This window comes from Pseudomonas syringae pv. cilantro (genome assembly GCF_001293775.1).
Lineage (GTDB): Bacteria > Pseudomonadota > Gammaproteobacteria > Pseudomonadales > Pseudomonadaceae > Aquipseudomonas > Aquipseudomonas syringae_P.
In genome coordinates this window covers 160892-218393 of record NZ_LGLN01000086.1, presented here as the reverse complement: position 1 = coordinate 218393, position 57502 = coordinate 160892, and the positions used below count along the sequence as shown (strand labels likewise).

Sequence of the window (57502 nt, the reverse complement as noted above, 5' to 3'; positions counted from 1 at the left end):
TTGTAATCTGAAGATCAAGAGTCAGTGCAAGTCCGGTATTTGTGGCAGTTGCAGGGTGAGACTGAGAAGTGGCTCGGTACGAAGTGATGGCGATTTTGCGTTGACCCCTAGAGAGCGGGAAAAAGGATATATCCTCGCCTGTTGTTCTTACCCGACGAGCGAGAGCATCTGCATCGAACTCTAGTCACCACTGTTTGGCGGATTCAACATTTTGTCGAGATAAGCAGAAAGCGCCCCGCGGGGCGCTTTTTTGTTCTGGCGAGGACGTTACTTCTGCTTCTCTGGCTCTTCCTCCTCCCGCCGATGCGCCCACTGATACAACGCCGGCAACACCAGCAACGTCAGCGCCGTCGAGGATAGAATCCCGCCAATTACCACCGTCGCCAGTGGCCGCTGCACTTCGGCGCCGGTGCCGGTGGCGAGGGCCATCGGGATGAAGCCCAGCGAGGCGACCAGCGCGGTCATCAGCACCGGGCGCAGGCGGGTGAGGGCGCCTTCGGTGATGGCGTCATGCAATGAGCGACCCTCCTCGCGCAGGCTGCGGATGAAGGAAATCATCACCAGGCCGTTCAGCACCGCGACCCCCGACAGGGCGATGAAGCCCACGCCTGCGGAGATCGACAAGGGAATGTCGCGCAGCCACAGGGCCATGACGCCGCCGGTCAACGCGAACGGGATGCCGGTGAACACCAGCAGGCCGTCTTTCAGGTTGTTGAACATCAGGAACAGCAGCGCAAGGACCAGCAGCAAGGCCACCGGCACGACGATTTGCAGGCGTTTCGCTGCGGATTGCAGTTGCTCGAACTGACCGCCCCAATTGGTCCAGTAGCCCGCCGGGATCTGCACGCCGTTGTCGATGGTGGTGCCCGCTTCCTCGACAAACGAGCCAAGGTCACGACCGCGCACGTTGGCGCTGACGATCACCACGCGCTTGCCGTTCTCGCGACTGATCTGGTTCGGCCCGAGTACCAGATCGAGGCTGGCGACCTGGGACAGCGAGATGAAGCTGATCTGCTGGCTGCCCGCATTCGCAGGCACCGGGATGAGCAGGCTGGAAAGCCCGTCCACGTCAGTGCGCAGTTGCTCGGACAGGCGCACCACCATGTCGAAACGCCGATCACCTTCATACAAGGTGCCCGCCTGACGACCGCCCAGCGCAATGGCGATGGCGTCCTGCACGTCGGCCACATTGAGGCCGTAACGCGCGGCCTTGTCGCGATCGATGTTGATGGTCAGCACCGGCAGCCCGGTGGTCTGCTCGACTTTGACTTCCGAAGCGCCCGGCACTTTTTGCAGCGTGGCGGCGATTTTGGCGGCGGTCTGGTTCAGCACGTTCATGTCGTCGCCGAACACTTTTACCGCGACGTCACTGCGCACCCCCGAAACCAGCTCGTTGAAGCGCAACTGAATCGGCTGGGACAGTTCGTAATTGCTGCCCGGCACGCTGGCGGCGGCCTTTTGCAGCTCGGCGATCAGCGTTTCGCGGGGTTTGTCCGGGTCCGGCCATTCGCTTTGCGGCTTGAGCATCACGTAGCTGTCGGAGATGTTGGGCGGCATCGGGTCGGCGGCGATCTCGGCGGTGCCGGTGCGGGCGAAAACGCGCTGCACTTCCGGCACTTTCTCGATGATGGCTTTTTCCAGGCGCTGCTGCATGTCCACCGATTGAGTCAGGCTGGTGCCCGGCACCCGCAACGCCTGCAAGGCGAAGTCGCCTTCGCTCAGGCTTGGAATGAACTCGCTGCCCATGCGGCTGGCGGTGAAGCCGGACAGCACGATCACCACGAATGCCATGCTGAAAGCGATGGCGCGATGCCCCAGCACCCAGCTCAATATCGGCGCGTAGCGCTGGCGAGCGGTGCGCATCACCAGGCCTTCTTCCTCTTTGACCTTGCCGGTAACGAACATGGCGATGGCAGCAGGTACGAAGGTCACCGAAAGAATCATGGCACCGAGCAGGGCGATGACCACGGTGAAGGCCATCGGGTGGAACATTTTGCCTTCCACGCCGGTGAGGGCAAAGATCGGCAGGTACACGACCATGATGATCAACTGGCCGAAAATCAGCGGCCGACGGGCTTCTCGCGCAGCGGCGAACACCTCGTGGAAACGCTCTGAACGGGTCAGCATGCGGCCGTACTTCTGCTGGGCATGCGCCAGCCTGCGAATGGCGTTTTCGACGATCACAACCGCGCCATCGACGATGATGCCGAAGTCCAGCGCGCCCAGGCTCATCAGGTTGGCGCTGACCTTGTTGGTGAACATCCCGGTGAAGGTGAAGAGCATGGCCAGCGGAATCACCATCGCGGTAATCAATGCTGCGCGGATGTTGCCGAGGAACAGAAACAGAATCACGATGACCAGAATCGCGCCTTCGATCAGGTTCTTTTTCACCGTCGCGATGGCTTTCTCGACCAGATTGGTACGGTCATAAACCGTTACCGCTTCGACACCTTCGGGCAGCGTGCGGTTGATGTCGGCGAGTTTGGCAGCCACGGCTTGCGAAACGGTGCGGCTGTTCTCGCCGATCAGCATGAACACCGTGCCGAGCACCACTTCACGGCCATTTTCGGTGGCTGCGCCGGAGCGCATTTCCTTGCCGATGCCGACCTCGGCCACGCTGCTGATCCGGATCGGCGTGCCCTGCACGTTGGCGATGACGATGTTGGCGATGTCGTCCACCGTGCCGAGCTGGCCCGGTGCGCGGATCAACAGTTGCTCGCCGCCGCGTTCGATGTAACCTGCGCCGACGTTGGCGTTGTTGCGCTCCAGCGCCGCCACCAGATCGTTCAGCGTCAGCTTGTAGGCGGCCAGTTTTTTCGGATCAGGGGCGATCTGATATTGTTTGGCGAAACCGCCGATGGTGTTGATCTCGGCCACGCCTGGCACGTTGCGCAATTGCGGTTTGATGATCCAGTCCTGAATCACCCGCAGGTCCGTCGGCGTGTAAGGCGTGCCATCCTCTTTCAACGCGCCGTCGCGGGCTTCGACCGTCCACAGAAAGATCTCGCCGAGGCCAGTGGAAATCGGCCCCATCATGGCGTCGACGCCTTCGGGTAACTGATCCTTGGCGATCTGCAGGCGCTCGCCCACCAGTTGCCGGGCAAAGAACAGGTCAGTGCCGTCTTCGAAGATTACCGTGACCTGCGACAGACCCGAGCGCGACAGCGAGCGCGTCTGTTGCAGGCCGGGCAAGCCGGCCATGTTGGTTTCGATGGCGAAGGTGATGCGCTGCTCGGTCTCCAGTGGCGAGAAGCCGGGCGCGGAGGTGTTGATCTGCACCTGTACGTTGGTGATGTCGGGGACCGCATCGATGGGCAGTTTCTGGTAACTGGCGATGCCCAGCCCAGCCATGAGCAGCACAGCAAGCATCACGACGATGCGCTGTTCAATCGCGAATTGAATCAACCGTTCAAACATGTGGGTGTACTCGTGGGACGCAGATCAATGGGCGTGCTCGGCGGAGCCTTTGCCCAGCTCCGACTTGAGGATGAAACTGCCAGCGGCGGCCACTTGCGTGCCCGCGGCCAGGCCTTTGACGATTTCCACATGACCGCCATCGCGGCGGCCGAGCGTCACCGGCGTCAGTTGAAAACCCTCTTCGTTGCGCACGAAGACCGACGGTTTTTCTTCAATCGACTGGACCGCCGATTCAGGCAGGCTGACGGCGACGCTGGACTGTTCGGCAGCGACCTGCACCGACACGAACAGGCCGGGACGCCAGGCACCCTGTGGGTTGGCGAGCGTCACACGCACAGCGGCGGCGCGGGTCTGCTCGCCCAGCAGGCTGCCGACATAGCCGATCTTGCCTTCGACTTTTGCATTCAGATCAGGTGCGCTGACGATCACCGGGCGACCGACCACGACTTTGTCCAGATCCTTGGGTGCCACACCAAAAGTGGCCCAGACACGGGACAGGTCCGAGAGGGTGAACGCATTGCTCGCTTCGTTGACCATCTCGCCGATGCCGAGGTGTTTTTCCACAACCATCGAGTCAAACGGTGCGATCAGTTCGTAGCGATTGCCTGCCGAAGGGTTGAGGCTGGCACCGATGGCGCTGATTTTCTGCCGGGCGTTGGCGAGGTTGATGTCGGCTTCCTGAAAATCCTGGCGCGCCTGCAAGTAATCCTGCTCGGCCGAGATCTTGTCTTCCCACAGCTTCTTCTCGCGTTGCAGGGTCAGGCGCGCCAGTTCCTGACGTCGCTGCGCGGCGTTCAGTTCGCTGCGTTGATCCGAGATTTGCTGGCTGGCAATCACCGCCAGCACCTGGCCCTTTTTCACGGACTGGCCCAGGTCGACCTTCACCTCTTCGACCACGCCGCTGACCCGAGGCACGACGTGCGCGGTGCGGTCCTCGTCGAAGCGGATTTCACCGGGGAAGGTCACGGTGGTGCTCATCTGCCGAGGCTCGGCGGTGGCCAGTTCGATACCCGCCGTCTTGATCTGCTCGGCGGTCAGCTCGATATGGCCTTCCTCTTCTTCTTCGTGGGGCTGCTCTGCGGTTGCAGCGCTCGGTTTTTTCGGGTCGCTGGCGTGGTCTTCGTCGCCGTGAGCCTCCTCCGCTGCATGAGCGTGCTCCTGGTCGGAATGCGCTTTGTCAGAAGAGCCGGTTTCAGCGGCGTAGGGCAGCAGCTGCGGGTTCAGCGCCAGACTGCCCAGACCAATAATGGCCACCACCGCCAGTGTGATGGCAATGCTTCGTTTGTTATTCATGAAAGCTCCCGGCGATCAGGTACGTACAGCACCTCTGGATACGCTCGATGTGGACGGAAAAAGACAGTCAGGGGGTGAAGCTGAACCGGTTGAGATCACCGTGGATTCGTTCGATGGCGACTCTCGCCTCGGTCGCTGTCGCCAGTGATTCCAGGTACTGGCTGCGGGCCGATATCAGCGTCCGTTGCGCATCCAGCACTTCGAGGAAACCGAACTTGCCCATTTCGAAACCACGGGTTGCGGTGTCGACGGCGCGTTGCGCGGCGGGCAGGATGACGGCGTTGAAGGACTCGACTTCCTGCGCGGCGGTACTCCACTGATCGAGGGCGGATTGCGTCTGAGTGCGCAGTCGCAGTTCGACGGCATTGCGCAGGTCGCGGGACTGGTCTGCCCGGCGTGAGGCGGCGAGCACATTGCCTTGGTTTCGGTCAAATAGCGGGAGCGGCATCGACAGCCCTACAACGTTGACCCGCTCGCGCTCTTCGCGGCTGTACTGGCTGCCGACGCTGACGGTCAGGTCCGGGATGCGCTTGGCGCGTTCCGAGCCCAAAGCGGCTTCGCGCTGTTCGATCTGGGTCTGGGCGAGGCGCAATTCGGCGGACTGATTGAGGGCGGTGAGCAGCTTCGCTGTCGGTGGCGATTTGCCGGGAGAGAGGTCGGTGTAATCCAGACGCTCGAAAGAAGCGATAGGCGAGCCGGTGGCGCGCGCCAGTTCCCGGTTGCTGTTGATTTTCAGGGTTTCGGCGCGGCGTACCAGCAAGTCGGTCTCTGCCAGTTGCACCTGCGCGCGGGTGGCTTCGACCGGCGAGACCTTACCCGCCCGCACACGCCCTTCGGCGACTTGCAGGCCACGTTCGGCAAGCGCCCTGGATTGCCGCGCCAGCTCCAGACCGGCCTGCGCCCGTGCGGCGGCGTAAAACGCTTGAACCACTTCAGCGCGCAGTTCATTGCCGCGCCTTTCAAGCTCCAGCCGAGCGGCGTCCTGACCCTTGCTGGCCGCCTCGACACGCGCGCCGCGCTTGCCGCCCAGCTCCAGCGCCTGACTGAGCATCACGGTGGTGGTGCTGGTGTCGCGCCGCGTATCTTCGACTTCCCACGACACTACCGGGTTGGGAATCAGCCCGGCCTGCTGCCGATCCCCTTCGGCGACGCCGATTTCCCATTGCGCGGCGGCAAGTTCCGGGTTGTGGGCAAAAGCGGCTTCCAGTGCCTGCGGCAGGCTGATGCCCTGGGCCGTTGCAATGCCGGGAGCCACAAGAGGTAATAACAACAGACAAAGCGCGCCGACTCTCATACCGGCCACCCCGCCAATTTATCGGTACGCCGAGTGCGCAGGTTGTTCTCCGGTCCCATGAATCACCCCATCAAAGCAAAAAAATAACAAACAGGCACGTGGGCGCTGAAGTTGGCAGGGAGGACTTTATGCAATGGGAGCTATCACAGGGATTGCCGGAAAATTACGATTCTGTTATCCAGCAAGATAAGCGTTTCTTTTCATTACACTGCGCGGCATTGTCATCATCCGTTCATCAAACAGGAAGCCTGATTATGCGAATCCTTGTAGTAGAGGACGAGCCGAAAACTGCCGAGTACATGCATCAGGGGCTCACCGAAAGTGGCTATGTCGTAGACATCGCGGCCACCGGTCTTGATGGGCTCTATCTCGCGCAGCATCAGGCCTACGACGTGGTGATTCTGGATGTGAACCTGCCGGAAATGGACGGCTGGGAGGTCTTGAGCCGTCTCAGAAAAACCGTCAACACGCGCATCATGATGGTCACCGCGCGCGGGCGGCTCGAGGAGAAAGTCAAAGGCCTGGAAATGGGCGCCGATGACTATCTGGTCAAGCCATTCGAATTTCCAGAGCTGCTGGCTCGGGTTCGCACCCTGATGCGCCGCAGTGAGCAGACCACCACCGCCAAAGTGTTGCAGGTCGGCGATCTGGAACTCGATCAGGGCCGGCACCGGGCGTTTCGCGGCAAGCAGCGCATCGACCTGACCACCAAGGAGTTCGCGCTGCTGCACTTGCTGATGCGCCACAGTGGCGAGGTCATGTCGCGTACCCAGATCATTTCGCTGGTCTGGGACATGAACTTCGATTGCGACACCAACGTGGTGGAAGTTTCGATCCGCCGTTTGCGGGCCAAGATCGACGACCCGTTCGAGACCAAACTGATCCATACCCTGCGTGGTGTGGGTTACGTCCTGGAAGTGCGTGAATGAAACCGACACGTCTCTCGACGCGCCTGGGGCTTACGGTTGTCGCACTGATCGCGTGCCTGGTGCTGGTCATGGAAATGCTCGCCTATGCGGCCATTTCCCGGCAGCTCGATCTGCGTGCAGAAGACGGTCTGAACGAGAAGTTCAGGCAGATCGAACACAGCATGAGCGAGGGTTTTCTCGCTATCGAGGACATCGTTCAATACCCGCACACGCTGCGTGACCAGATCGTCGGGCATGACAGCTTCTCGCTCACGGTTTTCGACACTGCCACGCCTCGGCAACAGTTGATGAGCGTGGGCAATGAAGAGGGGCGAAATCTGCCGGTTCCCGAGAGCGAGCCGCTATCGCAACGTTTTCAGGAGGTGAAATCGGCGCAGGGCCACAAAATCCTGCTGGGCTACAAGACGATACGCCTCAAGACGGGTCAGGACATTCTGGTCAGGCTGTCGATGGACAGGGAAAGCGACGCCGAGCTGCTGCACGCTTACGTCAAGTCGACGTACATGGCCTTGCCGGTGATTCTGCTGTTGGTCGGCTTTGGCGTCTGGTGGGTGGTGCGTCGTGGCCTGCGGCCGCTGAGGGCGTTCCGCAAAGTGACTGCGTTGATCTCGGCCCGCGATCTGTCGCATCGCATGAAAGTGCATGGCCTGCCTGACGAATTGCGCGATCTCGCGCACGCGGTCAACTTCATGCTGCACCGGCTGGATGGCGATGTGCAGCAACTGGCGCAGTTCTCCGACGACCTGGCGCATGAATTGCGTTCGCCGATGAACAATCTCATGGGCAAGGCGCAGGTCACGCTGTCCAGACCGCGTCCACCGGAAGAATACAAGCAGGCACTGGAATCCTGCACCGAAGAGCTGGAGCGTATGTCGCGCATGATCAGCCAGATGCTGTTTCTGGCCAGCGTCAGCCAGCCCGCCGCACCGTTGCCGCTCGAAGTCGTGGATTTGCGCGAGGAGTCGGAAAAAGTCGCCGAGCTGTTTTCATCGTCGGCCGAGGATCGCGACATTACCCTACAGGTTCACGGTGCTGCGAAAGTATCGGGCGACAAGCTGATGATCCAGCGGGCGATTTCGAACCTGCTGTCCAACGCGATTCGTCACGGTCTGACCGGCAGTGTCATCACGATTACCCTCGCGACGCACGGGGATGACGTGTCGCTGGCCGTGCGCAATGCCGGCGACGGGATTGACGTAGAACATCTGCCGCGATTGTTTGACCGCTTTTACCGGGTTCACGTCAGCCGTGCCCGGCAGCAGGGCGGCACCGGGCTGGGGCTGGCCATCGTGCGCTCGATCATGAGCCTGCATGAAGGGCAGGTGACGGTTCAGAGTGAGCCAGGACAGTTCACCACCTTCAATCTGATTTTCCCCAGACTGGTGTGATACGGCCGGTTACAGGTCGCGCGTCTAGAACCTTTCGCTAAGCTATTGTTCATAACGTTGTAACCGGGGTTGTCCGGCATGCGTCAATCGACGCTGAACCTATAAGGATGGACGTATGACAGTTGCTTTCTGGTGCGTGCTGGTCGCGATATTGCTGCCGATTATCTGTGCCGGTATCGCCAAGTTCGGCAGCGGCAAATTTGGCAGCGGGCATAATCATGACCCGCGGGCCTTTCTCGACAAGCTGGAGGGGTTCCCGCGCCGCGCGCACGCTGCCCAGATGAACAGCTTTGAAGTGACCCCGGCGTTTGCCGCAGCGGTGATCATTGCGCACATTGCCGGTAACGCGCAGTTGGTGACCATTGATGTGCTGGCGGTGCTGTTTATCACCAGTCGCCTGCTGTACATCATTTTCTATCTGGCAGACCTCGCTGCCTTGCGTTCCGCTGTATGGCTGGTCGGCATGGGGTTGATCATTGCGCTGTTCGGCGTGTCGGCCTTCCCGGCTGCTGCCTGACGCCGCATTCGCGACGCTGTATGTAAAGGGCAGCGTCGCAACCTTCGACGGCGATCAATCGTCCGGCTGGACTCTTTCCAGCTCAGTCTGCGCGTCCTGCAATTCCTTGCGAGATTCAGCGAGCTTGTCCTTACGCTTGTTGATCTTCTCCGGATCGCCCTTTTCCATGGCCTTGTTCAGGTCGGTCTGACGGCGGCTGACTTCCTGCTTGGCGTCGAGCACCTTTTGCTTGCGCTGTTTGATCAATGACGTTTCGGTGCAGTTGGCGTTGACCTCGGCCAGCGCCTTTTCAAGGTCGGCCTGTTCTGTCTTGTTACCCTCGGTCTTGGCATCCTGAATCTTGCTGCTGATTTCCTGACTTTTGATCTGGCATTCGGACTGCACGGGGGCCTGGGCGTCTGCGAATACGGTTGTGGCGAGCAGCGTGCAGCTGGTGAAAAGAATCAGTGGCGATAAAAACTGCATATGAACTCCGTTTGAATACGGACAGAAAAATGAACGTCCGCTACTTAAAACCTGAAATGCTCTGTGCCTGCAATTGCTGGCTCAGTGCCTGTACCTGTGGGTCCTGAAAAAAAGCCCTGAGCCTGGCTGCACGACCAGGACCGATGCCTGGCTCTGCTTGCCATTGCTCAACGCTGCGATCAGCCAGTTCGTGCCAGTTGTCGGGCAGTCTGGCGCCGCCCGTGGGCGGCAGTCCGATGGCCTTGAGCCATGTCTGAAACGGCCGTTCGCGTGCGGTTTGCAGGCTGTCGAGCAGTTTAGCGCTACTGCGTTCAGCGAAGCCGGGAATGTTAACAAGCTCAGCATGATTCAGGGTCATCCAATCGAGTAAGCCCATGATTTGGCCGTTCTCGATAAGCGTGTTCCAGGTCCCCGGACCAACACCGGGCAATGCCAGGCCTTTCTTGCCACTGAGCCACGCCAGTCTGGCGCGGAACTGGCTTTCACAGCCCGGTGTGGCTTGCCAGCAGCTTAGCTCGTGAAAGTCGTCGGCTCGCGGAATGATCATGTCGGCTCGTTCAGCAGTACGGGACACCACGCCGTCGAGTCGTGGAATCGTCAGCCCGGCCAGGCTCACGGCGATCTGATCGCCAGGCCTGATATCCAGTGTCTGCCAGCGCTGCAGCGAGCCTGTGCTGATGCGGCTGACGGTACGATCATCGAGGCGAACCGGGGTCAGCTCCAGCACCGGCGTAATCCTGCCACTGCGGCCGATCTTGAAGTTGACCTTGCGCACCTCGGCCAGCGCCTGGGCGTAGGGATGTTTCCAGGCGGCGATCCAGTAAGGCGCACTGGCTTGCCAGCGCTGCGCGGGTGGACGTTTACCCTGGCGCATGATCACGCCGTCCGTGGCGAACGGCAGGGGATTGCGATACCAATGCTCGCGCCATCGTGCGGCCTGGGCGTAGTTTTCCAGTGGATGCGTATAGGCCGCGCTGTCCTCGAAACCCATGGCTTGCAGGCCTGCGAGTCGTTGCGCCATATCGGCAGGCCCGTTCGGCCAGTCCCAGACGAACAGCCCGATGGCGTCGGCCTGCTGCGGGCTGATCGTCTGTCGCGCCAGCAATCCCGCGACCTTGCTGCGCGCGTTGACACTGCCGGATGCTGACTGCACGTGATCGGACAGTCGCCAATAGAGTTCGCCCTGCAGTGTCAGCGAGTCGGGCTGGGGTAACTGCTGAGGGATCGCTTTGATCAGTTGTGCCTGTGGGGTCCAGTCCTGGCCTTTTGTCCCGTCACCGCGACTGATCGCCTGCACGAGCCTGCCCTTGTCGTAGACCAGCGTGACCGCCACGCCATCGACCTTGGGCTGAATCCACAGATCGGTTCTGCCCTTGAGCCAGGCTTTGACGTCTTTCTCGTCCGCGAGCTTGTTCACGCCTGTGTGCGGGACGGGGTGTGCCAGCGGGCCGGTGGCGGTTTTCAGCGGATTGGCCTGAGGTGTAGACACTGCAAAGCACGAACGCCAGTCGTTCAGCTTTTGCCTGGACTGGTCATAAAGCTCGTCGGGGATTTGCGAGAGGCCTTGCCGGTGGTAGCTGTCGTCCCATTTGGCTATTTGCTTTTGCAGGGCTGTGATTTCGCTGCTCGCCTTGGCGGGAGACCAGTCAGGGCACTGGCTGGCATGGCTGAGCGTTGTGAAGAAAGTCAGAAGGGCGCACGTCATCAGGCGTAGGGCAGGCAACATCGAAGCATCCTTGCTTTAGGAATTGGCCAGATGAGGCTAGCTGCTGGTGTGGTTTACAGAAGAGTTGCCTGGTTACCGGGTTTTGCCAAAGCTCTGTGCCGCCTGTTTGATGAGAGGACGCAGAGCGTCCAGAACGGCCCACAAAAGCCCCGAACGACTTGGTCGTTCGGGGCTTCTTTCTGGGTTTTTACAGGCCGGCAGCTGCGCGCAGGGCGTCGGCGCGGTCGGTTTTTTCCCAGGTGAAGGCGGTGAAGGTATCATCGCCAACGGTCATTTCGACCGGGGTACGACCAAAGTGGCCGTAGGCCGCAGTGGCCTGGTACATCGGGTGCAGCAGGTCGAGCATGGTGGTGATGGCATACGGACGCAGGTCGAAGTTGTCGCGAACCAGTTTGATGATCTTGTCGTCGGACAGCTTGCCGGTGCCGAAGGTGTTCAGCGAGATCGACGTCGGCTGGGCAACGCCGATGGCGTAGGACACCTGAATTTCGCAGCGCTCGGCAAGGCCGGCAGCGACGATGTTCTTGGCAACGTAACGACCGGCGTAGGCGGCCGAACGGTCAACCTTCGACGGGTCCTTGCCGGAGAATGCACCGCCACCGTGACGGGCCATGCCGCCGTAGGTGTCGACGATGATCTTGCGGCCGGTCAGGCCACAGTCGCCTACCGGGCCACCGATGATGAAATTGCCGGTCGGGTTGATGTGGAACTGAGTGTCCTTGTGTAGCAGGTGCGCCGGGATGACGTGCTTGACGATCAGCTCCATCACGCCTTCGCGCAGGTCTTTGTAGGACACATCCGGGTTGTGCTGGGTCGACAGCACGATGGCGTCGACGCCGACCACTTTGCCATTTTCGTAACGGCAGGTGACCTGGGATTTGGCATCCGGGCGCAGCCACGGCAGCAGGCCGGATTTGCGGGCTTCGGCCTGACGATGCACCAACTGGTGGGAGAAGGTGATCGGCGCTGGCATCAGCACGTCGGTCTCGTTGCTGGCGTAGCCGAACATCAGGCCTTGGTCGCCAGCGCCCTGATCTTCAGGCTTGCTGCGGTCAACGCCCTGGGCGATGTCTACCGACTGCTTGCCGATGATGTTCATCACGCCGCAGGTCGCGCCGTCGAAACCGACGTCGGAGCTGTTGTAGCCGATGTCGAGGATGACGTTACGCACGATGTCTTCCAGATCGACCCAGGCCGAAGTCGACACTTCGCCAGCGATGATCGCCACACCGGTCTTGACCAGTGTTTCGCACGCTACACGGGCGTATTTGTCTTCAGCGATGATGGCGTCCAGAACCGCGTCGGAAATCTGGTCGGCGATCTTGTCCGGATGCCCTTCGGACACGGACTCGGAGGTGAAAAGTGAGTATTCGCTCATCTCTACGGGTTTCCTTCATTTTACCGATGGTGAGTGTCGCCAGCCGGTCGCTGAAAATGGCGAACCTGGATCTGGAAACCATTACGTAAGCCTACATAGAGGCTTTCCCCGGGAACTAGCCCCGCAGCGATAGCCCAACGGGCCAGGTCTTCCTGCTCGAAACCTAACCAGAGATCGCCACAGGCCTCCCTGGCCCAACTCTGGTCATGACTACACAATTCTGTTACCAGCAAGCTACCGCCGGGTTTTACGTGTTCGGCCAGTTGCCTGAGGGCTTCGGCCGGTGCCGCGAAATGATGCAGCACCATGTTGAGGACGACGCAATCGGCGCTGACTTTACTGTCGTTCAGTGCATCGGCCAGCCTCAGCTCAACGTTAGCCAGTGCATTGCGTTCGCAGACACCGCGCGCCAGATCCAGCATAGCCGGGCTGTTGTCCATCGCGACGACATGCCGGAAACGCCGTGCCAGTTCTGGCAGGAAGCCACCGTCGCCGGGGCCTACTTCCAGAGCGGTTGCCTGCGCGCCGAAGCTCAGTTTGTCGAGCAGCGTCAGCAGGCTTTCGCTGTACTGAGCCAGGCCGGCGATCAGGTCTTGCTGGGCGCGAAACTTTTCTGCGGTACGGGCAAAAAAATCCTGACTGGCCATGGCCCGCTGCCTGTGCACCAGACCAATGCGGCCCTGAACTTCGTCGGGCAGGTCCAGTGTATCGACCTCATCGAGCAACGCCGCGTGCAACCTGCCGCCCGGTAATGCGGTGTGGGGCAGGGCGCGGCGATAGAAAATCGCGTTGCCTTCCCGTCTTGTCGCCACCAGATCGGCTTGCGCCAGGACCTTCAGGTGATGGCTCATGCCGGACTGACCGATCGCGAAAATCTGCGCCAGTTCGAGCACACCGAACGAATCGTTGGTCAGTGCGCGCAAGACATTCAGCCGTAACGGATCGCCGCCGGCCTTGCACAATGCAGAGAGGTCGTCGCATGCATCATGGCGAATTGCAGGCACACGCAGGTTCATAAGCTCCGCAGTCTAGAGACCGATCCATGGCACCGCAAGGGCAATATCAAAAAGTTTTGATATTGCCCTTGGGTCAGACGTGGTGAACTTGTCGGGGAATGCTGTGATCCAGTCTTTACAGGCTAAATAATGTCCGTAACGCAGGAAAAGAGCCTATCGTCGACATCTGTCATTGCCCCCGGCCTGTCCGTGAGGGAAAATGAGCGTCTTTTTTCCGACCCTAATTTTACAATTCCCAGGAGATCAGCGATGCCAAGCCGTCGTGAGCGTGCAAATGCTATTCGTGCCCTAAGCATGGATGCCGTGCAAAAAGCCAACAGCGGCCATCCGGGTGCCCCGATGGGCATGGCGGATATCGCCGAAGTCCTGTGGCGTGATTACCTGAAGCACAGCCCGAAGAACCCGTCGTTTGCCGATCGTGACCGTTTCATCATGTCCAACGGCCATGGTTCGATGCTGGTCTACTCGCTGCTGCACCTGACCGGTTATGACCTGTCGATCGACGACCTGAAAAGCTTCCGTCAATTGCACAGCCGCACGCCGGGCCACCCTGAATTCGGTTACACCCCGGGCGTCGAGACCACCACAGGTCCGCTGGGTCAGGGCTTTGCCAACGCCGTCGGTTTCGCCGCTGCCGAGAAGACCCTCGCTGCGCAGTTCAACCGTCCTGGCCATACCATCGTTGACCACAACACCTACGTGTTCATGGGCGATGGCTGCATGATGGAAGGCATTTCCCACGAAGTCGCTTCGCTGGCCGGTACGCTGCAACTGGGCAAGCTGATCGCCTTCTACGACGACAACGGTATTTCCATCGACGGCGAAGTCGAAGGCTGGTTCACCGATGACACGCCAAAGCGTTTCGAAGCCTACGGCTGGCAGGTCATCCGCAACGTTGACGGCCATGACGCCGAAGAGATCAAGATTGCGATCGACACCGCTCGCAAAAGTGCTCAGCCAACCCTGATCTGCTGCAAGACCACCATCGGTTTCGGTTCGCCGAACAAGCAGGGCAAGGAAGAGTCCCACGGCGCGCCACTGGGTGCCGACGAAATCGCCCTGACCCGCGCTGCGCTGAAGTGGAACCATGGCCCGTTTGAAATTCCGGCTGATATCTACGCCGAATGGGATGCCAAAGAAAAAGGTCTGGCTGTAGAAGCCGAGTGGGATCAGCGTTTTGCTGCCTATTCCGCCGCATTCCCTGAGTTGGCCAACGATTTCATTCGTCGCATGAGCGGCGAGTTGCCTGCCGACTTTGCCGAGAAATCCGCCGCATACGTCGCTGAAGTCAACGCCAAGGGCGAAACCATCGCCAGCCGCAAGGCCAGCCAGAACGCGCTGAGCGCACTGGGCCCGTTGCTGCCTGAAATCCTCGGCGGTTCGGCCGACCTGGCGGGTTCCAACCTGACCATCTGGAAAGGCTGCAAGAGCATCACCGGCGAAGACCCTAACGGCAATTACCTGCATTACGGCGTTCGTGAATTCGGCATGGCCGCCATGATGAATGGTATCGCCCTGCACGGTGGCTTCGTGCCGTACGGCGCAACCTTCCTGATCTTCATGGAATACGCTCGCAATGCGGTGCGTATGGCCTCGCTGATGAAGAAGCGCGTGATCTACGTATTCACCCACGACTCCATCGGTCTGGGCGAAGACGGCCCGACTCACCAGCCGATCGAGCAACTGACCAGCCTGCGGACCACGCCGAACCTGGACACCTGGCGTCCGGCAGACGCCGTTGAATCGGCAGCGGCCTGGAAGCACGCCATCGAGCGTAATGACGGTCCGTCGGCGTTGATCTTCTCGCGTCAGAACCTGACTCACCAGGCGCGCGATGAGGCCCAACTGGCAAACATCGCTCGTGGTGGCTATGTGCTGCGCGACTGTGCTGGCGAGCCTGAGCTGATTCTGATCGCGACCGGTTCGGAAGTCGGCCTGGCGGTTGAGGCATACGACAAGCTGACTGCCCAGGGCCGCAAGGCTCGCGTGGTGTCCATGCCGTGCACCAGCATCTTTGAAGCTCAGGATGCGCTGTACAAGCAGGAAGTGCTGCCACTTCAGGTCAGCGCGCGTATCGCCATCGAAGCGGCGCATGCCGACTACTGGTACAAATACGTCGGTCTGGAAGGCCGCGTGATCGGCATGACCACCTTCGGCGAATCGGCCCCTGCGTCAGCGCTGTTCGAAGAGTTCGGCTTCACACTGGAAAACGTCCTGAGCATTGCTGAAGAGCTGCTGGAAGACTGATCAGCTATGTGATGTTGATGTTGTGGGAGCGGACCGGGCGACGCTTCGCTTGTCCGCGAATGTAGACACTCGGTAAATCCAGGTACTCCGAGTGCTCCCATTCGCGGACAAGTCCGCTCCCACATGATTGTTACCCCTTGGCGAAAACTCCATGCCCCAGCCCCGCCCTTACAAAGTTGCTCTGAACGGTTACGGCCGTATCGGCCGTTGTGTTGTACGCGCGTTGTGCGAGCGAGGGGCGAAGGCCGGGTTTGAAGTGGTCGCCATCAACGATCTGGCTGATATGGCCAGTCTCGAATACCTCACGCGCTTTGACTCGACACATGGCCGGTTTCCGGGCGAAGTGCGGGTCGAAGGGCAATACCTGCACATCAATGATCACTGCATCAAGGTGCTGCGCAGTGCGACGCCGGAAGCTGTCGACTGGGCCGCACTGGGTGTCGATCTGGTGCTCGAATGCTCAGGTGTCTACAACACCCGTGAAGACGGGCAGCGTTTTCTGGATGCCGGTGCGCCGCGGGTGCTGTTTTCCCAGCCGATGGCCAGCGAGCGGGATGTCGATGCCACGGTGGTGTTCGGCATCAACCAGCACAGGCTGACCGGGCGCGAGCTGCTGGTGTCAGCCGCCTCCTGTACTACCAACTGCAGCGTCCCGTTGCTGCGTTTGCTGGACCAGGCGATTGGTCTGGAATACATCACCATTACCACCATTCACTCGGCGATGAATGATCAACCGGTGATCGACGCTTATCACCACGAGGATTTGCGTCGCACTCGCTCGGCTTTCCAGTCGATCATTCCGGTGTCCACCGGTCTGGCGCGAGGAATCGAGCGGCTGCTTCCGGAACTTGCCGGTCGAATTCAGGCCAAAGCTGTTCGCGTACCGACCGTCAATGTGTCGTGTCTCGACATTACACTGCAGATGTCGCGGGACACCGATGCTGTGGAGATCAACCGCATCCTGCGTGAGGCCGCTACCCGTGGCCCGCTCAAGGGGCTGCTGGCCTACACTGAATTGCCGCACGCCAGTTGCGATTTCAACCATGACCCGCATTCAGCCATTGTCGATGCGAGTCAGACCCGCGTTTCCGGACCCCGGCTGGTCAATCTGCTGGCCTGGTTCGACAACGAGTGGGGCTTTGCAAACCGAATGCTCGACGTTGCGGATCACTTTCTGCGCGTCGCTGACCAATAACAGTAAAAAACAGGAATGCTCATGACCGTGTTGAAGATGACCGACCTCGATCTGCAAGGTAAACGTGTACTGATCCGTGAAGACCTCAACGTCCCGGTCAAGGACGGCGTTGTCAGCAGTGACGCGCGTATCCTTGCTTCGCTGCCGACCATCAAGCTGGCGCTGGAAAAAGGCGCGGCGGTCATGATCTGCTCGCACTTGGGTCGTCCGACCGAGGGCGAGTTTTCGGCCGAGAACAGCCTGAAGCCGGTTGCCGAGTACCTGAGCAAGGCATTGGGTCGCGACGTTCCACTGGTTGCTGATTATCTGGACGGTGTCGACGTGAAGGCCGGTGATGTCGTCCTGTTCGAGAATGTTCGCTTCAACAAGGGCGAGAAAAAGAACGCCGATGAGCTGGCGCAGAAGTACGCGGCACTCTGCGACGTGTTCGTGATGGACGCTTTCGGGACGGCTCACCGCGCAGAGGGTTCCACCCACGGCGTTGCGAAGTTCGCCAAAGTGGCAGCGGCTGGCCCGTTGCTGGCGGCTGAACTGGATGCGCTGGGCAAGGCGCTGGGCGCTCCGGCCCAACCCATGACCGCCATCGTCGCCGGTTCCAAGGTGTCCACCAAGCTGGACGTGCTCAACAGCCTGAGCGGCATCTGCAATCAGTTGATCGTCGGCGGCGGCATTGCCAACACCTTCCTGGCCGCAGCCGGTCACAAGGTCGGCAAGTCGTTGTATGAGCCGGATCTGCTCGACACCGCGCGCGCCATCGCCGCCAAGGTCAGCGTGCCGTTGCCGACTGACGTGGTGGTCGCCAAGGAATTCGCCGAGAGCGCGACTGCAACCGTCAAGCTGATCGCTGACGTCGCCGATGACGACATGATTCTGGACATCGGCCCGAAGACAGCTGCGCAGTTCGCCGAATTGTTGAAATCTTCCGGGACTATCCTGTGGAACGGTCCGGTCGGCGTGTTCGAATTCGACCAGTTCGGCGAAGGCACCAAAACGCTGGCCAAGGCCATCGGTGAAAGCCGCGCGTTTTCCATCGCGGGCGGCGGCGATACGCTGGCGGCGATCGACAAGTATGGCGTGGCAAAACAGATTTCCTACATCTCCACCGGCGGCGGTGCCTTTCTCGAATTCGTGGAAGGCAAGGTTCTGCCCGCGGTTGAAATGCTCGAACAACGTGCCAAGGCCTGAATGAAGGCTTTGGACAAGGAGTAGGCAATGGTCAGGGCGTTACCGTGGGTGCTCATCGCAGGTTTGCTGGCCGGTTGTGCGAGCAAGCCTGATGCTGAAGAGGTGGAGGCAGGCACTCCGAACCCGTTGCTCCAGTTGAGCTGCTACCAGGCGGGCTGGCAGGCCGAGACCGTGCCGGTGATCTATAAGCGTGGTGGTCAGGAAGTCTGGGACAGGTACGAATTCATGCCCAGAACGACAGGTGGTGTGGGTTGCCTGTAGTTCGGGCCTGAAACCCTTTTGGCAACATTGACGCGCTTCGGCGGTCTTCATTGAGTGGATATTTTTTCCGAAGAAGGAGTTTCGTCATGAAGATCGCTGCCCTGGCTTTGATGAGCTGTGTTGCACTGGCTGGCTGCACCGGTTCTGGCTCGCATGCCAGGACGTGCCAGATATTCAGCCCGGCTTCTGTGAATGTGCCAACGACCGAGAATACTCAACGGGTCGAGGCGCACGTCACGGGTGAACCGGCCGACGACAGTAAACAGGAACAGAACTGCCCCTGATTCAACGGTTTGGCAGGGCAGGCAGGAGAATTGATGAAAGGCTTGTTTGCCCTAGTGGCGTTGGCGGTGCTTGGCGGATGTTCGAGCATGAGCACTCCGCAGCAGAATGACCCGTGGAATCGCTGGGTCTGTGACAGCAATGCCGAGGTTCACTGGCGTTATATCGACTCGGCCCAGAAGGAAGTCGATGTACGTCTGAACCAGAGCGATCAGGTGTTCAGGCTCAAGGCCGAACCCGGCGCTGCCAGTGGCACGCTGTACAGCAATAATGTGTTGGCATTCGTCAACAAGGGTAGCGAAGGCCTGATCTACTGGGACGCTACCAACGATCTGATCGGTCGCGGCTGCAAAGCCAGATAAGTCGGACCTTTGGCACACACGCCTGGTCCTTGCGACCATGCTTATAACTTGAATAGCGGCCGCCACTACGGCAGGCTGCACGATCAACGACCCTAACGGGAGAGAGACAGACAATGGCACTTATCAGCATGCGCCAGATGTTGGACCACGCAGCCGAATTCGGCTATGGCGTTCCAGCTTTCAACGTGAACAACCTGGAACAGATGCGCGCCATTATGGAAGCGGCCGACAAGACCGACTCCCCGGTGATCGTTCAGGCTTCGGCCGGTGCGCGTAAATACGCCGGTGCCCCGTTTCTGCGTCACCTGATCCTCGCGGCCATAGAAGAATTCCCGCACATTCCGGTGGTCATGCACCAGGACCACGGCACCAGCCCTGACATCTGCCAGCGCTCTATCCAGCTAGGCTTCAGCTCGGTCATGATGGACGGCTCGCTGCGCGAAGACGGCAAGTCTCCGGCGGATTACGACTATAACGTCGACGTGACCCGCCGCGTGGTGTCGTTTGCTCACGCCTGCGGCGTTTCCGTGGAAGGTGAGCTGGGCGTGCTGGGTTCGCTGGAAACCGGTATGGCGGGTGAAGAAGACGGCGTCGGCGCCGAAGGCGTTCTGGATCATAGCCAGATGCTGACTGACCCGGAAGAAGCGGCTGACTTCGTCAAGCGCACCCAGGTCGATGCCCTGGCCATCGCCATCGGCACCAGCCACGGTGCTTACAAGTTCACCAAGCCGCCTACTGGCGACATTCTGGCGATCGAGCGCATCAAAGAAATCCACAAGCGCATCCCTAACACTCACTTGGTGATGCACGGTTCTTCGTCGGTTCCTCAGGAGTGGCTGAAGATCATCAACGAGTTCGGCGGCGACATCAAAGAAACCTACGGTGTACCGGTCGAAGAAATCGTTGAAGGCATCAAGCACGGTGTGCGCAAGGTCAACATCGACACCGACCTGCGTCTGGCTTCCACTGGTGCCATCCGCGAATTCATGGCCAAAAACCCGAGCGAGTTCGACCCGCGCAAGTACTTGGCCAAGACCGTTTCGGCCATGCGTGACGTGTGTATCGCCCGCTACGAAGCTTTCGGTACCGCTGGCAACGCCTCGAAGATCAAACCGATCTCCCTGGACGCCATGTTCGAACGCTACGCTCGTGGCGAGCTGGATGCCAAGGTCAACTGAGTTGACTGAGCATTGAAAAACCCGCAGAAATGCGGGTTTTTTTATGTCAGTTCAAAAGTAGTTGTGCGACAGATGAATGTGACGCAAAGCTTTCCGGCTGGATATAAATCCCTTGTGTGAGTGAGCTTGCTCACGAAAGCTATAGTCCAGCCGCCCGATTTCGGGGGGAGGAAGTTGTAGTACGGGGCTGGCCTCTTCGCGAGCAAGCTCGCTCCCACAAGGCTCTACGTTTGAGCGCTAAACGCTCTTCATCAACCCCGCACACGCCGCCTTGTAAGCCTCGTGCTGGTACTTGTTCAGCGTGTGGGGCAGGGCGAAGGTGTGTTTCTTGTTCTGCGCATTGACGGTCTGTGGCGAGATCAGCAGCACTTCGCAGTCGGACATCAGCTGGAAGATGGTTTCGATCTTGAACGTGGTCGGGCCGCCGGCGAATTCGCCCTTCTTCATGCGTTTTTTGATCACGACATGGCTGACGCCGTTCTCGCGCACGAACCCGGCGAGCTGCGTGGCGAAGGTTTTGACGTTGGCAGCTTCGTCATCGTCCTCCAGCGCGAGTTTCTTCGTCGCGAGCGGCAAGTGCTCGATGCTGCCATTCTGTCGAGTGGCAAGGGCAAAAATGGCTTCGCTGCCTTTGATTTCTACACCGCAAATAATCATGAGAAAACCTGATGAGCTCGTTCATATAAAAGACGCAGGTTATCTCATCGTAGACGTTATTCCTGAGCTATCGACTCCAGATACTCCGAGCGCTCGTCGCTCATGCGCGCGATGCAGTCGTTTTCACTGATGGTGAACGCCTTGCTGCCCGCTGCAGAGGGGAATACTTCAACGGCACAGTCAGCGTCGCGCAGCTTCTCCCAGGCTTGTTGGGCGGTTTTGAGTTTGCTCGTAAAATCGTTGAATTGCGTCTTGTTGGCAACGAACTGGGATTGAACACGCTTGAGCAGATTGTCGAAGTTTTCCTTGAGCAACTGTTCAGCGGTCGTCCGGCTGTAAGCCGAGCACTCCAGCGTCTGCTTGCCGTCTTCAACACCGTCGCACGGCGTGGCGTCAGGGTTCTGAGCAGCCTGTACGCCTGTTACAGCCGTCGCCATCAGGGCCAGGGTCAGCAAAAACGTTTTCATCGAGTCGCTCCGATCCAGTGATACGCCTGATTCTGTCTCAAGCGCGAGACAATGAACAGGTTTACAACACCGCCCGACGAAGTGCTGTCGCCCTTTATCGCATCTTGACGCTTTCGGCAAACCCCCTGTCGTTTTTGCACCCGGCTCGCGCAACCCTCCGGCATATGCTGACCCTATTAGCGCCGACAGCCGATTCGGTGCGCCGCAATCTAAAAGGGGACAGCCTGATGAGCCCAGCCGAACTGCACGCCGACAGCATCGTTATTGACGGGCTGATCATCGCCAAATGGAATCGCGAGCTGTTTGAAGACATGCGCAAAGGTGGCCTGACCATGGCCAACTGCACTGTTTCAGTATGGGAAGGCTTCCAGGCCACCATCAACAGCATCTGCACCAGCCAGAAGCTGATGCGCGAAAACAGCGACCTGGTCATGCCGGTGCACACCACCGCCGACATCCGCAGCGCCAAGGAACTGGGCAAGACCGGCATCCTCTTCGGCTTCCAGAACGCGCACGCTTACGAAGACCAGATCGGCTATGTCGAGATCTTCAAGCAGCTCGGCGTCGGCATCGTGCAGATGTGCTACAACACCCAGAATCTGGTCGGCACCGGCTGCTATGAGCGTGACGGCGGCCTCTCGGGTTTCGGACGTGAAATCGTCGCCGAGATGAACCGCGTCGGGGTGATGTGTGACCTGTCTCACGTCGGCTCTAAAACCTCTGAAGAAGTCATTCTCGAATCGAAAAAGCCGGTCTGCTATTCCCACTGCCTGCCGTCCGGGCTCAAGGAGCACCCGCGCAACAAATCCGACGCGGAACTGAAGTTCATCGCCGACCACGGCGGCTTTGTCGGCGTGACCATGTTCGCGCCGTTCCTGGCCAAGGGCATCGAGTCGACCATCGACGATTACGCCGAAGCCATTGAATACGTGATGAACATCGTCGGTGAGGACGCCATCGGTATCGGCACTGATTTCACTCAGGGCCACGGCCAGGACTTTTTCGAATACCTGACCCACGACAAGGGTTACGCCCGGCGCCTGACCAGCTTCGGCAAGATCATCAATCCGCTGGGCATCCGTACCGTGGGCGAATTTCCCAACCTGACTGAAACCCTGCTCAAACGCGGCCATCCCGAGCGCGTGGTGCGCAAGATCATGGGCGAGAACTGGGTCAATGTTCTGGCCGACGTCTGGGGCGAGTAACCCGCCAGCCATCGCTAATCGAATTGAACCCCCACGGCCCTGACGGCGGTGGGTGTAACCCGAATCATCTGGAGTTTGACCCCATGGCTAAAATCGCCCCGCAACTGCCCATCGAAGTCGACAGCGAGACCGGCGTCTGGACTTCCGATGCGTTGCCGATGCTGTACGTGCCACGGCACTTTTTCGTCAATAACCACATGGGCATCGAAGAAGTGCTGGGCGCTGACGCCTACGCCGACATTCTCTACAAGGCCGGTTACAAATCCGCCTGGCACTGGTGTGAAAAAGAAGCTGAATGCCATGGCCTGGAAGGCGTAGCGGTGTTCGAGCACTACATGAAGCGCCTGTCGCAGCGTGGCTGGGGCCTGTTCAAGATCAAGGACATCGACGTCGAGAAAGGCACTGCCAGTGTGAAGCTGGAGCACTCCTGCTTCGTGTACGTCTACGGCAAGGTCGGGCGCAAGGTCGATTACATGTTCACCGGCTGGTTCGCCGGCGCGATGGACCAGATTCTGGCTGCCAGCGGCAGCTCGATCCGCACCGTTGCCGAGCAGGTCTACGGGGGTTCCGAAGAGGGCCACGACGACGGACTGTTCGTCGTCAAGCCGCTGTAAATCGAGGATCGGGTTATGGCTTTCGAAGCGATGTTCCAGCCGATCCAGATCGGCAAACTCACCATCCGCAATCGTGTGCTGAGCACCGCGCACGCCGAGGTTTACGCCACTGACGGCGGCATGACTACTGATCGTTACGTGAAGTATTACGAAGAGAAAGCCAAGGGCGGAATTGGTCTGGCAATCTGCGGCGGCTCTTCAAGCGTCGCCATCGACAGCCCGCAAGGCTGGTGGAAGTCGGTCAATCTGGCCACCGACAGGATTATCCCGCACTTTCAGAACCTCGCCGACGCCATGCACAAGCACGGCGCGAAGATCATGATCCAGATTACCCACATGGGCCGACGCTCGCGCTGGGACGGTGATCACTGGCCGACCCTGATGTCGCCCTCGGGCATTCGCGAACCGGTGCACCGGGCAACGTGCAAGACCATTGAGCCGGAAGAAATCTGGCGCGTGATCGGCAATTACGCCAGCGCAGCGGCCCGCGCCAAGGCTGGCGGGCTGGACGGCGTCGAATTGTCTGCCGTGCATCAGCACATGATCGACCAGTTCTGGAGCCCTCGGGTCAACAAGCGCACCGATGAATGGGGCGGCAGTTTCGAAAATCGCATGCGCTTTGGTCTGGAAGTCATCAAGGCCGTGCGCAAGGAAGTCGGCCCGGACTTCTGCGTCGGCCTGCGCATCTGCGGCGACGAGTTTCACCCAGACGGGCTTAGCCATGAGGACATGAAACAGATCGCCAAGTATTACGACGACACCGGCATGATCGATTTCCTCGGCGTGGTGGGCTCGGGTTGCGACACCCACAACACCCTGGCCAACGTCATCCCGAACATGAGTTATCCACCGGAGCCGTTCCTGCATCTGGCCGCCGGCATCAAGGAAGTGGTGAAAGTGCCGGTGCTGCACGCGCAGAACATCAAGGACCCGAATCAGGCCACGCGCATTCTGGAAGGCGGCTACGTCGACATGGTCGGCATGACCCGCGCGCACATCGCCGACCCGCACCTGATCGCCAAGATCAAAATGGGTCAGATTGACCAGATCAAGCAATGCGTGGGTGCCAACTACTGCATCGACCGTCAGTATCAAGGGCTGGATGTGCTGTGCATCCAGAATGCCGCCACGTCCCGTGAGTACATGGGCGTGCCGCACATCATCGACAAATCTGCCGGGCCAAAACGCAAGGTCGTGGTGGTCGGTGCCGGTCCTGCCGGCATGGAAGCGGCGCGGGTATCCGCCGAGCGCGGCCATGATGTGACGCTGTTCGAGAAAAAAGCGTTTATCGGCGGGCAGATCACCACCGCATCGAAGGCTCCGCAACGTGACCAGATTGCCGGTATCACGCGCTGGTTCCAGCTGGAACTGGCACGCCTGAAAGTCGATCTGCGCCTGGGCATCGCCGCCGATGCGGCGACCATTCTCGACCTGCGCCCGGACATCGTGGTGCTGGCGGTGGGCGGTCATCCTTTTCTGGAACAGAACGAGCACTGGGGCGCAGCAGAAGGGCTGGTGGTCAGCAGTTGGGACGTGCTGGACGGCAAGGTCGCGCCGGGCAAGAACGTGCTGGTCTACGACACCATCTGCGAGTTCACCGGCATGTCTGTGGCTGACTTCCTGGCTGACAAAGGCAGCCAGGTGGAAATCGTTACCGATGACATCAAGCCGGGCGTGGCAATTGGCGGCACTTCGTTTCCGACCTACTACCGCAGCATGTACCCCAAGGAAGTGATCATGACCGGCGACATGATGCTGGAAAAGGTCTATCGCGAGGGCGACAAGCTGGTTGCCGTTCTGGAAAACGAATACACCGGGGCCAAGGAGGAACGGGTGGTCGATCAGGTAGTCGTTGAAAACGGCGTGCGACCGGACGAAGCGATTTATTACGCGCTCAAGGAAGGCTCGCGAAACAAGGGCCAGATCGACATCGACGCACTGTTCGCCATTCAGCCACAGCCTTCGTTGAGCGAGCCGGGTGATGGTTACCTGCTGTTCCGTATCGGGGACTGTGTGGCGCAGCGCAACACACATGCGGCGATCTATGACGGCTTGCGGCTGTGTAAGGATTTTTGAGAACAGCTACAAGTTGCAAGCTACAAGCTGCAAGTAGAAGCCTTTGCTCAGTGCTTTTTCTTGAAGCTTGAAGCTTGAGGCTTCCAGCTTAAAGTTCGCACCTCGAGGTCAACGTGATGCTAGACACCCTTCTCCCCATCCTGCTGTTCAGCGCCTTGGCCCTCGCGGCGCTGGGCGCCTGGCGGCGGGTGAGCATGTGGCGCACGGGTCGGCCTTCCAGAGTCGATCTGCTCGGCGGGCTGTTGGCCATGCCCAAACGTTACATGGTCGATCTGCACCATGTGGTCGCCCGGGACAAATACATCGCCAACACCCACGTGGCCACGGCAGGCGGCGCGGTGGCCTCGATTGTGCTGGCGATTCTGGTGCATGGTTTCGGCCTGCATAACCGCGTGCTGGGCTACGCGCTATTGCTAATGACCGCAGTGATGTTCGTCGGCGCAGTGTTTGTCTATCGCCGTCGCCTCAACCCGCCTGCGCGTTTGTCCAAAGGACCGTGGATGCGCCTGCCGAAGAGCCTGATGGCGTTTTCCGCGAGCTTCTTTCTGGTCACGTTGCCGGTGGCAGGTATTCTTCCCGAAAATTTTGGCGGCTGGGTGCTGGTTGCCATTCTCGGGCTGGGCGTGTTGTGGGGCGTGAGCGAGCTGTTTTTCGGCATGACCTGGGGCGGGCCGATGAAGCATGCCTTTGCCGGCGCCCTGCATCTGGCCTGGCACCGGCGTGCCGAGCGTTTCGGCGGCGGACGTTCCACCGGTTTGAAACCGCTTGATCTGAATGATCGGACTGCACCGCTGGGTGTCGAGAAACCCGCAGACTTCACCTGGAACCAGTTGCTGGGTTTCGACGCCTGCGTGCAGTGCGGCAAATGTGAAGCAGCGTGCCCGGCGTTCGCGGCGGGTCAGCCGCTGAACCCCAAGAAGCTGATCCAGGACATGGTCGTCGGCCTTGCCGGCGGCACCGACGCAAAATTTGCCGGCAGCCCGTACCCATCGCTTGATGGCAAAGGCAAGCCACTGGGCGAGCATGGCGGCAACCCGCATCAGCCCATCGTCAACGGGCTGGTGGATGCCGAGACGCTTTGGTCCTGCACCACCTGCCGCGCGTGTGTCGAAGAGTGCCCGATGATGATCGAGCACGTGGATGCCATCGTCGACATGCGCCGTTACCTGACCCTGGAAAAAGGCGCGACGCCGAACAAGGGCGCGCAAGTGCTGGATAACCTGATCGCCACCGACAACCCCGGCGGTTTCGCGCCAGGCGGGCGGATGAACTGGGCCGCCGATCTGAACCTTGATCTGCTCAGCGTGAAGAAGACGGTGGACGTGCTGTTCTGGGTCGGCGATGGCGCGTTCGACATGCGCAATCAGCGCACGCTGCGCGCTTTCGTCAAAGTCCTCAAAGCGGCCAGGGTGGATTTCGCGGTGCTGGGCCTTGAAGAGCGCGACAGTGGCGATGTGGCGCGGCGTCTGGGCGATGAGGCGACGTTTCAGACGCTCGCCCGCCGCAACATTCAGACCCTGGCCCAGTACCGCTTCAAACGCATCGTCACCTGCGATCCGCACAGCTTTCATGTGCTGAAAAACGAATACGGCGCATTGGGCGGTGACTATCAGGTGCAGCACCACAGTACGTTCATGGCGGAACTGGTGCAGCGCGGCGCACTGAATCTGAATCAGCACAAAGGCGCCAGCGTGACCTATCACGACCCGTGTTACCTGGGTCGTTACAACGGCGAGTACGAAGCACCGCGTGAGGTGTTGCGTGCGCTGGGTATCAAGGTCAGGGAGATGCAGCGCTCGGGCTTCCGTTCCCGTTGCTGCGGTGGCGGCGGTGGCGCGCCCATCACTGACATTCCCGGCAAACAGCGGATTCCCGACATGCGCATGGACGACATTCGTCAAACCGCTGCCGAGGTGGTAGCGGTGGGTTGTCCACAATGCACGGCGATGCTTGAAGGCGTGGTTGAACCGCGCCCGCTGATCAAGGACATCGCCGAACTGGTGGCTGATGCGCTGATTGACGACGTTATCCCCAGCCCGTCTGTTGCCGCCAAACGTGAACCCGCGGAGGTGCACTGATGAGCGACATTATCCGCCGCGATCCTCGTGCAGAATGGATCGCCCGCAACAGGTTGCACCCGCTGCACGCGGCCATGCAGCCAGCGCAAAGCAGCTGGATGGGACCCAACGGCTTGATGCGCAAGAACGTGCATGGCTTGGGATTTATCGGCCCCAACGGCATCAAGCGTATTGACCGCAGCGGTGCGCAGCAGGGCGGCACGAGTAAACGCTCGGCGGCGTCCGAAGTCCAGCTGCCGCTGCATGTCATTGCCGCGCCGGTTTTTTACATCAACGTTGTTCCCGACCTGGTTGGCGGTCGCTTGAGCAGCCATGATCGCGACTTGCTGGGCCTGGCGCGTCAACTGGCGGGTGCCGAAGGCGCGGTACTGGCGGTGGTGTTCGGCGAGCATAAAGAGACGGCGTTCGACAGTGCGGGTGTTGACCGCCTGTTGCTGCTCGACGGTAACGAGTTCAATGGGTACTCCCCTGAACAACGCGTGCAGGAATTGTGCGCTGTGGATAACCAGTTCAGCCCGCAGCACTGGTTGTTCCCTGACAGCCGCACTGGCGGTGGTGAACTGGGCCGGCGCTTTGCCGCCAGCCTTGGCCAGCGTCCTGCAACGCGGGTCTGGCAGGTCAACGGTGAGTACTGCACAAGCCGCGCCGGGGCAGGGCGCGAAGACCTTGTTCGTCCTTTGGCGCGGTTGATTCTGGCCGATGTCGAGTGCGCCGAGCCGGTTAGTGAAACCCGTCATGAAGCACTGCCCGTTGAGTTATCCACAAGCGCGGCGCGTAGTTTGTCGCGCATTGAAGACCTTGGCGCGGTTGCCGTTGATGCCGCAGTTATCCCCATGGCCGAAGCAGAATTCATTCTGTCCGGCGGCAATGGCGTCAAGGACTGGGATCTTTTCCACCGCGCCGCACGGGCTCTCGGTGCAACCGAAGGTGCCTCGCGAGTAGCGGTAGATGACGGTTTCATGGGGCGCGAACGTCAGGTGGGCGCGAGCGGCACGTGGGTCACGGCGCGGGTTTACCTGGCGGTCGGTATTTCAGGGGCTATTCAGCATCTGCAAGGTATCGGCGCGTGTGACAAGGTTATCGCGATCAATCTGGATACGGGTTGCGACATGATCAAACGTGCTGATCTTTCGGTCATTGGCGAAAGCGCTGAAATTCTCACAGCGTTGATCGCAGCGGTCCAAGCCTGGCGTAACGGGGAGAAGCGTAATGCGGCCTGACGTGTCTGTGGATAAACATGGCGTACAAATCATCTGCCTGGTGTCCATTGGCGCGCACCCGACATCAGGCCGTGCGCGCCGCGCCGAGCAGGACGCGCGGGCAGTCGAACTTGGCTTGCAACTGGCTGGGGATAACTTGCAGGTGCTGCATGCCGGCAATCCTGAAGAGCCCGCATTGCGCGCCTATCTGGGCATGGGCTTGAGTGGACTGCATGTGCTTGAGCAGCCAGACGGTGCTGACGCGCTGGCCGCGCTGACCGATTACATACGCGAGTCTGGCGCGCAGATGGTGCTGGCTGGCAGCCAGGCGGAAACCGGCGAAGGCTCGGGCATGCTGCCGTTTCTGCTGGCCGAGGGGCTCGGCTGGCCGCTGGTGACGGGGCTTGCGCAGGTCGAGTCGCTGAATAATGGCATCGCACTGGTTTTGCAGGCATTGCCACGTGGTCAGCGCCGTCGCCTCAAGGTTCGCCTGCCATTTCTCGCCACTGTGGATAACGCAGCGCCTGCGCCTCGGCAAAGTGCTTACGGGCCCGCGCAGCGCGGATTGCTAGAGAGTGAGCAGGTTGAAGCCGTTGCTGATGAGTTATGCACAGCCCAATCGCTGCACCCCGCCAGACCGCGCCCCAAGCGTTTGAAGGTGATCAAAGCCAAGAGCGGCGCTGACCGTATGAAAGCCGCTACTGCCAAGGCCAGTGGAGGTGCGGGGCTGGTGCTCAAAGGCTTGGCTCCTGAAGAAAGCGCGGCAGCGATCTTGAAACTGTTGATTGAAGAAGGCGTCGTCAGGTGAGGTGTTCGACTTACACACATTCTCTGTGCGTGCGCTTGTGGATAACATGTTTGCTGGTGGCCAGGCGCCCCGGATTCCGTGGCTTTGAAGGTGGTGATCATAAAATGAGCAGTTGCCTTCAGCGTCGTCTATCGAGGGTGTGGATAAAAAATTGCTTCAGGGAGGCGGTGGTGCAATTGCCCACAATCTCTGTTGGTGTGCCTGTGGGTAAGTTGTTCATGGTTATCTGCACGCCTTTAAATACTTGATCTCTAGAGGTTTGTGCAAAAAGTGATCAAAGTTTGAGCCGGTGTTGATGGTTCCTTTCGCAGGAGGCGCAGGTGGACTTGCCTCAGGTTTTCCACAGGGCACAATTCCGCCGACCCAAGTTATTCCCAAAGTCTGTTGGTGCATCTGTGGATAAAGTGTTGGCGTCTGGCTGTAGCCTTTGAAATACGGGCTTTGCAGTGAACTGGCTGAAAAATAACCAGCTCCTTTGCACCCGCTCATGTGGGTGAGTTGTTTCATGACCCCTGTGAGTACGCTTTACTACCGGGAAGTTTTAGCTGCTCCCCGGTAACGCCGTTTAAGCTGCTAGTGTTTAGAACCCGTTGACCGCCCGAGCAACAACCACAAGGACGCAGAGCCAGGTAGCTCCGGGGACCATTCCGGGATTGACTTATGGGACTGAAGGCATCTGTAGCTAATGCCCTGATGAGTCACCTCGTTGCCTGCCTGATACTGCACGCCTGGCGCCCAAACCGTAACATTACCGCCGCTGTCGAGTTCAGTCGTGACGGTCAGAGGTTCGCTTCCAACGGAAACAGCGTCATTTTCGTCCTGCGCGCTGATCTGGTAAACATAATCAGTTTCAGGCGTAAGTCCAGCGTCGGTGTAGGTGGTTTGTGGCGCGGTGACTGTAGTAAGCCTCATCCGATTTCGGTAAACAATATACTGCCTGATGCGATGTGGCCCTGTAGGAGCTGTCCACTCAAGGGACACGCTGTAAGCAGTGACACCCGTTGCTTTAAGGCCGGTGGGTGCTAATGGCGGTTGATCGTGATCCATGTGCACAGTCAGCACTCGGGACAGGTCCGATGTGTTCCCCTCAATGTCAGTTGCGCTGATCTGATAATCGTAAATAGCGCCAGATGAAACATCGGTATCGATAAACGGTGGCGCCGTTGGATTGCCTACAAGCGTGCCGTTTCTGAACAAATTATAGATTCGGACCGGGTGTGCACCTTCCGAAAGCCGCCATATCAGCGTTACCGAATCCTTGGTCTGCCATGACAATGTCAGGTCAGCAGGTACTGAAGGTTTGTCCGGCACAGGTGTTTCACCACTGGTGAGATAACCGTAGCGGTTCACGAACTCCCAGTTGTATTCCTTGCCGTGCTTGTCTTTACCTGCATCCCAGTTGACCGACCAGGTCATAAGGCCGCGGATCGGGTTGCCAGCGGCTGCCAGCTCCTGCAGTGCGTCTTTGGCGTCCTGTGGGTTGACTACATAACCGGTGGCGGCTGCGTCGTTATTGGTGGGTAAGCCTATGGCCAGTCTATCGGCGGGGATTCTTGTGAAACCACGTGTACCGTGGATCAGGCTGTCAGTCAGGTAGTACAGAAAGTCTTTCTTGTGGGCGTCGTTGTTTTGAGTGACCCACAGGCCGCGGCCGTTGTTGGCTTCATCGACCCATATGCCATCGCCGCCCTGGTTGTAATATTGAGGTGCGATAAAATCGTAAATGTCTTCCAGGGCATTGATATAAGCGAGGTACGCACCGCCACTTCTCAGTGACACAAGAAAGTTAACCACCTCTTTCAAAAACGGAAAGTAAGTAGTGATCTCTTTCAGGAATGGAGCTTGCTTGCCGGCCGATCTCAAGTATGGAAATTCTGGCGCCATGCTGATGATAAAGTGCTTGCCTTCGCTCTCGTAGTGCTCACGCACCAGCCGAAGTGCAGCCGGTAATACCGTACGGTTATCAGCAAAAGTAATAGCGGCCTGCTCAAGATCAATATCCAGCCCGTCAAAACCGTAGACTTCAACCAGGCGAATGATCTCGTAGGCCAGTGCTTCTTCCTGACCAGCATGCAGCTCAATGTGCGCATCGGCGCCACCCAGCGAAATCAGCACCGCACGACCTTGTGCATTCAGCGCTGCCACTTGGGCGCGAAAGGCATCATCACTGAGGTTATAAGGCTTGAAGGTGGGAATGCCGGCGCCTTTCATGAAGGCCACTGCCACGACGTTATAAGCCTCGGGAATGTCTGTCAGTTGCATCTCTTTGAACAGGCCCTGCTGATAGCCCTGGCCGGACTCGGAAGGCCAGTTGTGCCAAAAGCCCATGAGAATATTTTTTCCTCGGATGTCCGGCATGGCCGAGGCTGCGTCGACTGTTTTGCTTTTATATTGTTTGATGATTTCTGGGTTGAGCATGCTGAGTGTCTCCGTCCGTTGGATTGACTTCAGCTCAAGTGAATCACGAAAGAATTGTTCGCGTAACTGACAGAAATGACGGTATCGACGGAGGGATTAGTGTGCAGGGCCAGTCGACCGGTCGACAGTCATGTGAACAGGCTCACTCCGCTGAGGAGTGAGCTGTACGCGGACTAAGGAATATTGGCAAGGGCAGGGGAAGCCCTACTCGTGATTCACCGCCACCCCTTTCAAATACGGCGCAGGCTCTGCCCCAAGGTTTTCCAGCATGCGTGAGCTGTACCAGTCGACGAAGTTGACCACACCGAACTCATAGGTTTTCGAGTAAGGGCCGGGCTGATAGGCGGTAGAGTTGATGCCGCGCTGGTTCTCTTCGGCCAGACGGCGGTCCTGGTCGTTGGTGGCGTCCCAGACCTGTCGCATGCGTTCCACGTCATAGTCCACGCCTTCCACGCCTTCCACGGCATCCTTGTGGACGATCCATTTGGTGGTGACCATGGTTTCCTGCGCGCTGATCGGCCACACGGTGAACACGATGATGTGATCGCCCATGCAGTGATTCCAGGAGTGTGGCAGGTGCAGAATGCGCATCGAGCCCAGCTCCGGGTTCTGGATGCGCCCCATCAGTTTCTTGCAGCCGACCTTGCCGTCCATGGTCATCGACACCGTGCCCTTGAGCAGCGGCATGCGCACGATGCGGTTACGCAGGCCGAAGCTGGCGTGAGCGTAAGGGATTTTCTCGGCGTCCCAGGCGGCGGCGGACGCGGCCACATGATCCTTGAAGGCCTGATCGGCACGCGGGTCGGTGACGTCGTCCCATTCCAGCAGGGTCTTGAGCAGTTCCGGGTGCGAACCGCCGCAGTGGTAGCACTCACGGTTGTTTTCCAGCACCAGCTTCCAGTTGGCCTTTTCCATCAAGGTGGTTTGCACCGCCACCTTGGTGTTCTCCATGTCATAGGGTTCCATGTAGTGCTTGAGCGTCGCCAGGAACTCGTCAATGGCGGGCGGGTTCTCCGCCAGGCTGATGAAGATGTAACCGCCTGCAGTCTTGACGTGGACCGGCTTGAGGCCGAACTGCTTCATGTCGAAGTCGTCGCCCATCTCAGTGCCGGCGTACAGAAGGCGGCCGTCCAGTTCGTAGGTCCACTGGTGGTAGTGGCAGACGAGCTTGGCGACCTTGCCTTTCTCGGCGGTGCACAGGCGCGAGCCGCGATGGCGACACACGTTATGAAACGCATTGACTGCCCCGTCCGGGCCACGCACCACGAGGATCGGGTTCTTGCCGATCTGCAACGTCAGGTAGTTGCCCTTGGTCGGGATCTCGCAGGTCATCCCCGCAATCAGCCATTCCTTGTGGAAAATTTCCTGCATGTCGATTTCAAACAGCCGCTCATCACTGTAAAAAGGCTGCGGCAGCGAGTAGGTGCGCTCGCGGCTCTGCAACATTTCTGCAGTGGCCTTGCGTGCAGGTTCCAGCGGATCGCCCAGGCTCAAGGTTGCGGTGACGTCCATCGTTAAAATCCCTCATGACCGCGTCATGGGCGGCCGGCGAAAGTGGCTGATACGGTTGTTGTCGCGTTGCACGCAAGACGCTGGATCAGTCGTTCATGCTCATAACCCTTAATGGCGAGTGTGGAGCCGGGCGCAGGGCGAACCTTATCCATGGGCGACATGGCCGAATCCGTTCCCGACGCGAGAGCCCTTGTTCTTCGGGGCTGGTCGCGGTAAGTACGTGAATGTCGTTGATAGGTAAACGGACGCCTCGCGCGTTACGCAGAATCCGCAGTATGAGAGGCCGACAGTCGGCTGTGGAGATCGAGTATGTCCCAAAGTTTCCTGAGCCCGGTCACGACCCAGACATGGGCCAACGGGCGTCACCTGGTACGCGTCGTCAAAGTCATCCAGGAAACCTGGGATGTACGCACGTTCTGCTTCATGGCCGACCAGCCGATCATGTTCTTCTTCAAGCCCGGGCAGTTTGTCACTCTGGAGCTGGAGATCGACGGCGTGCCGATCATGCGCTCGTACACCATCTCCAGTTCGCCGTCGGTGCCTTACAGTTTTTCGATAACCGTCAAGCGCGTGCCGGGTGGCAGGGTGTCCAATTACCTGCATGACACACTGAGTGAAGGGCAGGAGCTGGCAGTGCACGGGCCGGTCGGGCTGTTCAACGCCATTGATTTTCCAAACCCGAAAATTCTCTACCTCAGTGGAGGTGTAGGGATTACCCCGGTGATGTCGATGGCACGCTGGTTCTACGACACCAACGCCAATGTCGACATGGTATTCGTGCACAGCGCGCGCTCGCCCAAGGACATCATCTACCACCGCGAACTGGAGCACATGGCCTCGCGGATCGACAACTTCAGCCTGCATCTGGTCTGTGAGAAACACGGGCTGGGCGAGCCGTGGGCGGGTTATCGCGGTTACCTGAATCAGAAAATGCTCGAACTGATGGCGCCTGACTTCATGGAGCGCGAAGTATTCTGCTGCGGGCCGACGCCTTACATGACAGCGGTCAAGCGTTTGCTGCTGGAAAACGGTTTCAACATGGCGCAGTACCATGAAGAGTCGTTTGGGGCGACGCCGCCTGAAGCCCGAGCCGATGCCGTCGAGCAGGCCGAAATCGCCGCCGACGCCCCCGATGTCGACGCAGCTGATCTGCATCAGGTGGAATTCACCGACACCGGCAAGAGCATTCGCGTGGCCCCGGGCGAAACCGTCCACGCCGCCGCTGCCAAGCTCGGTCTGATGATCCCCAAGGCCTGCGGCATGGGCATCTGCGGAACGTGCAAGGTCATGAAGCTGAGTGGCGAAGTGGAAATGGAGCACAACGGTGGCATCACCGACGAAGACGTAGCAGAGGGCTACATCCTGTCCTGCTGCAGCGTGCCGAAGGGGGATGTGCGGATCGAGTATTGAGGGTCGGACGCAGAGCGTCGGACGATAGTGGTTTCTCGGAATGCCTGCCGCGCAGCGTGGCACGACAGTTGAGGTCATACCACTCCAGCGTGGGAATGCCCTTCTTGACGCTCCGTGTCATACAGGCGCAACGACGCGTAGTCAGGATCGGGCTGGGCCTTCATGCCCCATTCTGACTCTGCCTGTAAGCCGCCAACGCAGGCAGCAATTGCTGGTCGATGGCCTGGCGGACGGCGGGGAGTAGGGTGGCGCTGCCGGTCAAGAGGTGTTCTACCATGCGGCGCAAGGCAGTGGCGCGTTCTGCGTTGAGACCGCAGACTGCTTGTGCGCAGGCCTGTTCGGCTGTAGCGCCGCCTGGCGTTTCGAACCCCAGGGCTCTCAGCTGGCCAAGCAGGTCTTCCTGGTCAATCAAGTCCGCGTGCATCATGGCGTCTGTTCCTGTGATCGGGCTTTTTTCCGATTCTGGTAGGAGGACGGGCTGCGGGCAACCCCCGCCTATCGCACATGGCCGGATTGGCTACACGCACGTCGTTTTCAGTTCACGGCGCGGTCATGGGGCCTGGGGATTGTCTATCGTGCTGTCGACCATCACTTTTGCCATTTCCACCAGATGCATGATCGACAGCGTCATGTCTCGTTGCGTGCCGGTCATGTTGTCGCTGAACTCGGCGGCGCTGGTCATGGCGCAACGCAGCAGGTCACTGGCGTGGATGAGAGCGTCTTCATGGCTGATGTTCGGGTTAGCACTGAAGAGGGGCAGGTCGGGGACGATTTTCAGCATGTGAGACTCCTGATCGATCACTGGAAGGTCGTCACTCCGGCTATTGATCTGAAGGTGGCGGCCGAACGCAGGTAGTAGCCCGGTGATTAGGAACCGGTGCATCCGAAGACGCCCCACGCACGGCCACCATAGAGATGCAGGCCGTAAAAAAGCGCCTTGCACAAGGTGGCGCATTGCGCCTAATCACACCGAGGGCTACTAATCCTCATCGCTGAATATGCAGCGACCGGCGCAGAGTAGAGATTGAAATCGGCCGGCACAATAGGCTGCGAGCTTCTCGGAAATTTCCTTCAAGCTATAGAGACGAGTCCTGCAAGTGAGTGACAGATTCTTGTTCATTGCTCAGGTTTGCTAGACTGCGCAGCTTGCCAGGAGCTGCCATGAATTACCGTCACGCCTACCATGCCGGCAACCACGCCGATGTGTTCAAACACCTCACGCTGACTCGCTTGATCGCCCTCATGGCGCGCAAGGAGCAGCCATTCGCCTATCTCGACACCCACGCCGGTCTCGGGCTTTACGACCTCAAGGGCGATCAGGCCACTCGTACGGGTGAATGGCTCGAGGGCATCGGTCGTTTGTGGAATACCGCAGACCTGCCTGCGCTGGCGGCCGATTATCTGCAAGTGCTGCACGACATGAACCCCGATGGCGAGCTGCGCTACTACCCCGGCTCGCCCGAACTGGCCCGTCGCCTGACCCGCGAGCGCGAGCGTGTACTGCTCAACGAGAAACACCCTGAAGACGGGCGTCTGCTCAAGGAAAACATGAAGGGCGACCGCCGCGTGGCGGTGCACTTGGGGGAAGGCTGGCATGTGCCGCGTGCCTTGCTGCCGGTCGCTGAAAAGCGCGCGATCATGCTCATTGACCCGCCCTTCGAGCAGCTCGACGAAATGAAACGGTGCGCCGTCGCCCTCAAGGAAACCATCGGGCGCATGCGTCAGACGGTGGCGGCGATCTGGTATCCGATCAAGGACCCGCGTCTGCTGCGGCGCTTTTATCAGGATCTGGCGGAAACCGGCGCGCCGAAGCTGCTGCGCGTCGAACTGTACGTCCATCCGCTGGACACCCCGGCGAGCCTTAACGGCTCAGGCCTGGCCATCGCCAACCCGCCATGGGGCCTGGAAGAAGAGTTGCGCGAGCTGATGCCGTACCTGGCCGAGAAACTGGGTCAGACCCAGGGCGGCTGGAAGATGGACTGGTTGATTGCGGAGTAAGCGAACAGGCCTTGAGAGCCCGGAGAGCGCAGCACGAGCGTCGATTATCCAGCCGACTCTCGTGCTGTGACGTCAGGCTCAGAACGCCAGCGTCACCCGTGCATTCAACGTCTGGTCTGATGCATCGCTGCTCAGCTGACCGTTGTAACTCACACCGACGCTCAGCGTGTCGCTCAAACCCAGATCGACACCTGCGCCGAGTACTGCGGCACTGCGTGCAATCGGTGCCCCGGACAGTTCGAAGGTATCGCCGCCGCTGAAGGCTGCGCGGCTTTCTGGCGTCACGTCGCCGTAGGCACGACGCCAGCCCAGTGTCGCGCTGGGTCTGATCGCAACGCTGCCCGCATTCAAGCGAGTGGCGGCACGCAGGCCGAGGGTGCTGAACGTGATGCTGTTGTCCTGAGACTTGTTCTCCAGCCTGACTGCGTTGCTGTTCTCATCGAAGGCGTCCGTATCCAGTCGCACATGCGCGAGGTTGGCGAAGGGTTCAAGCTGCGCGTTGCCCAGCTCGATGGCGTAACCCAGCTCGCCGAATACCTGATTGGTCGCTGCTTTGTAGTCTTCTTTGAAACGCTCGGAAGAGCCCGGCAAGTCCAGCGTGCGCTTGGCTGTCAGCTCGTGCCAGGTGTGTACTGCGCCGAGGCGCAGGCCAAGCTGGCCCCATTTGGCGCCGGCATAAACGCCCAGATGGTAATTGTCGCTGTCAGTGGAGCCGGAGGCATGCCGCAGGTCGAAGCTGCTGTTGCTGAAACCGGCCATTGCGCCCAGGCGCCAGGTGTCGTCGAGCGGTACGTCCGCGCCGAACAGCAAGCCGCTGGTGTGGGTGTCGATGCCCGAGACGTCGCGGGTGCTTTCGGTCTTGCCGGTCGCGCCGATAGCCTGGGTCCAGACCACGCCACGCGTGTCATCACCGGCGAGGGTTTGCGTCGTGCTGCCGAATGCGGATGCCGACTGCGCTTGCTGCAAGCGATCGTTCATGGCGTTGCGCACCAGGCGACTGTCTTCGATCAGCGCGGACTGCGTCGACGCATGCAGCTCATTGGACAGCGCCTTGAACGTGGCCTGAGCAGTTGAGGCGTCATCCTGCACCACCTGACGCCAGAGCGCATTGCCTGCGCCAGCGCTGTCCAGACCTTGCGCTACGGCTCGTGCATTACGGCTCGTGCATTACGGCTGGTCGCCAGGCTGGAGAAGGTTCGTGCGTTACGGTCTAGCGTCAGCCCGACATCGGTTGCGGTGTAGTTCAGCGTCGGAGTAAGGAAGGCGAAGTTGGTTTGCACGGCGGTAAACGCACCATTCACGCCCCTGGCTGCCGAGAGGATCGAGTAACGGCTCGCGGCCAGCCAGTTGCCGCCTTCAACCAGTGAGAGTGTGCTGTTATTAATAGTCGCCCGGCCGCTGGCGACGATGCGGTCGGCATTGCCATTGGCGTCTGACTCGATCTGATAGACCGAGCCCTGAGCAAGGTTTACATCACCGTTGACGTTCAGCTGCCCGACGGAGTTGCCCGGCGCGACCACGCCGCCCTGCGCGACATTGATGCCGCCCACAGAGCCGTTGCCACCCAGCGTTGCGCCTTGCTGCACGCTGACGATGGAGTTGCCGAGGTTGCCGTTGACTGCCAGACGACCCGCTTGCACGGTTGTCGCGCCGGACAGGCTGTTGTTGCCCGTCAGGTTCAGCGAACCGGCACCGCGCTTGATCAGCGCACCGTTGCCCACCAGCGTGTTGGCGAGGGTGGCGTTGGTCGATTGATCGACCACCAGCGTTGCGTTGTCGGTGATCGTGCCGCTGCCGAATGCCTGCGCGTGACCGGTCAGTGTGCCGCCGTTGATCACGGTGCCGCCTGCGTACGTGTTATTGCCGGTCAGCATCAGATTGCCGCTGCCGTTCTTGATCAACGCGCCGCTGCCGCTGATGTCATTGCGCCAGGCATCGATGGCGTTATAGCCACCGAGGCTGGCGTCCATGTTGACGGTGACGCTGGAATTGAACGCCGCATAACCATCGCCCGCCGCGTACAGGTTCAGTCGGCCATAACCACCGGACTGATCGATCACTGCGTAGCCCGACGAAATTTCGGTGGTCGCCAGAATCTCGCGGCGCTGGCTGGCGTCCAGGTACGGGAAGCGGGTTTCCAGCAGCACTTCGGCGCTGACCGGCACCACAGGCGCGAGGTTGGTCGGGCCAACCGGGTCGAAGCCATAGGTCATGCGCGAGGTGTACAGCGCCTTGTCCAGCGCGTGTTGGGAGGTGCGGTCGGTGGCCGGGTCGATGGTGGCCATGCAGTTATTGACGTCGCCGCCGCACTGCGCGGTGAAATAACTCAGTGCCTGTGCGCGAGCGTCCGTGCGCAACTGAGCGTTGGCCGGGTTGGACAGGTTGTCGATGGCAAAATAGGTCGCGGTGATGCGCCCGCCCATCACGTCGAACGGCGAGTGCATGCCGGCTTCTATGCGGTTGTCGCCAATCTCCGAGGCGCGCAGCATCAACTCGCTGAAACGCTCGGGAATCGCGTAGGCCAGTGCGTATGAAGACAGATAAGCCGCGTTGGTGTGGCCGCTGGGAAAACCCGAGTCGCTGGCCGGTGTGGTGCTTTGCGCCGGGCGCAGGGAAGGCGCAACCACGAACGCCAGGCTTTGCCCGTCCAGGCTCTGACGCCATGGGCGAGGGTACAGATAATGAGACTTGGCCGGCGTGGTAGACGCATCGTTGCGCACAGCACCGACCAGATCGACCACCTTGCCCAGCGCCGACGTCGAGCTGCCTGCGCCATTGCCCTTGTCGTCGTATTTGACGGTTTTGTTGCTGTCATCGAATTGCGTGATGGTGGTGAAGGCGCCAGCGCCTGCTCTGTAGGCTGCGGTCAACGAGCCCAGGCCGCTGGTGGCGCTGTAGCTTTGGTCACGGCGGTCATCGAAGTAAGCGGCGGTTTCCTGCGCCAGCGTGCGCGAGTTGGCGCGGTCGACCACGATTTGCAGGTTGCGCCGCAGCAGGCTCTGCCCCAGCGCGGTCGGTGTGCCGGTATCCCAGGTCGCACCGGTAGTCCACAACGTGTCGAACCCGGAAAGCAGATCGACACCGTTGATCCTGTCGTCACCTGAGCGTCCTGCCGCCTGCACTGAAACGGCAAGCATGGAAAGTATCAGGGACGACACCATGATCTGGGCAACCGGTTTATTGCATCGCATGACGTGCGCCTTCACTCAATTCGAATAAGGCGCAGACCCTAGCAAGCAGGTCTTACACTGAGATGTATCTGCCGTGACACATTTGTGTGGCTGACGGTACAGGTCGGGTCGATGGAAAATTCAGCGCTATGGATATTCCCTAACGGTATTTAAGAATCTATTTCTTATAGCTATACAGTTCCGTCTTTCAGTCACACTGTTCTGGAGTCGGAGTTCTCATGCCAGCAGCCTCCCTCGCTTCATCGTCCACTCACATCGCTTCACAAGCGTTTGATGTGCGTCCATTCACCGACAAGGTGGGCGCGGAAATCGTTGGGCTGGACCTGTCCAGACCGCTGAACGATGTCGACTTCGCACGCGTGCATCAGGCGCACCTGGATCATCATGTGGTGGTGTTCCGCGATCAGCAGATCACGCCGCAACAGCAGATCGATTTCAGTCGCCGCTTTGGCGTGCTGCAGATTCACGTGCTCAAGCAGTTCCTGCTGGCCAATCACCCGGAAATCCTGATCGTCTCCAACATTGTCGAGAACGAGAAGCCGGTAGGTCTGGGCGATGCCGGCAAATACTGGCACTCGGACCTGTCTTATAAAGAACTGCCGAGCCTGGGCTCGATGCTCTACGCCCAGGAGTTGCCAAGCGAGGGCGGCGATACGCTGTTCGCCGATATGCATCAGGCGTGGGACACCTTGCCGCAACACCTGCGTGATGCAGTTGAAGGGCGCTCAGCGGTTCACAGCTACACCGCGCGTTATTCCGAAGGCCACAACGCCGTCAACTGGCGCCCGACCCTGACCGCCGAGCAACTGGCTCAGGTGGTCGAGGTCAGCCACCCGATCGTGCGCACCCATCCTGAAAACGGTCGCAAGGCATTGTTTGTCAGTGAGGGTTTCACCACCCACATTCTGGGCCTGCCGGAAGACGAAAGCCGGCAGATTCTCGGCGAGTTGTACGCCCACAGCGTGCGCCCCGAGCATATCTATCGCCATCAGTGGCAGGCCAACGACATGGTGTTCTGGGACAACCGATCCCTGATTCACCTGGCCGCCGGTTGCCCGGCCCATCTGCGACGCAAACTGCATCGCACGACCATTCAAGGCACCGCGCCGTTTTGATTCAGGAGAGCCGTTCATGAATGCTGTCGCGCAAAGCCACACGGCCAGCACGAGCGCCCAACCGCAAGAAGCCTTGTTGCAGGTTCGCGGCGTCAGCCTCGAATACCGCACGCCAGAGCGCGTGGTACGTGCGACGCACCAGGTCAGTTTCGAGGTCGATCCGTCTGATCGTTTCGTTCTGCTTGGCCCGTCCGGCTGCGGCAAGTCCACGCTGCTCAAAGCGGTAGCGGGGTTCATTCAGCCCAGCGAAGGCGAGATTCGTCTGGCGGGCAATCAGATCACCGAGCCCGGCCCTGATCGTATCGTGGTGTTTCAGGAGTTCGACCAGTTGCCGCCTTGGAAAACCGTGATCGAGAACGTCATGTTTCCACTGCTGGCGTCACGCACCCTGAAGCGCCCCGAAGCGCTGGAGCGTGCACGTTATTACCTGGAAAAAGTCGGCCTCAGCGCGTTTGCCGATGCCTATCCGCACACCTTGTCCGGCGGCATGAAAGCCCGCGTGGCCATTGCCCGCGCCTTGGCCATGCAGCCGAAAATCCTGCTGATGGACGAGCCATTCGCTGCGCTGGACGCACTGACCCGCCGCAAGATGCAGGAAGAACTGCTGGAGCTGTGGGACGAAGTGCGTTTCACGCTGCTGTTCGTCACGCACTCCATTGAAGAAGCGCTGGTAGTAGGCAATCGCATCCTGCTGCTGTCGCCGCATCCGGGGCGGGTCCGCGCGGAAATCAACAGCCACCAATACGACCTGAAAAGCCTCGGCGGCGTCGGCTTCCAGCAAACCGCCCAGCGTATTCATCGTTTGTTGTTTGATGAAGGCGAGACCGGGACCGTCGAGCAGGAACTGAATTTTCAGGACATCCGGATTGCTTATTGATACGTGCTTCTGCCCGTAGGGCGTGGGAGCGAACAGGTCTTCTGTGGAGCGGACCGGGCGACGCTTCGCTTGTCCGCGAAGACAAGCTTCTGTGGGAGCGGACTTGTCCGCGAAGACTTTAGTTCAGACGATGCATCTTCGGAGAATGTAATGGCCCTTTCGCGGACAAGTCCGCTCCCACAAGGGCTTGCTTATAACGCTGAGCGTTCTGCATACGCTTTTCACGACTACCGAGAACCCAAACCATGAGCCTCGCACCGCCTGTTCGCGAAGAATACGAAGTCACGCTGGAGCCTTTCACTCAGGAAGACCTGGCCCGCGACCTGCCGCTCGCGCAGCGCATCTGGCAGCTGAGCTGGGTGCGCAAAAGCGTGATCATGATCGCCCTGGCCGTGATCTGGGAGCTGGCCGCACGCCTGCAGAACAACGACCTGCTGTTACCCGGCTTTCTGCAAACGGCCGCCGCTTTTTATGACGGGCTGATTTCCGGCGAGCTGCCGAGCAAGGTGTGGATTTCCCTGACCGTGCTGATTCAGGGCTACCTGATCGGCATCGTGCTGGCGTTTGCCCTGACCACGCTGGCCGTGTCCACCCAATTGGGCCGCGACCTGCTCAGCACGCTGACCGCCATGTTCAACCCGCTGCCAGCCATCGCCTTGCTGCCACTGGCGCTGCTGTGGTTCGGGCTGGGGCAGAACAGCCTGATATTCGTGCTGGTGCATTCTGTGCTGTGGGCGCTGGCGCTCAATACCTACGCGGGTTTTCTGGGTGTTTCGGAAACCCAGCGCATGGCCGGGCGCAACTATGGCCTCAAGGGGTTGCGCTTTGTCTGGCACATCCTGATTCCCGCTGCGCTGCCGTCGATTCTCGCAGGTCTGAAAATCGGCTGGGCCTTTGCCTGGCGCACCCTGATCGCCGCCGAACTGGTCTTCGGCGCATCGTCCGGCAAGGGCGGTCTGGGTTGGTACATCTTCCAGAATCGTAACGAGCTGTATACCGACAAAGTCTTCGCAGGCCTGGCAGCGGTGATCCTCATCGGCTTGCTGGTGGAAAACCTGCTGTTCGCCAACATCGAGCGCCTGACCGTCAAGCGCTGGGGCATGCAGCGTTGATTCGCCGTCTTCTTTTGAATAATCAGGGTGAGAACCACATGACAACTGCATTTCAACGCCCGGCACTGAGTGTGCTGGCAGCCGCTATCGGTCTGTTCGGCGCACTGCTCAGCGGCGGCGCGCAGGCGGAAGGCAAGATCAGCATCGCTCAGCAATTCGGTATCGGCTACCTGATACTCGACGTGGTGCGCGATCAGAAACTGATCGAGAAACACGGCAAGGAACAGGGCCTGGACATCAAGGTCGACTGGAACAGCATCTCCGGCGCCACGGCAATGAACGAGGCGCTGCTGGCCGGCGCGCTGGATGTGGTGTCGGCAGGCGTGCCGCCGATGCTGACCATCTGGGACCGCACCAAGGGCAAGCAGAACGTCAAGGCCATCGCCTCGCTGGGCTCTATGCCCAACTACCTGCTGACCAACAACCCCAATGTGAAAACCATCAAGGACTTCACTGACAAGGACCGCATCGCCGTGCCTGCTGCGGGTGTGGGCTTCCAGTCGCGTACCTTGCAGATCGAGACCGCCAAGCTTTTCGGTAACGACAACTACAAGAAATTCGACAATATCTCGGTCAGCCTGGCCCACCCGGACGCCACCGCTGCATTGCTGGCGGGCGGTTCGGAAATCAACTCGCACTTCTCCAGCCCGCCGTTCCAGTACCAGGCGCTGGAAAACCCCAACGTCCACAAAGTGCTCAGCTCCTATGACGTGCTCGGCGGTCAGGCGACGTTCAACGTGCTCTACACCACCGAAAAATTCCACGACCAAAACCCCAAGACCTACAAGGCGTTCTACGACGCACTGGCCGAAGCCGAGAAAATCATCAAGGCCAACAAACCGGCAGCGGCGCAGACCTACATCCGCGTCGAGCAGTCGAAACTGCCGCTGTCGCTGGTAGAGAAAATCGTTTCCGACCCGGAAATCGACTTCACCATCACCCCGCAGCGCACCTTCATCTACGCCGAGAAACTGCATGAACTGGGCGTGTTGAAAAACAAAGCGGCGAGCTGGAAGGATTACTTTTTCGAAGAAGCGCAGGGTGCTGAGGGGAGTTGATTTTTTTCCGTGTGAAAGTGACGCGGAGTGTCATGAAGGGCATTCCCATGCAGAGCTTGAGGAACGATAGGGGATCTCAGGAACACCATCGTACCCATGCTCCGCGCTCAGCGTGATATACAAGTCTGCTTCTGATTCTGGCCGGAGGCCGTGGGAGCGAACTTGTTCGCGAAAGGGCCGGTATAATCGCCGAAAATGCGTCGTCTGAAACACCGTCTTCGCGAACAAGTTCGCTCCTACGCCCTGCGGGCAGAAGTCTGAAAGGCACGTATTCCGGGCTCTCCAAGGCTTGTGCATAACGATGAGTGCTCCGCGTGAGTATGCCGTTCTGGACGCTCTGCGTCCTCTGCCCGAAGCGCAGCCTTGGCAAGAATCAGGTTAATTCTGCTGCATAAGGTGGTCTTGTCAGCTAAAAGATAAGCGATGATCAACTACCTAGTAATTCTACGAGTAGCCGATGCCTCCTCAACCCTTCATTGTGAGCATCGGTGATGTTCATGTATCGCAACCCGGTTAGTCGCCATGCCTCAGCCAATCAGCCTGTGCCAATACAGCTACGACGCGCTGGACCGTATCGCGACTCGCACCCCGCTCGCCAGGGCTATTGCTGATGTATCCCGACAGTCCGGCCCGTTGCCGGGGTTCAATGGCGAACTTCTGGACGACATAACCGGCCACTATCTGCTGGGCAACGGCTATCGCGCCTACAACCCGGTGCTGATGCGCTTCAACAGCCCCGACAGCCTGAGCCCGTTTGGCAAGGGTGGTTTGAATGCCTATGCCTGTTGCGCGGGGGACCCGGTCAATCGTTCTGATCCGTCAGGGCATGGTTTTCTTGAGGATCTGGAATCCTCCCTCTACATCGGTGCTGCGGTCCTGAACGGCATTATGGGTTTGCTGGCGGTCCGTGCGCCTATAAGAGCTGTATTTAAAGGTGTCAAAGTGAAGCCTCAGGCTGTCGCCAGCAATAATCTGACTTCTCCAGTACAGGCGACCAGAAGACCGGCGACTCGAGCGGAAAAAATCTCGGCATTCACCGGAGTGTCTGCACTGGTTGCCACTGTGGCATGGACCGCTTCCTTCGCTCTGACAAAAGCTGACCCTGAATCACCAGCAATCCACCCGCTGAGAATTGCCGCTATCCTTATTGCCTACCCGACGGCTGGGCTGCGTGGCTGGTCAATTGCTCGTTCCATAATGGACAAGCGGGTCCAGAAGGCAGTGCCTGTCCTTCTTAAGGATCCTGGCCGCTTAAGTGATGCTTCGTTCATTCGTACGGGCTCGTGATATTTGCTACCCCTGTCAGGCATCTTCCCCCCGTTACTGACATTTATGGCAGTAGCCTCTCATCCCGAATCGGTTCACGCTGAAGCCTGACTCCATCATCAGGGATCGATCATGGCTCTCCTCTGCACCTAAACTTATGACCCGCTGGACCGCGTGTCCTCGCTGACACAACTCGCTCAAGCCGTCTCCCGGCGATTTTACAACGGCGAGCGACTGATGGCCGAGTTGCAGGGCGAAACGCAACGGACATTTGTCCGTGCAGGAGGTCACCTGCTGGCTCAGCAAAATCGTGACAACGACAGGGTTGCTGCGACCCTGATCGCCGGCGACCGGCACAACAGTGTGCTGCACGCGAGTAATGCGGGCCAACAGACTGACATCGCCTACTCGCCTACTCGCCTACTCGCCTACTCGCCTTATGGCCATCATGACGCTGCCCAGCCCATTGCGGGTTTGCCCGGTTTCAATGGCGAACAGCCTGACCCCATCACCGGGCATTACTTGCTGGGTAACGGCTATCGCGCGTTCAACCCGGTTTTAATGCGCTTTAACAGTCCGGATAGTTTGAGCCCGTTTGGCAAAGGCGGGTTGAATGCCTATGCCTATTGCGCAGGAGACCCCATTAATCAGGAGGACCCGATAGGGCATATAGTTAAAGCTAGAACGATATTGGGTATCGCGAAGCCGCGTTCTCGTCCTCTTATGAAGCCAACTAATCGTTTGCCGACTGCTCACTTGGATCTAACCGGGTTTGGCGAACTTGACGCGTTCCTTGGTACTCCTCATATCCTGGATAAAATAGTTACTTACTCGCAGGGTAATGACCTTGTCAATTTTTCTCTGTCATCCCGCTCCACGAAAGAGTTGGTGAGAACTGCTATCAAGCCACTAGTTATTAACACGCCTGCAGATGCCTTGAGCAGGGACACTATCTATAAACTGCGTGCAATATCGTTGGGAGAGGCTCGAGGGTATTTGCCTTCTCAAGTGTTGAAATGGCAAAACCTCAAAGACATGGCCAAAGAGATGCCTAAGACCAGTACCCCGATGGTAGAAACTTATAATAAACTAACCTATATTCGGAGTACTGAAGAACGACAGCGGAATTGGAGGCGCAACGAGCTTCGTCATCGGCATTTGGTCGGTAACGCTGATCCGGCGCTCCCATTCTCATCGTAGAGATGGTTAAGGCATACGCAGGTCCTGATACCCCCCCCAAAAGGAACCCTCACCCTCGCCTACAGTCGCATAGTCACGCTATCCTCTCGCCCTTATCACGCCCGCACCCGGCAGCCGCACAAGGAGTTTGCATGCCCGTTCGTATTTCAAGACTGGTTACGTTCGGTCTGGCCGCTGCCTTGGCGACGCTGGCAGGCTGTGGCGAGGAGAAACCGCTCGCGCCGGAACTGCCACGGGTTTACGTGCAATCGGTGAAAAGCGCCGACTTCGCGGCCAGCGTCGCATTGACCGGCGATGTTCAAGCCCGTGTGCAGACCCGCCTGTCGTTTCGGGTCAATGGCAAGATCATTCAGCGCAATGTGGATGTCGGCGACCGGGTCACTGCACGGCAGGTGCTGGCCCGACTCGACCCCAAGGATCTGCAGATCAATGTCGATTCGGCCGCTGCCTCTGTGGCCGCCGAGCAGGCTCGCGTCAGTCAGGCCAGCGCTGCGTTCGTGCGCCAGCAAAAGCTGTTGCCCAAGGGTTACACCAGCCGCAGCGAATATGACTCTGCACAGGCGGCCGTGCGCGGCAGCGAAAGTTCGTTGAAAGCCGCGCAGGCGCAACTGGCCAATGCCCGTGAACAGTTGAGTTACACCGCGCTGGTCGCGGATGCGCCGGGGGTGATTACGGCGCGTCAGGCAGAAGTTGGCCAAGTGGTGCAGGCGACGGTGCCTATTTTTGACCTGGCGCGTGATGGTGAGCGCGACGCGGTGTTCAATGTTTACGAATCGCTGTTTGTTCAGCCGCCTACCGACCAGGCCGTGCAGGTCACGTTGCTCGACAATCCGGACATCAAGGTCGGCGGCAAGGTGCGCGAAGTGACCCCGGCGGTTTCGGCGCAAACCGGGACGTTGCAGGTCAAGATCGCTCTGGACCCGCTGCCGGATGGCATGGACCTGGGTTCGGTGGTCAGTGTCGCGCTGAGCGCGCCGGCCAATGCCAGTGTCGAGTTGCCGTGGTCGGCGCTGACCAAGGACCTCGGCGAGCACTTGGGCAAACCCGCTGTGTGGGTGGTCGACGAGCAGGGCAAGGTCAATCTGCGCAAGGTGACTGTCACCCGTTACCTGACCTCCAAAGTCATCATCGGCGATGGGCTGAAAGGTGGAGAGAACGTTGTGGTGGCAGGCGGACAGTTGTTACACCCTGATATGCAGGTCGAGATTGCCGAACAACCCAAACAGCAGAATGCGCAGGTGCAGCCATGAAGCGTATGTCATGCCTGTTGCTGGGCGGCCTTCTGCTGAGCGGCTGTGGCAAGGACGAAGCACCGCCCGAGCCCATACGACCGGTCGTGTTCGTTGAAGCCCAGCCAGAGTCGATGCAGGATTTCGGGCGTTTCGCTGGCAATATCCAGGCGCGTTATCAGAGCGTGCTGGGCTTTCGGGTGGCAGGGCGCATTGCCCGCCGCAACGTGGACGTCGGCAGCGAAGTGAAGAAAGGCGATCTGCTTGCAACACTCGATCCGACCGATCAGCAGAATAACGTGCGCGGTCGCCAGGGCGATCTGGCCAACGTTGAAGCGCGGTGGATCAACGCCCAGGCCAATGCCCGCCGCCAGCAGGAACTGTTCGACCGCGGTGTGGGTGCCCAGGCGCAACTGGACATCGCGCAGACCGACCTGAAAACCGCACGTTCATCGCTGGAGCAGGCCAAGGCCGCCGAGCAGCAGGCGCGCGATCAGTTGGGCTACAGCGAACTGCGCAGCGACCACGACGCGGTGGTCACCGAGTGGAAGGTCGAAGCCGGGCAGGTGGTCACCGCCGGGCAGGAAGTGGTGACGCTGGCACGTCCTGACATCAAGGAAGCCGTGATCGACATGCCTGCCGTATTGGCCGAGCAACTGCCCGACGACGTGGTGTTCACCGTTGCCAGCCAACTGGATCCGCACGTGAACACCACGGCGATCATTCGCGAGATCGAACCGCAGGCCGACCGTACAACGCGCACTCGCCGTGCGCGCCTGTCGCTGACTGACACGCCGCCTGCGTTCCGGCTCGGTACGTCGATCAGCGTGACGCTCAGCTCGAGCATCACGCCGCGTATGCGCCTGCCGATCAACGCCTTGCAGGACGTCGACGGCAAGCGCCGCATCTGGGTCATCGATTCGCAGAGCCAGACGGTCAACCCGAGAGAGGTGAATATCATCAGCCGTGACAGCGACAGCTTTGTGCTGGCAGACGGCGTCAAAGCGGGTGAAAAAGTCGTGAGTGCAGGCGTCAACAGTCTCAAGCCGGGCCAGAAAGTCAAAGTCGAGGAGGAAAGCCCGCGATGAAAGGGAATTTCAATTTATCCGAGTGGGCCATCAAGCATCAGTCGTTTGTCTGGTACCTGATGTTCGTCGCGCTGTTGATGGGCGTGTTTTCCTACATGAAGCTTGGGCGCGAGGAAGACCCGTCCTTTACCATCAAGACCATGATTATCCAGACCCGTTGGCCGGGTGCGACGGTGGACGAAACCCTGGAGCAGGTGACCGACCGCATCGAGAAGAAGCTTGAAGAGCTTGACTCGCTGGACTACGTGAAAAGCTACACCCGACCTGGCGAGTCCACGGTCTTCGTTTACCTGCGTGACACCACCAACGCCAAGGCGATACCGGAGATCTGGTATCAGGTGCGCAAGAAGGTCGATGACATCCGTGGCCAGTTCCCGCAAGGGCTGCAAGGTCCGTCGTTCAACGACGAGTTCGGCGATGTGTACGGCTCGATCTATGCGTTTACCACCGACGGCTTCTCAATGCGCGAGTTGCGTGATTACGTCGAGAAGGTTCGTGCCGACATCCGCGACGTGCCCGGTCTGGGCAAGGTCGAGATGATCGGCCAGCAGGATGAAGTGCTGTACCTGAACTTCTCCACACGTAAACTCGCTGCACTGGGTATCGATCAGAGCCAGGTGGTGCAAAGCCTGCAATCGCAGAACGCGGTGACGCCTGCCGGGGTGATCGAAGCCGGGCCGGAGCGGATTTCCGTGCGCACCTCCGGGCAGTTCGCTTCCGAGAAGGATCTTGCAGCGGTCAACCTGCGGATCAACGATCGTTTTTATCGCCTGAGCGACGTTGCCGACATTACTCGCGGTTACACTGATCCGCCCAAACCATTGTTTCGCTTCAACGGCAAACCGGCCATCGGCCTGTCCATCGCCATGCAGAAGGGCGGCAACATTCAGGCGTTCGGCAAGGCGCTGCACGAGCGCATGGACGCCACGACCGCCGAGCTGCCGGTGGGCATCGGCGTACACAAGGTCTCCGATCAGGCCGAGGTGGTGAACAAGGCCGTGGGCGGCTTCACCAGCGCGTTGTTCGAGGCGGTGATCATCGTGCTGCTGGTCAGCTTCGTCAGCCTCGGGTTTCGCGCGGGGCTGGTGGTCGCGTGTTCGATTCCGCTGGTGCTGGCGATGGTGTTTGTGTTCATGGAATACAGCGGCATCACCATGCAGCGAATTTCACTCGGCGCACTGATCATCGCCCTCGGTCTGTTGGTGGACGACGCCATGATCACTGTGGAGATGATGGTCACACGGCTGGAAATGGGGGAAACCAAGGAGCAGGCCGCAACCTACGCCTATACCTCGACAGCGTTCCCGATGCTCACCGGTACGCTGGTGACAGTGGCCGGCTTTGTGCCGATCGGCCTGAACAACAGCTCGGCGGGAGAGTACACCTTCACGCTGTTTGCCGTTATTGCCGTGGCGATGCTGGTGTCGTGGGTGGTTGCCGTGCTGTTTGCGCCGGTGATCGGCGTGCACATTCTGAGTGCCAACATCAAGCCGAAATCCGAAGAGCCGGGCCGCGTAGGCCGGGCCTTCAACGGCAGCATGCTCTGGGCCATGCGCCATCGCTGGCTGGCGATTGGCATCACCGTAGGGTTGTTCGCCGCGTCGCTGTTCTCCATGCAGTTCGTGCAGAATCAGTTCTTCCCGTCTTCGGACCGCCCGGAAATTCTTGTTGACCTGAACCTGCCGCAAAACGCCTCGATCAACGAAACGCGCAAGGTGGTGGACCGTTTTGAAGCGAACCTAAAGGACGATCCGGACATCGAGCGCTGGAGTACCTACATCGGGCAGGGCGCGGTGCGTTTCTACCTGCCGCTCGATCAGCAACTGGAAAATCCTTTCTATGCCCAGTTGGTGATTGTCAGTAAGGGCCTGGAAGAGCGGGGCGCACTGACCGCGCGTCTGCAAAAGCGTCTGCGTGATGATTTCGTCGGCATCGGTTCCTACGTGCAAGCCCTGGAAATGGGCCCGCCGGTGGGGCGTCCGCTGCAGTATCGCGTCAGTGGCGAGAGCATCGACAAAGTGCGTCAGCACGCCATCGAACTGGCCACGCTGCTGGACCACAACCCGCATGTGGGCGAAGTGATCTACGACTGGAACGAGCCGGGCAAGGTTTTGCGCATTGACATCAATCAGGACAAGGCCAGGCAACTGGGGCTGTCGTCCGAGGACGTCGCCAAACTGATGAACAGCGTGGTCAGCGGCTCTACCGTGACGCAGGTGCGTGATGACATCTACCTGATCAACGTGGTCGGACGCGCTGAAGACGCCGAGCGTGGTACGCCGGAAACCCTGCAGAACCTGCAGATCGTGACCCCGACCGGAACCTCGATTCCGCTGCTGGCGTTTGCCAGCGTTGGCTATGAGCTTGAGCAGCCGCTGGTCTGGCGGCGTGATCGCAAGCCGACCATCACCGTGAAAGGCTCGGTACTCGACGAGATTCAGCCGACCGATCTGGTCAATCAACTGAAGCCGGAAATCGACAAGTTTTCAGCCGGTTTGCCGGTGGGCTACAAGGTCGCGACCGGTGGCACGGTTGAGGAAAGCAGCAAGGCACAGGGGCCGATTGCCAGCGTTGCGCCGTTGATGCTGTTCCTTATGGCGACGTTCCTGATGATCCAGTTGCACAGCGTGCAGAAGATGTTCCTGGTGGCCAGTGTCGCGCCGCTGGGGCTGATCGGCGTGGTGCTGGCGCTTATTCCGACGGGTACGCCGCTGGGGTTTGTGGCGATTCTCGGGGTGCTGGCGCTGATCGGCATCATCATCCGCAACTCGGTGATTCTGGTGACCCAGATCGATGCCTATGAAAAGAGTGGCTATCTGCCGTGGGACGCTGTGGTCGAAGCCACCGAACACCGCCGTCGGCCGATTTTGCTGACCGCCGCAGCGGCCAGCCTGGGGATGATCCCCATTGCCCGCGAAGTGTTCTGGGGGCCGATGGCCTACGCCATGATCGGCGGCATCATCATCGCCACGCTGCTGACCTTGCTGTTTTTGCCAGCGCTGTACGTGGCCTGGTATCGCATCAAGGAACCGACCGACGAACAGCGTCAGCAAGCGGCGGACAAGGACGAGGGCGAACACGCACAGCCTGCGCATTGATGTGCGTTGGAGCGAGACGCACGCTCCAACGCTCAGCGTTATATGCAAGCTCTGAAACGCCCGCAAGATGGGGCTTTCAGGCTTCTGCCCGCAGGGCGTGGGAGCGAACTTGTTCGCGAAGACGATGTTTTAGGCGCTGCATTTTCGGCGGCTATACCGACCCTCTCGCGAACAAGCGAAGCGTCGCCCGGTCCGCTCCCACGGCCTTCGGGCAGAGTCAAAAACAGACTTGTGTATGACACGGAGCACGAAAGGCAGTCTAGCGCCGCCAGACGCTCGCCAGCCACGGCTGCTGATCCCTCGGCAGCCCGGCGGGGCGGTAGTAGTGTTCCAGCTCGGTAAACCCGGCGTCGGTCAGCAATTGGCGCCATGTTTCGAGGTCGTGATACGCGCCGTAGCGCTCGCCTTGCCAGCCTTCCTGGTTTTGCCCGCGCGGGTTGGAGCTGAACAGCACGCCGCCCGGTTTAAGCGTGGCACACAGTTCGCGCAGCACGCGTGGCAGTTCCTGCCTGGGGATGTGGAACAGCACCGCATTGGCGAAAATGCCATCGAAGCGGCCTTGCGGCAGATCGAGCTCAAGGAAGTTCTGCTGCAGCACTTCGCAACCGGTCTCGGCGCGGGCCATCTCGGCGAAGCGCTCGGAGCCATCAAGCCCGACCGCAACGTGCCCCATTGCCGTGAACGTCTTCAGGTCACGCCCCGGGCCGCAGCCGAAATCGAGAATCTGCCAGGGTGCTGGCCCTTCGATATGGCGCAATAGGGCGTCGATATTCTGGCTGACGTCGTGGTCGCGGGTGCCTTCGCGGAAGTCGTCGGCCACGCTGTTGTAATTGCCGAGGGTCGCGGCGGTGATCTGCGCAAGGGTCTGTGGATCGAGTTTCATCAAAGGCGGTCCGGTAAAGGAAGACCGCCAATATACCTCAGGGTCGGCTGCTCAGCGCCTGTCGAAGCTGCGCGCCAGCCGGTCACCGCCCAGTTGCACCAGCGCCACCACGGCCACCAGCAATACAATCACCGTCAGCATCACCTGTGTGTCAAAGCGCTGATAGCCGTAGCGATAGGCAATGTCGCCCAGCCCGCCTGCGCCAATCGCACCGGCCATGGCCGATGAGTTGATCATGGTCACCAATGTGATGGTAAAACCGCCGACGATGCCGGGACGCGCTTCGGGCAGCAGTACATGCCAGATGATGTGCCAGCGCCGACAGCCCATCGCCTGCGCGGCCTCGACCAGGCCGTGATCGACCTCGCGCAGGCTGACTTCGGCGATACGCGCAAAGAACGGCGTGGCGGCGATGGTCAGCGGCACTACCGCCGCCCACACGCCATAGGTGGTGCCGACGATCATCCGCGTGAACGGGATCAGCGCCACCATCAGGATCAGAAAGGGAATCGAGCGAAACAGGTTCACAAAACCGCCCAGCACCCGGTTGATCCCCGGTGCTTCGTAGATGCCGCCTTTGGAACTGGTGACCAGAATCACTGCCAGCGGGATGCCCAGCAGCAGTGCGATCAATGACGACACACCGACCATCAGAAACGTGTCGAGGGTGCCTTGCAGCAAGCGATCAACCCACATAACCCAATACCTCTACACGCGGTGCCAGTTGGCGGGCTCGCGCCAGCAGTTCATCACGACTGTGCGGCGAGCCGGCAATCAACAGAATCAGGTGGCCGATGGCGCGGTCCTGAATACGCTCGACCCCGCCTTGCAACAGTTGCACCTTGCCGCCCAGCGTCGCGAACAACGCGGCCAGGTCCGGCCCCTCGTCGCTGACCCCGGTGAAATGCACATCCAGCAGGATGGCCGCATCAGGCCGTTGCGGATATTGGCTCAGGCGCTCGGCCCACTCTTTGGGCAGCCCGAGTTGCAGCGGTGCCAGCAAGGTCTTGCTGACTTCGTGCTGCGGGTCGCCGAACACCTGCCAGACCGGGCCTTGCTCGACGATTCGGCCTTGCTCCAGCACCACGACGCGGTGACAGATATCACGGATCACTGCCATTTCATGGGTGATCAGCACGATGGTCAGGCCCAGGCGCTGATTGATCTCGCGTAACAGGCCGAGAATCGACTGGGTCGTTTCCGGGTCCAGTGCCGAGGTGGCTTCGTCGCAGAGCAGAATCGCCGGGTCGTGCACCAGTGCGCGGGCGATGCCGACGCGCTGTTTCTGCCCGCCGGACAATTGCGCCGGATACGCCTTGTGCTTGTCCTGCAAACCCACCAGCTCCAGCAACTGCGCCACCTTGCGCGCACGTTGCTCCTTCGGCACGCCGGCTACCTTGAGCGGCAGCTCGACGTTCTGCCACACGGTCTTGGCCGACATCAGGTTGAAGTGCTGGAAAATCATGCCAATGCGTCGCCGCAGTTCCACCAGTTTGTCTTCGTCGAACTCGCCGATGTCCACCTGATCGATCAGCACCCGGCCGCTGCTGGGGTGTTCCAGGCGATTGATGGTGCGGATTAGCGACGACTTGCCTGCGCCGCTGCGGCCGATGATGCCGAAAATCTCGCCGCGCTGGATGGCCAGGTCGATGCCGCCCAGCGCCTCCACCGGGCCCTGTTTGCCGTGGTAGGTCTTGCCCAGGTTGATGAAGCGAACATGGGCGCGGTTCAACTCCGGGTGCCGCTCGGCCTGTTGCGCCAACTGACCTGAGCCCGTGGTGTCGAGTTGCCGTTGCGCGGTTGCCGTCATTCCTTCCATCCTACCTGGTAGAGCTTGCCGTTGACCTTGTCCAGCGCCGCCCGGACGACCGGCGAGTGCTGATAGATATCGACGAATTTGGCCAGACGTGGATCGTCCTTATGGTCAGGTTTGATGACGAACTGAATCACGTATTCCGGGTGATCCATGCCGTCGAACAGAATCGCCGAGTCAGCGGGAAAGGTCTTGGCCAGGCGGATGTAGGCGGGGTAGCCCTGCACCAGATCGGCATCATCGTAGGCACGCACCAGTTGCACGGCTTCAACCTGAATGAGCTTGAGTTTCTTCGGGTTGGCGGTGATGTCTTCTTCGGTGGCCTTGAAGCCTACGCCCGATTTGAGGGTGATCAGCCCGGCCTTGGCGAGCAGTTGCAGGCCGCGCCCGCTGTTGATCGGGTCGTTGGCGATGGCCACGGTGGCGCCGGTTGGCAGCTCATCGAAGCTCTTGTACTTTTTCGAGTACAGACCGACGTTGTTGATGATCCCTGGCGCGTAGGGCACCAGTCCGAAACCGGCGGCTTCGTTGGCGTTGGTCAGAAACGGAATGTGCTGAAAGTAGTTCACGTCGATGTCACCGGCGGCGAGGCTGACGTTGGGGGCGATCCAGTCGGTGAACTCGACCAGCTCGACTTTCAGGTCCTGCTTGCCGGCTTCTTCCACAGCGGCTTCCAGCGGTATGGCGAACGCCGCGGTGGTGCCGACTTTCAACGGCGCATCGGCAGCGTGAGCGGTCAGGGTCAATAAGCCAAGGGCCAGTGCTGCAAGGGTGTTGGTCATGGTGCGGTCCTTTTAAAAATCCCTAAGTCTCGTCCCTACGGCCTGAGCTCATCGTTATACACAGACCTGTTTTTGATTCTGGCCGAAGGCCGTGGGAGCGAACTTGTTCGCGAAAGGGCCGGTGCATTCTCCGAAAATAAATCGTCTGAATCACCGTCTTCGCGGACAAGCAAAGCGTCGCCCGGTCCGCTCCCACAAAATCTGTGTATAACGCTGAGCGCTTCAGCGTGGGCGCGCATGTCGTCGTCAAATATGCCGGTGTGCCGCCCCCGCATGCCGTTCCGGCAAGCGGTCCGTCCCTTTCGGGAACAGTTTTTTGCGCAGGCTGCCGTCTTCGTAAGCGGTCTTGTAAGACCCGCGGCGTTGCAGCTCCGGGATGACCAGATCGATGAAGTCCTCGTAACTCTCCGGCGTCACGATGCGGGTCAGGTTGAAGCCGTCCAGGCCGGTTTCTTCGATCCACGATTCCAGCTCATCGGCGACCTGCTCAGGCGAGCCGATCAAGGTGATATAGCGTCCGCCCAGTGCGTGCTGATCAAGCAGTTTCTGGCGTGTCCAGTCGTTGTTTTTCAGGTTTTTGGTCGCCGACTGAATGGCGTTGCTCTTCACATACTGAATGGGTTCGTCCAGCTCGTATTCGGCGAAATCAATGCCGGTCGAGGCCGCAAAGTGCACCACGCCGGCCTCGGCGCTGGCGTAACGAAGGTACTCGACGTGCTTTTCGCGGGCCTGCACCTCGGTCGCCCCGACAATCACGTTGAGGCCCATGAACACCTTGATGTCCTCCGGGTTGCGGCCGGCCTGCACCGCGCTGGCGCGCACCTTGTCCACCTGCCCACGGGTCGCGGCCTTGTTCTGGCCACTGATGAACACGCACTCGGCGTTTTGCCCGGCAAACTGCAAACCGCGCTCCGAGCTGCCCGCCTGAAACAGCACCGGCGTGCGTTGCGGCGACGGTTCGCAGAGGTGATAGCCCTCGACCTGATAGAACTCGCCCTGGTGCCGGATTTTGTGGACCTTGCCCGGCTGGGCGTAGACGCGCTGCTCGCGGTCGTTGATCACCGCATCGTCTTCCCAACTGCCTTCCCAGAGTTTGTAGAGCACCTCCAGGTATTCATCGGCCTGATCGTAGCGGCGGTCGTGTTCGTTCTGCTCGCTCAGACCCATGGCCCGTGCGGCGCTGTCGAGATAACCAGTGACAATATTCCAGCCCACCCGGCCACGGCTCAGGTGATCGAGCGTCGACATGCGCCGGGCAAACAGATACGGCGCGTCATAGGTCAGGTTGGCGGTCAGGCCGAAACCCAGGTGTTTCGTCACACTCGCCATTGCCGAGACCAGCAGCAGCGGATCGTTGACTGGCAGCTGAATAGCTTCCTTGAGGGTGACGTCCACCGAGTTCTGATAGACGTCATACACGCCGACGATATCTGCGATGAACAGCCCGTCGAACAAGCCACGTTCCAGCAGTTTCGCCAGGTCGGTCCAGTATTCAAGGCTGTTGAATTGCGTCGAGGTGTCACGCGGGTGTGTCCACAGCCCATGGTTGATGTGGCCGATGCAGTTCATGTTGAACGCATTGAGGAGGATCTTCTTGCGCGCCATCAGATCGTCCCCCGTAACGGCGGGTTGGTGTCGTTCAGGTAGTAATTGCCAATGGCGTGAAACTTCCAGCGCACCGGATCGTGCAGCGTGTGCACGCGAGCGTTGCGCCAGTGGCGATCCAGGCCATGTTCGGCGAGGGTGGACTGGCTGCCGGCCAGCTCGAACAGTGTGCTGCCCGCCGCCAGGGAAATCTCGGTGCTGATGGCGCGCGCTTCGGCAACGGCGATGGATGCAGCGGCCACGTGCTCGGCGCTGCTGTCGGCCTGGGCGACATCCAGAAACTCACCGGCCCGCTCCAGCAGGGCTTCGGCAGCGTGCAGACGAATACCGAGCCTGCCAAAGCTGTGCAGCGTCAGCGGGTCGTCCACGGCCTTTTCGATACCCGAATCGATCCACGGACGAGTGCGGGTGCGGACGAAGATCAGCGCATCCTCGAACGCTGCGCGAGCGATGCCGGTGTCGATCGCCGCATGGAGAATCTGCGCCAGCGGACCGACCGTGGTGGGTCGCTCGAACGCGCTCTGAAACGGCACTACATCGTAAGCGCCTCATGAACCCCACATTCCCAACCAGCCATTGAAGCTTGATGCTGTGCTCCCGATTCTTTTCA

46 protein-coding genes and 3 pseudogenes (1 of these 49 only partly in view) are annotated in these 57502 nt (G+C 59.8%); 28 read left to right on the top strand and 21 right to left on the bottom strand.

Translation table 11 applies throughout. The annotated features are described in order from the left end of the window. Positions 1 to 184, top strand: partial view of a 2Fe-2S iron-sulfur cluster-binding protein gene (locus ABJ99_RS24795; RefSeq protein ID WP_230081084.1) — the end only. The gene continues 773 nt to the left of window position 1, outside the view; the window shows 184 of its 957 coding nt (coding positions 774-957); the start codon falls outside the window, past its left edge; it ends in the stop codon at positions 182 to 184. Between the two features lie 83 nt (positions 185 to 267). On the opposite strand, the gene ABJ99_RS24790 is transcribed toward ABJ99_RS24795, so the two are convergent. The 3 genes from ABJ99_RS24790 to ABJ99_RS24780 form a co-directional block, all read right to left on the bottom strand. After that, on the bottom strand, positions 268 to 3417 hold the full coding sequence (locus ABJ99_RS24790) for a CusA/CzcA family heavy metal efflux RND transporter (RefSeq protein ID WP_054088043.1): 3150 nt from the start codon (positions 3415 to 3417) through the stop codon (positions 268 to 270). Between the two features lie 24 nt (positions 3418 to 3441). Further along, positions 3442 to 4710, bottom strand: a complete 1269-nt coding sequence (locus tag ABJ99_RS24785) for an efflux RND transporter periplasmic adaptor subunit (protein ID WP_054088042.1) — start codon at positions 4708 to 4710, stop codon at positions 3442 to 3444. A gap of 67 nt (positions 4711 to 4777) precedes the next feature. Then, positions 4778 to 6004: a TolC family protein gene (locus ABJ99_RS24780; protein ID WP_054088041.1), complete on the bottom strand. Its 1227-nt coding sequence runs from the start codon at positions 6002 to 6004 to the stop codon at positions 4778 to 4780. 254 nt (positions 6005 to 6258) lie between these two features. On the opposite strand from ABJ99_RS24780, the gene ABJ99_RS24775 reads away from it, so the two are divergent. The 3 genes from ABJ99_RS24775 to ABJ99_RS24765 all read left to right on the top strand — a co-directional run bounded on the left by ABJ99_RS24775 (position 6259) and on the right by ABJ99_RS24765 (position 8838). After that, positions 6259 to 6933 carry a heavy metal response regulator transcription factor gene (locus ABJ99_RS24775; protein WP_003382360.1) on the top strand — a complete coding sequence of 225 codons (675 nt, stop codon included), beginning with the start codon at positions 6259 to 6261 and terminating at the stop codon, positions 6931 to 6933. Beyond that, a complete protein-coding gene (locus ABJ99_RS24770; protein ID WP_054088040.1) occupies positions 6930 to 8321 on the top strand; it encodes a heavy metal sensor histidine kinase in 1392 nt (463 codons plus the stop codon). Before ABJ99_RS24775 ends, ABJ99_RS24770 begins: the two co-directional genes overlap by 4 nt. Positions 8322 to 8436: 115 nt before the next feature. Then, a complete protein-coding gene (locus tag ABJ99_RS24765) occupies positions 8437 to 8838 on the top strand; it encodes an MAPEG family protein (RefSeq protein WP_054088039.1) in 402 nt (133 codons plus the stop codon). A 54-nt stretch (positions 8839 to 8892) separates the two neighbouring features. Here ABJ99_RS24765 and ABJ99_RS24760 read toward each other — a convergent pair whose 3' ends face one another. From ABJ99_RS24760 to ABJ99_RS24745, 4 genes are all read right to left on the bottom strand, one after another. After that, positions 8893 to 9303 (bottom strand): DUF1090 domain-containing protein, encoded by a 411-nt coding sequence (locus tag ABJ99_RS24760; RefSeq protein ID WP_054088038.1) that lies wholly within the window; start codon positions 9301 to 9303, stop codon positions 8893 to 8895. Positions 9304 to 9343: 40 nt separating this feature from the next. Continuing rightward, the gene (ligB, locus tag ABJ99_RS24755; RefSeq protein WP_054088037.1) at positions 9344 to 11029 is read right to left on the bottom strand and encodes an NAD-dependent DNA ligase LigB; all 1686 of its coding nucleotides are present in this window, start codon (positions 11027 to 11029) and stop codon (positions 9344 to 9346) included. A 187-nt stretch (positions 11030 to 11216) separates the two neighbouring features. Continuing rightward, positions 11217 to 12407 carry a methionine adenosyltransferase gene (metK, locus tag ABJ99_RS24750; protein ID WP_005896268.1) on the bottom strand — a complete coding sequence of 397 codons (1191 nt, stop codon included), beginning with the start codon at positions 12405 to 12407 and terminating at the stop codon, positions 11217 to 11219. Between the two features lie 20 nt (positions 12408 to 12427). Then, positions 12428 to 13423, bottom strand: a complete 996-nt coding sequence (locus tag ABJ99_RS24745) for an ArsR/SmtB family transcription factor (RefSeq protein ID WP_054088036.1) — start codon at positions 13421 to 13423, stop codon at positions 12428 to 12430. Positions 13424 to 13672: 249 nt separating this feature from the next. On the opposite strand from ABJ99_RS24745, the gene tkt reads away from it, so the two are divergent. The 7 genes from tkt to fba all read left to right on the top strand — a co-directional run bounded on the left by tkt (position 13673) and on the right by fba (position 20133). Next, complete coding sequence (gene tkt, locus ABJ99_RS24740; RefSeq protein WP_054088035.1) at positions 13673 to 15670, top strand: transketolase; 1998 nt, start codon at positions 13673 to 13675, stop codon at positions 15668 to 15670. Between the two features lie 151 nt (positions 15671 to 15821). Then, positions 15822 to 16865 carry an erythrose-4-phosphate dehydrogenase gene (gene epd, locus ABJ99_RS24735; protein WP_054088034.1) on the top strand — a complete coding sequence of 348 codons (1044 nt, stop codon included), beginning with the start codon at positions 15822 to 15824 and terminating at the stop codon, positions 16863 to 16865. Positions 16866 to 16886: 21 nt separating this feature from the next. Next, positions 16887 to 18050 (top strand): phosphoglycerate kinase, encoded by a 1164-nt coding sequence (locus ABJ99_RS24730; protein WP_054088033.1) that lies wholly within the window; start codon positions 16887 to 16889, stop codon positions 18048 to 18050. A 27-nt stretch (positions 18051 to 18077) separates the two neighbouring features. Continuing rightward, positions 18078 to 18311, top strand: coding sequence for a hypothetical protein (locus ABJ99_RS24725; protein ID WP_007252813.1), 234 nt, complete (start codon positions 18078 to 18080; stop codon positions 18309 to 18311). Positions 18312 to 18397: 86 nt separating this feature from the next. Further along, positions 18398 to 18595 (top strand): hypothetical protein, encoded by a 198-nt coding sequence (locus ABJ99_RS24720; protein WP_054088032.1) that lies wholly within the window; start codon positions 18398 to 18400, stop codon positions 18593 to 18595. Between the two features lie 33 nt (positions 18596 to 18628). Continuing rightward, the gene (locus ABJ99_RS24715; protein WP_054088031.1) at positions 18629 to 18955 is read left to right on the top strand and encodes an MliC family protein; all 327 of its coding nucleotides are present in this window, start codon (positions 18629 to 18631) and stop codon (positions 18953 to 18955) included. A 113-nt stretch (positions 18956 to 19068) separates the two neighbouring features. Continuing rightward, positions 19069 to 20133 carry a class II fructose-bisphosphate aldolase gene (gene fba, locus ABJ99_RS24710; protein WP_003316351.1) on the top strand — a complete coding sequence of 355 codons (1065 nt, stop codon included), beginning with the start codon at positions 19069 to 19071 and terminating at the stop codon, positions 20131 to 20133. Positions 20134 to 20370: 237 nt separating this feature from the next. On the opposite strand, the gene ABJ99_RS24705 is transcribed toward fba, so the two are convergent. Together ABJ99_RS24705 and ABJ99_RS24700 are read right to left on the bottom strand one after the other, a co-directional pair. Further along, complete coding sequence (locus ABJ99_RS24705; protein WP_054088030.1) at positions 20371 to 20790, bottom strand: DUF3010 family protein; 420 nt, start codon at positions 20788 to 20790, stop codon at positions 20371 to 20373. 56 nt (positions 20791 to 20846) lie between these two features. Next, a complete protein-coding gene (locus ABJ99_RS24700) occupies positions 20847 to 21257 on the bottom strand; it encodes a lysozyme inhibitor LprI family protein (RefSeq protein ID WP_054088029.1) in 411 nt (136 codons plus the stop codon). Positions 21258 to 21484: 227 nt separating this feature from the next. On the opposite strand from ABJ99_RS24700, the gene ABJ99_RS24695 reads away from it, so the two are divergent. From ABJ99_RS24695 to etfB, 6 genes are all read left to right on the top strand, one after another. Beyond that, positions 21485 to 22462: a dipeptidase gene (locus ABJ99_RS24695; protein ID WP_054088028.1), complete on the top strand. Its 978-nt coding sequence runs from the start codon at positions 21485 to 21487 to the stop codon at positions 22460 to 22462. Between the two features lie 83 nt (positions 22463 to 22545). Then, on the top strand, positions 22546 to 23076 hold the full coding sequence (locus ABJ99_RS24690; protein ID WP_054088027.1) for a DUF5943 domain-containing protein: 531 nt from the start codon (positions 22546 to 22548) through the stop codon (positions 23074 to 23076). 15 nt (positions 23077 to 23091) lie between these two features. After that, positions 23092 to 25152: a dimethylglycine demethylation protein DgcA gene (gene dgcA, locus ABJ99_RS24685; protein WP_054088026.1), complete on the top strand. Its 2061-nt coding sequence runs from the start codon at positions 23092 to 23094 to the stop codon at positions 25150 to 25152. Positions 25153 to 25268: 116 nt separating this feature from the next. Next, the gene (gene dgcB, locus ABJ99_RS24680) at positions 25269 to 27230 is read left to right on the top strand and encodes a dimethylglycine demethylation protein DgcB (protein ID WP_054088025.1); all 1962 of its coding nucleotides are present in this window, start codon (positions 25269 to 25271) and stop codon (positions 27228 to 27230) included. Next, positions 27230 to 28450 (top strand): electron transfer flavoprotein subunit alpha, encoded by a 1221-nt coding sequence (etfA, locus tag ABJ99_RS24675; protein WP_054088024.1) that lies wholly within the window; start codon positions 27230 to 27232, stop codon positions 28448 to 28450. Before dgcB ends, etfA begins: the two co-directional genes overlap by 1 nt. Next, positions 28440 to 29237 (top strand): electron transfer flavoprotein subunit beta, encoded by a 798-nt coding sequence (gene etfB, locus ABJ99_RS24670; RefSeq protein WP_054088023.1) that lies wholly within the window; start codon positions 28440 to 28442, stop codon positions 29235 to 29237. Before etfA ends, etfB begins: the two co-directional genes overlap by 11 nt. 222 nt (positions 29238 to 29459) lie before the next feature. Here the strand turns inward: etfB and ABJ99_RS28505 are convergent, their stop codons facing one another. The 3 genes from ABJ99_RS28505 to gbcA form a co-directional block, all read right to left on the bottom strand. Then, positions 29460 to 29744, bottom strand: a complete 285-nt coding sequence (locus ABJ99_RS28505; protein WP_154864503.1) for a hypothetical protein — start codon at positions 29742 to 29744, stop codon at positions 29460 to 29462. Positions 29745 to 29810: 66 nt separating this feature from the next. Continuing rightward, a complete protein-coding gene (locus ABJ99_RS24665; protein ID WP_054088022.1) occupies positions 29811 to 31655 on the bottom strand; it encodes a fibronectin type III domain-containing protein in 1845 nt (614 codons plus the stop codon). A gap of 204 nt (positions 31656 to 31859) precedes the next feature. Beyond that, a complete protein-coding gene (gene gbcA / locus ABJ99_RS24660; RefSeq protein ID WP_054088021.1) occupies positions 31860 to 33167 on the bottom strand; it encodes a glycine-betaine demethylase subunit GbcA in 1308 nt (435 codons plus the stop codon). 309 nt (positions 33168 to 33476) lie between these two features. On the opposite strand from gbcA, the gene gbcB reads away from it, so the two are divergent. Then, the gene (gene gbcB / locus ABJ99_RS24655) at positions 33477 to 34577 is read left to right on the top strand and encodes a glycine-betaine demethylase subunit GbcB (RefSeq protein ID WP_054088020.1); all 1101 of its coding nucleotides are present in this window, start codon (positions 33477 to 33479) and stop codon (positions 34575 to 34577) included. A 160-nt stretch (positions 34578 to 34737) separates the two neighbouring features. On the opposite strand, the gene ABJ99_RS24650 is transcribed toward gbcB, so the two are convergent. After that, entirely contained in the window at positions 34738 to 35004 is a 267-nt protein-coding gene (locus tag ABJ99_RS24650; RefSeq protein ID WP_054088019.1) for a hypothetical protein, read from the bottom strand. A 123-nt stretch (positions 35005 to 35127) separates the two neighbouring features. After that, a complete protein-coding gene (locus ABJ99_RS24645) occupies positions 35128 to 35358 on the bottom strand; it encodes a DUF6124 family protein (RefSeq protein ID WP_054088018.1) in 231 nt (76 codons plus the stop codon). A 380-nt stretch (positions 35359 to 35738) separates the two neighbouring features. On the opposite strand from ABJ99_RS24645, the gene ABJ99_RS24640 reads away from it, so the two are divergent. Further along, positions 35739 to 36575: a 23S rRNA (adenine(2030)-N(6))-methyltransferase RlmJ gene (locus ABJ99_RS24640; RefSeq protein WP_054088017.1), complete on the top strand. Its 837-nt coding sequence runs from the start codon at positions 35739 to 35741 to the stop codon at positions 36573 to 36575. Between the two features lie 78 nt (positions 36576 to 36653). Here ABJ99_RS24640 and ABJ99_RS24635 read toward each other — a convergent pair. After that, a pseudogene (locus ABJ99_RS24635) lies at positions 36654 to 39766 on the bottom strand (autotransporter domain-containing protein). Positions 39767 to 39984: 218 nt separating this feature from the next. Here ABJ99_RS24635 and ABJ99_RS24630 point away from each other — a divergent pair. The 9 genes and pseudogenes from ABJ99_RS24630 (at position 39985) to ABJ99_RS24590 (ending at position 51809) form a co-directional block, all read left to right on the top strand. Next, on the top strand, positions 39985 to 40881 hold the full coding sequence (locus tag ABJ99_RS24630) for a TauD/TfdA dioxygenase family protein (RefSeq protein WP_054088016.1): 897 nt from the start codon (positions 39985 to 39987) through the stop codon (positions 40879 to 40881). A gap of 16 nt (positions 40882 to 40897) precedes the next feature. Beyond that, positions 40898 to 41758: an ABC transporter ATP-binding protein gene (locus tag ABJ99_RS24625; protein ID WP_054088015.1), complete on the top strand. Its 861-nt coding sequence runs from the start codon at positions 40898 to 40900 to the stop codon at positions 41756 to 41758. A gap of 245 nt (positions 41759 to 42003) precedes the next feature. Then, positions 42004 to 42870 (top strand): ABC transporter permease, encoded by an 867-nt coding sequence (locus tag ABJ99_RS24620; RefSeq protein ID WP_054088014.1) that lies wholly within the window; start codon positions 42004 to 42006, stop codon positions 42868 to 42870. Between the two features lie 38 nt (positions 42871 to 42908). Next, on the top strand, positions 42909 to 43928 hold the full coding sequence (locus ABJ99_RS24615; RefSeq protein WP_054088013.1) for an ABC transporter substrate-binding protein: 1020 nt from the start codon (positions 42909 to 42911) through the stop codon (positions 43926 to 43928). Positions 43929 to 44450: 522 nt separating this feature from the next. After that, positions 44451 to 45215 (top strand): RHS repeat-associated core domain-containing protein, encoded by a 765-nt coding sequence (locus ABJ99_RS24610; protein WP_054088012.1) that lies wholly within the window; start codon positions 44451 to 44453, stop codon positions 45213 to 45215. A 144-nt stretch (positions 45216 to 45359) separates the two neighbouring features. Next, positions 45360 to 45863 (top strand): annotated as a pseudogene (locus ABJ99_RS24605) (RHS repeat-associated core domain-containing protein); the annotation flags it as partial. Positions 45864 to 46525: 662 nt separating this feature from the next. Next, positions 46526 to 47644, top strand: coding sequence for an efflux RND transporter periplasmic adaptor subunit (locus ABJ99_RS24600; protein ID WP_054088011.1), 1119 nt, complete (start codon positions 46526 to 46528; stop codon positions 47642 to 47644). Further along, entirely contained in the window at positions 47641 to 48711 is a 1071-nt protein-coding gene (locus ABJ99_RS24595; protein WP_054088010.1) for an efflux RND transporter periplasmic adaptor subunit, read from the top strand. The genes ABJ99_RS24600 and ABJ99_RS24595 overlap by 4 nt, the downstream gene beginning before the upstream one ends. Continuing rightward, positions 48708 to 51809, top strand: coding sequence for an efflux RND transporter permease subunit (locus ABJ99_RS24590; RefSeq protein WP_054088009.1), 3102 nt, complete (start codon positions 48708 to 48710; stop codon positions 51807 to 51809). The genes ABJ99_RS24595 and ABJ99_RS24590 overlap by 4 nt, the downstream gene beginning before the upstream one ends. Positions 51810 to 52068: 259 nt before the next feature. Here the strand turns inward: ABJ99_RS24590 and ABJ99_RS24585 are convergent, their stop codons facing one another. The 6 genes and pseudogenes from ABJ99_RS24585 to ABJ99_RS24560 all read right to left on the bottom strand — a co-directional run. Then, the gene (locus ABJ99_RS24585; RefSeq protein ID WP_054088008.1) at positions 52069 to 52692 is read right to left on the bottom strand and encodes a class I SAM-dependent methyltransferase; all 624 of its coding nucleotides are present in this window, start codon (positions 52690 to 52692) and stop codon (positions 52069 to 52071) included. Positions 52693 to 52743: 51 nt separating this feature from the next. Continuing rightward, complete coding sequence (locus ABJ99_RS24580) at positions 52744 to 53388, bottom strand: methionine ABC transporter permease (protein WP_003341491.1); 645 nt, start codon at positions 53386 to 53388, stop codon at positions 52744 to 52746. After that, positions 53378 to 54502, bottom strand: coding sequence for a methionine ABC transporter ATP-binding protein (locus ABJ99_RS24575; protein WP_054088007.1), 1125 nt, complete (start codon positions 54500 to 54502; stop codon positions 53378 to 53380). The genes ABJ99_RS24580 and ABJ99_RS24575 overlap by 11 nt, the downstream gene beginning before the upstream one ends. Beyond that, positions 54499 to 55287 (bottom strand): MetQ/NlpA family ABC transporter substrate-binding protein, encoded by a 789-nt coding sequence (locus tag ABJ99_RS24570; protein ID WP_054088006.1) that lies wholly within the window; start codon positions 55285 to 55287, stop codon positions 54499 to 54501. Before ABJ99_RS24570 ends, ABJ99_RS24575 begins: the two co-directional genes overlap by 4 nt. Positions 55288 to 55533: 246 nt before the next feature. After that, positions 55534 to 56892, bottom strand: coding sequence for an LLM class flavin-dependent oxidoreductase (locus tag ABJ99_RS24565; protein WP_054088005.1), 1359 nt, complete (start codon positions 56890 to 56892; stop codon positions 55534 to 55536). After that, positions 56892 to 57437 (bottom strand): annotated as a pseudogene (locus tag ABJ99_RS24560) (acyl-CoA dehydrogenase family protein); the annotation flags it as partial. The pseudogene ABJ99_RS24560 and the gene ABJ99_RS24565, both read right to left, overlap by 1 nt. Positions 57438 to 57502: the final 65 nt, after the last annotated feature.

Bases quoted from the DNA above. Each gene is read 5' to 3' on its own strand.
- ABJ99_RS24575 (WP_054088007.1), bottom strand. From the start codon at position 54,502: ATGACGGCAACCGCGCAACGGCAACTCGACACCACGGGCTCAGGTCAG.
- ABJ99_RS24645 (WP_054088018.1), bottom strand. From the start codon at position 35,358: ATGCTGAAAATCGTCCCCGACCTGCCCCTCTTCAGTGCTAACCCGAAC.
- ABJ99_RS24615 (WP_054088013.1), top strand. From the start codon at position 42,909: ATGACAACTGCATTTCAACGCCCGGCACTGAGTGTGCTGGCAGCCGCT.
- etfB (WP_054088023.1), top strand. From the start codon at position 28,440: ATGCGGCCTGACGTGTCTGTGGATAAACATGGCGTACAAATCATCTGC.
- ABJ99_RS28505 (WP_154864503.1), bottom strand. From the start codon at position 29,744: ATGAAACAACTCACCCACATGAGCGGGTGCAAAGGAGCTGGTTATTTT.
- ABJ99_RS24565 (WP_054088005.1), bottom strand. From the start codon at position 56,892: ATGGCGCGCAAGAAGATCCTCCTCAATGCGTTCAACATGAACTGCATC.
- ABJ99_RS24760 (WP_054088038.1), bottom strand. From the start codon at position 9,303: ATGCAGTTTTTATCGCCACTGATTCTTTTCACCAGCTGCACGCTGCTC.
- ABJ99_RS24595 (WP_054088010.1), top strand. From the start codon at position 47,641: ATGAAGCGTATGTCATGCCTGTTGCTGGGCGGCCTTCTGCTGAGCGGC.
- ABJ99_RS24790 (WP_054088043.1), bottom strand. From the start codon at position 3,417: ATGTTTGAACGGTTGATTCAATTCGCGATTGAACAGCGCATCGTCGTG.
- fba (WP_003316351.1), top strand. From the start codon at position 19,069: ATGGCACTTATCAGCATGCGCCAGATGTTGGACCACGCAGCCGAATTC.
- ABJ99_RS24765 (WP_054088039.1), top strand. From the start codon at position 8,437: ATGACAGTTGCTTTCTGGTGCGTGCTGGTCGCGATATTGCTGCCGATT.
- ABJ99_RS24630 (WP_054088016.1), top strand. From the start codon at position 39,985: ATGCCAGCAGCCTCCCTCGCTTCATCGTCCACTCACATCGCTTCACAA.
- ABJ99_RS24620 (WP_054088014.1), top strand. From the start codon at position 42,004: ATGAGCCTCGCACCGCCTGTTCGCGAAGAATACGAAGTCACGCTGGAG.
- ABJ99_RS24625 (WP_054088015.1), top strand. From the start codon at position 40,898: ATGAATGCTGTCGCGCAAAGCCACACGGCCAGCACGAGCGCCCAACCG.
- epd (WP_054088034.1), top strand. From the start codon at position 15,822: ATGCCCCAGCCCCGCCCTTACAAAGTTGCTCTGAACGGTTACGGCCGT.
- ABJ99_RS24700 (WP_054088029.1), bottom strand. From the start codon at position 21,257: ATGAAAACGTTTTTGCTGACCCTGGCCCTGATGGCGACGGCTGTAACA.
- ABJ99_RS24600 (WP_054088011.1), top strand. From the start codon at position 46,526: ATGCCCGTTCGTATTTCAAGACTGGTTACGTTCGGTCTGGCCGCTGCC.
- ABJ99_RS24640 (WP_054088017.1), top strand. From the start codon at position 35,739: ATGAATTACCGTCACGCCTACCATGCCGGCAACCACGCCGATGTGTTC.
- ABJ99_RS24610 (WP_054088012.1), top strand. From the start codon at position 44,451: ATGCCTCAGCCAATCAGCCTGTGCCAATACAGCTACGACGCGCTGGAC.
- etfA (WP_054088024.1), top strand. From the start codon at position 27,230: ATGAGCGACATTATCCGCCGCGATCCTCGTGCAGAATGGATCGCCCGC.
- ABJ99_RS24665 (WP_054088022.1), bottom strand. From the start codon at position 31,655: ATGCTCAACCCAGAAATCATCAAACAATATAAAAGCAAAACAGTCGAC.
- ABJ99_RS24715 (WP_054088031.1), top strand. From the start codon at position 18,629: ATGAAAGGCTTGTTTGCCCTAGTGGCGTTGGCGGTGCTTGGCGGATGT.
- dgcB (WP_054088025.1), top strand. From the start codon at position 25,269: ATGCTAGACACCCTTCTCCCCATCCTGCTGTTCAGCGCCTTGGCCCTC.
- ABJ99_RS24590 (WP_054088009.1), top strand. From the start codon at position 48,708: ATGAAAGGGAATTTCAATTTATCCGAGTGGGCCATCAAGCATCAGTCG.
- metK (WP_005896268.1), bottom strand. From the start codon at position 12,407: ATGAGCGAATACTCACTTTTCACCTCCGAGTCCGTGTCCGAAGGGCAT.
- ABJ99_RS24705 (WP_054088030.1), bottom strand. From the start codon at position 20,790: ATGATTATTTGCGGTGTAGAAATCAAAGGCAGCGAAGCCATTTTTGCC.
- ABJ99_RS24695 (WP_054088028.1), top strand. From the start codon at position 21,485: ATGAGCCCAGCCGAACTGCACGCCGACAGCATCGTTATTGACGGGCTG.
- ABJ99_RS24775 (WP_003382360.1), top strand. From the start codon at position 6,259: ATGCGAATCCTTGTAGTAGAGGACGAGCCGAAAACTGCCGAGTACATG.
- gbcA (WP_054088021.1), bottom strand. From the start codon at position 33,167: ATGGACGTCACCGCAACCTTGAGCCTGGGCGATCCGCTGGAACCTGCA.
- ABJ99_RS24725 (WP_007252813.1), top strand. From the start codon at position 18,078: ATGGTCAGGGCGTTACCGTGGGTGCTCATCGCAGGTTTGCTGGCCGGT.
- ABJ99_RS24730 (WP_054088033.1), top strand. From the start codon at position 16,887: ATGACCGTGTTGAAGATGACCGACCTCGATCTGCAAGGTAAACGTGTA.
- ABJ99_RS24785 (WP_054088042.1), bottom strand. From the start codon at position 4,710: ATGAATAACAAACGAAGCATTGCCATCACACTGGCGGTGGTGGCCATT.
- ABJ99_RS24585 (WP_054088008.1), bottom strand. From the start codon at position 52,692: ATGAAACTCGATCCACAGACCCTTGCGCAGATCACCGCCGCGACCCTC.
- ABJ99_RS24780 (WP_054088041.1), bottom strand. From the start codon at position 6,004: ATGAGAGTCGGCGCGCTTTGTCTGTTGTTATTACCTCTTGTGGCTCCC.
- ABJ99_RS24690 (WP_054088027.1), top strand. From the start codon at position 22,546: ATGGCTAAAATCGCCCCGCAACTGCCCATCGAAGTCGACAGCGAGACC.
- ABJ99_RS24570 (WP_054088006.1), bottom strand. From the start codon at position 55,287: ATGACCAACACCCTTGCAGCACTGGCCCTTGGCTTATTGACCCTGACC.
- gbcB (WP_054088020.1), top strand. From the start codon at position 33,477: ATGTCCCAAAGTTTCCTGAGCCCGGTCACGACCCAGACATGGGCCAAC.
- tkt (WP_054088035.1), top strand. From the start codon at position 13,673: ATGCCAAGCCGTCGTGAGCGTGCAAATGCTATTCGTGCCCTAAGCATG.
- ABJ99_RS24580 (WP_003341491.1), bottom strand. From the start codon at position 53,388: ATGTGGGTTGATCGCTTGCTGCAAGGCACCCTCGACACGTTTCTGATG.
- ABJ99_RS24720 (WP_054088032.1), top strand. From the start codon at position 18,398: ATGAAGATCGCTGCCCTGGCTTTGATGAGCTGTGTTGCACTGGCTGGC.
- ABJ99_RS24650 (WP_054088019.1), bottom strand. From the start codon at position 35,004: ATGATGCACGCGGACTTGATTGACCAGGAAGACCTGCTTGGCCAGCTG.
- ABJ99_RS24745 (WP_054088036.1), bottom strand. From the start codon at position 13,423: ATGAACCTGCGTGTGCCTGCAATTCGCCATGATGCATGCGACGACCTC.
- ABJ99_RS24770 (WP_054088040.1), top strand. From the start codon at position 6,930: ATGAAACCGACACGTCTCTCGACGCGCCTGGGGCTTACGGTTGTCGCA.
- dgcA (WP_054088026.1), top strand. From the start codon at position 23,092: ATGGCTTTCGAAGCGATGTTCCAGCCGATCCAGATCGGCAAACTCACC.
- ligB (WP_054088037.1), bottom strand. From the start codon at position 11,029: ATGTTGCCTGCCCTACGCCTGATGACGTGCGCCCTTCTGACTTTCTTC.